At 72.2% G+C, this 57,671-nt stretch carries 46 protein-coding genes and 2 pseudogenes (1 of these 48 running past the window's edge); 23 read left to right on the plus strand and 25 right to left on the minus strand.

Translation table 11 applies throughout. The features are described from left to right. Positions 1 to 106: 106 nt before the first annotated feature. The 3 genes from AB0P35_RS27135 to AB0P35_RS27145 form a co-directional block, all read right to left on the minus strand. Entirely contained in the window at positions 107 to 511 is a 405-nt protein-coding gene (locus tag AB0P35_RS27135; protein WP_363515525.1) for a hypothetical protein, read from the minus strand. Between the two features lie 448 nt (positions 512 to 959). Continuing rightward, complete coding sequence (locus AB0P35_RS27140) at positions 960 to 2,030, minus strand: polyprenyl synthetase family protein (protein ID WP_363515528.1); 1,071 nt, start codon at positions 2,028 to 2,030, stop codon at positions 960 to 962. A 227-nt stretch (positions 2,031 to 2,257) separates the two neighbouring features. Continuing rightward, positions 2,258 to 2,851: a helix-turn-helix domain-containing protein gene (locus AB0P35_RS27145; RefSeq protein WP_363515531.1), complete on the minus strand. Its 594-nt coding sequence runs from the start codon at positions 2,849 to 2,851 to the stop codon at positions 2,258 to 2,260. Between the two features lie 124 nt (positions 2,852 to 2,975). On the opposite strand from AB0P35_RS27145, the gene AB0P35_RS27150 reads away from it, so the two are divergent. Further along, the gene (locus tag AB0P35_RS27150; protein WP_363515534.1) at positions 2,976 to 4,085 is read left to right on the plus strand and encodes an NAD(P)/FAD-dependent oxidoreductase; all 1,110 of its coding nucleotides are present in this window, start codon (positions 2,976 to 2,978) and stop codon (positions 4,083 to 4,085) included. Positions 4,086 to 4,259: 174 nt separating this feature from the next. Here the strand turns inward: AB0P35_RS27150 and AB0P35_RS27155 are convergent, their stop codons facing one another. After that, a complete protein-coding gene (locus AB0P35_RS27155) occupies positions 4,260 to 4,901 on the minus strand; it encodes a transglycosylase family protein (RefSeq protein ID WP_363515537.1) in 642 nt (213 codons plus the stop codon). Positions 4,902 to 5,248: 347 nt separating this feature from the next. After that, positions 5,249 to 5,584, minus strand: coding sequence for a hypothetical protein (locus tag AB0P35_RS27160; protein WP_363515540.1), 336 nt, complete (start codon positions 5,582 to 5,584; stop codon positions 5,249 to 5,251). A 28-nt stretch (positions 5,585 to 5,612) separates the two neighbouring features. Here AB0P35_RS27160 and AB0P35_RS27165 point away from each other — a divergent pair, with 28 nt between their 5' ends. After that, a complete protein-coding gene (locus AB0P35_RS27165; RefSeq protein WP_363515543.1) occupies positions 5,613 to 5,912 on the plus strand; it encodes a hypothetical protein in 300 nt (99 codons plus the stop codon). A gap of 91 nt (positions 5,913 to 6,003) precedes the next feature. Here AB0P35_RS27165 and AB0P35_RS27170 read toward each other — a convergent pair whose 3' ends face one another. Then, the gene (locus tag AB0P35_RS27170) at positions 6,004 to 6,438 is read right to left on the minus strand and encodes a VOC family protein (RefSeq protein WP_363515546.1); all 435 of its coding nucleotides are present in this window, start codon (positions 6,436 to 6,438) and stop codon (positions 6,004 to 6,006) included. A gap of 407 nt (positions 6,439 to 6,845) precedes the next feature. On the opposite strand from AB0P35_RS27170, the gene AB0P35_RS27175 reads away from it, so the two are divergent. Together AB0P35_RS27175 and AB0P35_RS27180 are read left to right on the plus strand one after the other, a co-directional pair. Further along, positions 6,846 to 8,390 (plus strand): FMN-binding glutamate synthase family protein, encoded by a 1,545-nt coding sequence (locus AB0P35_RS27175; protein WP_363515549.1) that lies wholly within the window; start codon positions 6,846 to 6,848, stop codon positions 8,388 to 8,390. A 424-nt stretch (positions 8,391 to 8,814) separates the two neighbouring features. Continuing rightward, positions 8,815 to 9,504 (plus strand): DUF4232 domain-containing protein, encoded by a 690-nt coding sequence (locus tag AB0P35_RS27180; protein ID WP_363515552.1) that lies wholly within the window; start codon positions 8,815 to 8,817, stop codon positions 9,502 to 9,504. Between the two features lie 62 nt (positions 9,505 to 9,566). On the opposite strand, the gene AB0P35_RS27185 is transcribed toward AB0P35_RS27180, so the two are convergent. From AB0P35_RS27185 to AB0P35_RS27215, 7 genes are all read right to left on the minus strand, one after another. Further along, entirely contained in the window at positions 9,567 to 10,049 is a 483-nt protein-coding gene (locus tag AB0P35_RS27185) for a hypothetical protein (protein WP_363515555.1), read from the minus strand. 15 nt (positions 10,050 to 10,064) lie between these two features. After that, positions 10,065 to 11,561: a hypothetical protein gene (locus tag AB0P35_RS27190; protein WP_363515558.1), complete on the minus strand. Its 1,497-nt coding sequence runs from the start codon at positions 11,559 to 11,561 to the stop codon at positions 10,065 to 10,067. A gap of 47 nt (positions 11,562 to 11,608) precedes the next feature. Next, complete coding sequence (locus AB0P35_RS27195) at positions 11,609 to 15,238, minus strand: hypothetical protein (protein WP_363515561.1); 3,630 nt, start codon at positions 15,236 to 15,238, stop codon at positions 11,609 to 11,611. A 94-nt stretch (positions 15,239 to 15,332) separates the two neighbouring features. Further along, positions 15,333 to 17,903: a hypothetical protein gene (locus AB0P35_RS27200; protein ID WP_363515564.1), complete on the minus strand. Its 2,571-nt coding sequence runs from the start codon at positions 17,901 to 17,903 to the stop codon at positions 15,333 to 15,335. Positions 17,904 to 17,982: 79 nt separating this feature from the next. Beyond that, positions 17,983 to 21,282 (minus strand): DUF6603 domain-containing protein, encoded by a 3,300-nt coding sequence (locus AB0P35_RS27205; protein ID WP_363515567.1) that lies wholly within the window; start codon positions 21,280 to 21,282, stop codon positions 17,983 to 17,985. Beyond that, positions 21,282 to 22,853, minus strand: coding sequence for a M14 family zinc carboxypeptidase (locus AB0P35_RS27210; protein WP_363515570.1), 1,572 nt, complete (start codon positions 22,851 to 22,853; stop codon positions 21,282 to 21,284). Before AB0P35_RS27210 ends, AB0P35_RS27205 begins: the two co-directional genes overlap by 1 nt. Before the next feature lie 3 nt (positions 22,854 to 22,856). Beyond that, entirely contained in the window at positions 22,857 to 23,123 is a 267-nt protein-coding gene (locus AB0P35_RS27215; protein ID WP_095871359.1) for a hypothetical protein, read from the minus strand. A gap of 584 nt (positions 23,124 to 23,707) precedes the next feature. On the opposite strand from AB0P35_RS27215, the gene AB0P35_RS27220 reads away from it, so the two are divergent. Genes AB0P35_RS27220 through AB0P35_RS27245 form a run of 6 tightly spaced genes read left to right on the plus strand, consistent with a single transcriptional unit; the run spans position 23,708 to position 30,814 of the window. After that, the gene (locus AB0P35_RS27220; protein WP_363515573.1) at positions 23,708 to 25,321 is read left to right on the plus strand and encodes a hypothetical protein; all 1,614 of its coding nucleotides are present in this window, start codon (positions 23,708 to 23,710) and stop codon (positions 25,319 to 25,321) included. Positions 25,322 to 25,323: 2 nt separating this feature from the next. Further along, positions 25,324 to 26,784: an FAD-binding oxidoreductase gene (locus AB0P35_RS27225; RefSeq protein WP_363515576.1), complete on the plus strand. Its 1,461-nt coding sequence runs from the start codon at positions 25,324 to 25,326 to the stop codon at positions 26,782 to 26,784. Positions 26,785 to 26,806: 22 nt separating this feature from the next. After that, positions 26,807 to 27,289: a hypothetical protein gene (locus AB0P35_RS27230; protein ID WP_363515579.1), complete on the plus strand. Its 483-nt coding sequence runs from the start codon at positions 26,807 to 26,809 to the stop codon at positions 27,287 to 27,289. Positions 27,290 to 27,303: 14 nt separating this feature from the next. After that, the gene (locus tag AB0P35_RS27235) at positions 27,304 to 29,295 is read left to right on the plus strand and encodes a GMC family oxidoreductase (RefSeq protein WP_363515582.1); all 1,992 of its coding nucleotides are present in this window, start codon (positions 27,304 to 27,306) and stop codon (positions 29,293 to 29,295) included. Beyond that, positions 29,292 to 30,464, plus strand: a complete 1,173-nt coding sequence (locus tag AB0P35_RS27240) for a ferritin-like protein (protein ID WP_363515585.1) — start codon at positions 29,292 to 29,294, stop codon at positions 30,462 to 30,464. Before AB0P35_RS27235 ends, AB0P35_RS27240 begins: the two co-directional genes overlap by 4 nt. Further along, positions 30,461 to 30,814: an antibiotic biosynthesis monooxygenase gene (locus AB0P35_RS27245; RefSeq protein WP_363515588.1), complete on the plus strand. Its 354-nt coding sequence runs from the start codon at positions 30,461 to 30,463 to the stop codon at positions 30,812 to 30,814. The genes AB0P35_RS27240 and AB0P35_RS27245 overlap by 4 nt, the downstream gene beginning before the upstream one ends. 144 nt (positions 30,815 to 30,958) lie before the next feature. On the opposite strand, the gene AB0P35_RS27250 is transcribed toward AB0P35_RS27245, so the two are convergent. Further along, positions 30,959 to 32,215 (minus strand): HEAT repeat domain-containing protein, encoded by a 1,257-nt coding sequence (locus AB0P35_RS27250; RefSeq protein ID WP_363515591.1) that lies wholly within the window; start codon positions 32,213 to 32,215, stop codon positions 30,959 to 30,961. 286 nt (positions 32,216 to 32,501) lie between these two features. On the opposite strand from AB0P35_RS27250, the gene AB0P35_RS27255 reads away from it, so the two are divergent. Then, positions 32,502 to 33,566: a ParB/Srx family N-terminal domain-containing protein gene (locus AB0P35_RS27255; protein ID WP_363515594.1), complete on the plus strand. Its 1,065-nt coding sequence runs from the start codon at positions 32,502 to 32,504 to the stop codon at positions 33,564 to 33,566. Positions 33,567 to 34,284: 718 nt separating this feature from the next. Here the strand turns inward: AB0P35_RS27255 and AB0P35_RS27260 are convergent. The 3 genes from AB0P35_RS27260 to AB0P35_RS27270 all read right to left on the minus strand — a co-directional run bounded on the left by AB0P35_RS27260 (position 34,285) and on the right by AB0P35_RS27270 (position 37,319). Then, positions 34,285 to 35,778 carry a serine/threonine-protein kinase gene (locus tag AB0P35_RS27260; protein ID WP_363515597.1) on the minus strand — a complete coding sequence of 498 codons (1,494 nt, stop codon included), beginning with the start codon at positions 35,776 to 35,778 and terminating at the stop codon, positions 34,285 to 34,287. 150 nt (positions 35,779 to 35,928) lie between these two features. Next, entirely contained in the window at positions 35,929 to 36,210 is a 282-nt protein-coding gene (locus AB0P35_RS27265; protein ID WP_363515600.1) for a pyrimidine/purine nucleoside phosphorylase, read from the minus strand. A gap of 173 nt (positions 36,211 to 36,383) precedes the next feature. After that, positions 36,384 to 37,319 carry an endonuclease/exonuclease/phosphatase family protein gene (locus AB0P35_RS27270; protein ID WP_363515603.1) on the minus strand — a complete coding sequence of 312 codons (936 nt, stop codon included), beginning with the start codon at positions 37,317 to 37,319 and terminating at the stop codon, positions 36,384 to 36,386. A gap of 313 nt (positions 37,320 to 37,632) precedes the next feature. Here AB0P35_RS27270 and AB0P35_RS27275 point away from each other — a divergent pair. The 6 genes and pseudogenes from AB0P35_RS27275 to AB0P35_RS27300 form a co-directional block, all read left to right on the plus strand. After that, positions 37,633 to 38,250 (plus strand): annotated as a pseudogene (locus tag AB0P35_RS27275) (carbohydrate binding domain-containing protein); the annotation flags it as partial. Between the two features lie 42 nt (positions 38,251 to 38,292). Then, positions 38,293 to 39,396 carry a chitinase gene (locus AB0P35_RS27280; protein WP_363515674.1) on the plus strand — a complete coding sequence of 368 codons (1,104 nt, stop codon included), beginning with the start codon at positions 38,293 to 38,295 and terminating at the stop codon, positions 39,394 to 39,396. A 258-nt stretch (positions 39,397 to 39,654) separates the two neighbouring features. After that, positions 39,655 to 39,828, plus strand: a complete 174-nt coding sequence (locus AB0P35_RS27285) for a hypothetical protein (protein WP_363515606.1) — start codon at positions 39,655 to 39,657, stop codon at positions 39,826 to 39,828. Between the two features lie 173 nt (positions 39,829 to 40,001). After that, positions 40,002 to 41,123, plus strand: a complete 1,122-nt coding sequence (locus tag AB0P35_RS27290; RefSeq protein WP_363515609.1) for a glycosyltransferase family 2 protein — start codon at positions 40,002 to 40,004, stop codon at positions 41,121 to 41,123. Positions 41,124 to 41,234: 111 nt separating this feature from the next. Next, positions 41,235 to 42,038 (plus strand): glycerophosphodiester phosphodiesterase, encoded by an 804-nt coding sequence (locus AB0P35_RS27295; protein ID WP_095871347.1) that lies wholly within the window; start codon positions 41,235 to 41,237, stop codon positions 42,036 to 42,038. An 86-nt stretch (positions 42,039 to 42,124) separates the two neighbouring features. Beyond that, complete coding sequence (locus AB0P35_RS27300) at positions 42,125 to 43,438, plus strand: MFS transporter (protein WP_363515677.1); 1,314 nt, start codon at positions 42,125 to 42,127, stop codon at positions 43,436 to 43,438. Positions 43,439 to 43,579: 141 nt separating this feature from the next. Here AB0P35_RS27300 and yjfF read toward each other — a convergent pair whose 3' ends face one another. The 4 genes from yjfF to AB0P35_RS27320 all read right to left on the minus strand — a co-directional run bounded on the left by yjfF (position 43,580) and on the right by AB0P35_RS27320 (position 48,183). Next, positions 43,580 to 44,554, minus strand: a complete 975-nt coding sequence (yjfF, locus tag AB0P35_RS27305) for a galactofuranose ABC transporter, permease protein YjfF (RefSeq protein ID WP_363515616.1) — start codon at positions 44,552 to 44,554, stop codon at positions 43,580 to 43,582. After that, positions 44,551 to 45,597: an ABC transporter permease gene (locus tag AB0P35_RS27310; protein ID WP_363515619.1), complete on the minus strand. Its 1,047-nt coding sequence runs from the start codon at positions 45,595 to 45,597 to the stop codon at positions 44,551 to 44,553. Before AB0P35_RS27310 ends, yjfF begins: the two co-directional genes overlap by 4 nt. After that, positions 45,594 to 47,117 carry a sugar ABC transporter ATP-binding protein gene (locus tag AB0P35_RS27315; protein ID WP_363515622.1) on the minus strand — a complete coding sequence of 508 codons (1,524 nt, stop codon included), beginning with the start codon at positions 47,115 to 47,117 and terminating at the stop codon, positions 45,594 to 45,596. The genes AB0P35_RS27310 and AB0P35_RS27315 overlap by 4 nt, the downstream gene beginning before the upstream one ends. An 85-nt stretch (positions 47,118 to 47,202) precedes the next feature. Further along, a complete protein-coding gene (locus AB0P35_RS27320) occupies positions 47,203 to 48,183 on the minus strand; it encodes an ABC transporter substrate-binding protein (protein WP_363515625.1) in 981 nt (326 codons plus the stop codon). Positions 48,184 to 48,780: 597 nt separating this feature from the next. Here AB0P35_RS27320 and AB0P35_RS27325 point away from each other — a divergent pair. After that, positions 48,781 to 50,331 (plus strand): alpha-L-arabinofuranosidase B, encoded by a 1,551-nt coding sequence (locus tag AB0P35_RS27325; RefSeq protein WP_363515628.1) that lies wholly within the window; start codon positions 48,781 to 48,783, stop codon positions 50,329 to 50,331. Between the two features lie 129 nt (positions 50,332 to 50,460). Here AB0P35_RS27325 and AB0P35_RS27330 read toward each other — a convergent pair whose 3' ends face one another. The 3 genes from AB0P35_RS27330 to AB0P35_RS27340 all read right to left on the minus strand — a co-directional run bounded on the left by AB0P35_RS27330 (position 50,461) and on the right by AB0P35_RS27340 (position 53,444). Beyond that, the gene (locus tag AB0P35_RS27330; RefSeq protein ID WP_363515631.1) at positions 50,461 to 51,294 is read right to left on the minus strand and encodes a PIG-L family deacetylase; all 834 of its coding nucleotides are present in this window, start codon (positions 51,292 to 51,294) and stop codon (positions 50,461 to 50,463) included. 165 nt (positions 51,295 to 51,459) lie between these two features. After that, positions 51,460 to 52,977, minus strand: a complete 1,518-nt coding sequence (locus AB0P35_RS27335) for an MFS transporter (RefSeq protein WP_363515634.1) — start codon at positions 52,975 to 52,977, stop codon at positions 51,460 to 51,462. Next, a complete protein-coding gene (locus tag AB0P35_RS27340) occupies positions 52,953 to 53,444 on the minus strand; it encodes a hypothetical protein (RefSeq protein WP_363515637.1) in 492 nt (163 codons plus the stop codon). Before AB0P35_RS27340 ends, AB0P35_RS27335 begins: the two co-directional genes overlap by 25 nt. A gap of 12 nt (positions 53,445 to 53,456) precedes the next feature. Between AB0P35_RS27340 and AB0P35_RS27345 the strand changes: the two are divergent. Continuing rightward, positions 53,457 to 54,096: pseudogene (locus tag AB0P35_RS27345) on the plus strand (agmatine deiminase family protein); the annotation flags it as partial. A 112-nt stretch (positions 54,097 to 54,208) separates the two neighbouring features. After that, a complete protein-coding gene (locus AB0P35_RS27350) occupies positions 54,209 to 54,307 on the plus strand; it encodes an agmatine deiminase family protein (RefSeq protein WP_363515680.1) in 99 nt (32 codons plus the stop codon). A 73-nt stretch (positions 54,308 to 54,380) separates the two neighbouring features. Here AB0P35_RS27350 and AB0P35_RS27355 read toward each other — a convergent pair whose 3' ends face one another. Continuing rightward, positions 54,381 to 55,283, minus strand: coding sequence for a LysR family transcriptional regulator (locus AB0P35_RS27355; protein ID WP_363515640.1), 903 nt, complete (start codon positions 55,281 to 55,283; stop codon positions 54,381 to 54,383). A gap of 719 nt (positions 55,284 to 56,002) precedes the next feature. Here AB0P35_RS27355 and AB0P35_RS27360 point away from each other — a divergent pair. From AB0P35_RS27360 to AB0P35_RS27370, 3 genes are all read left to right on the plus strand, one after another. Beyond that, positions 56,003 to 56,662, plus strand: coding sequence for a helix-turn-helix domain-containing protein (locus AB0P35_RS27360; RefSeq protein WP_363515643.1), 660 nt, complete (start codon positions 56,003 to 56,005; stop codon positions 56,660 to 56,662). A 312-nt stretch (positions 56,663 to 56,974) separates the two neighbouring features. Then, complete coding sequence (locus AB0P35_RS27365; protein ID WP_257018860.1) at positions 56,975 to 57,586, plus strand: DUF4142 domain-containing protein; 612 nt, start codon at positions 56,975 to 56,977, stop codon at positions 57,584 to 57,586. 69 nt (positions 57,587 to 57,655) lie between these two features. Next, positions 57,656 to 57,671: the beginning of a DUF1996 domain-containing protein gene (locus AB0P35_RS27370; protein WP_363515646.1), read on the plus strand. Its footprint extends 1,370 nt past the window's final position; the window shows 16 of its 1,386 coding nt (coding positions 1–16); it begins with the start codon at positions 57,656 to 57,658; its stop codon lies beyond the right edge, outside the window.

The raw sequence follows: 57,671 nt of genomic DNA on the forward strand, positions 1-57,671 counted from the left end.
CAGCGACACCCGACCCCCTTGACCGACAACAAGCCCGATCCTGGCAGCCGGAACCATCCGCCATCACCGCTTTGCGGATTTCCCAACGGAGTCCTTCAGAGCCGGGTCAAGTTGACGACACCATGTCGTAGACCGCCAACCCCAGGACGAGCAGGACCAGGGCCAGCAGGACCCCGCAGGTGAGACGGAACCGGAACCTGCTCCAGCACTCCGCCCGCCGGCCGTCGGGAGTGTCGGTGCGCCAGACCGACGGGATGTCGACGCGGCCTTCGGCGATAGCCGTCGCGGCCTGCCGCGCATCCCCCGGGTGGTAGTAGTAATAGGTCGGCGCCGCCCCGTAAGTGCCTCGGCTCTCCCCGCCGACTTGGCGGACGCGGACATCCGCGCGCCCAGCGGCGCCCGGCAGCCAGTCCTCACGGACCGGCCACAGCGCGGCGACCTCGCGACTGTTCAGCCAGGGCTCCTCCTCGTGCGGTGGCTCGGATGCTCCCGAATCCGGCGTGTTCGGCATACGTCCCCCTCGATGCGGTCAGCCCCCAGTACACACCCGCCGCCCCGGAGGCCGACAGGGCGCCTGCGGCGCTGTCACGCGCGATCGATGCATCCCTCCGGGTTGTCAGGCGGCGGGCGACGCCGGCACCCCGCCGGAAGAAATCTGCCCCCCGTACTTGGTCGGAGAAGAGGTCGCGGGCGGCAGTCTCACTCGGTATGCGCGACGCTCGGCTGCCACCACGGCGGCCAATCCCGGCCTCGGCGAGGATTACCGGACTACCAGCCGCGGCCTGGCGGCGGTTTTGGAACCGGCCGTCCTTGGTACTCGGGCCCTCACGTCATCCGGATTGCGGGATGCGGCGGAGCCCCGACGGCCGCGGCTCGGTGCCCAGCCCCCCCAGGACGGCGACCAGCCGGGTCCTGCGCCCGGCGGCGGGCCGGCGCAGTGCGAACGGTGCGGCCGCCGGTCAGGTTGCCCGCTCGATGCTCCACAGCGGCAGCTGCTCGAAGAAGGCAACCGATTCCTCCCGCCACCGCGACCGCCAGCCGGCGGCCACCGCGGACGCCCGCTCGGCGCAACGGCGCATGTCCGCCTCCATCATGCCCGGCACGCCCCGGTGCTCGGCGGTCTCCCGGACGGCGGCGATGGTCTCCGCGGTGCAGGACGGGTTGCCGAGAGCGGCCTCCACGGCGCGGCGCTCGGCGTCATCGGCGACCGCGAGCAGGGCCCGGACGGTGTAGCTGTGCCTGCCCTGGCGCAGGTCGGCACCACACGGCTTGCCCATGGTGGCCGCGTCTCCGAACAGGTCCAGGTAGTCGTCGCGCATCTGCCCGCCGATCCCCACCAGCCGCGCATACTCGCGCAGTTCCTTCTCCCAGTGCGAGGGCTGCTCGCCCGCGGCCAGGAGACCGAGCTGCAGGGGCGCGAGGATCGAGTACCGGGCGGACTTGTAGTCGGCCACGCAGTGCAGCATCTCCTCGTCCGGGGCCGCGGCGAAGTCGCGTTCCAGATCGATGATCTGGCCGATGAACGTGTCGGCCGCGGCCCTCGTCTGCACCTCGGCCATGGCCTGCCGCACCGCCACGGGCACCTCCGCGGTGAGGAGCACCCGCAGTGCCAGGGCAAGGGCGAGGTCGCCTGCCAGTACGGTCAGCCCGAGAGCCGTCTGCGGGTGGCCGGGGAACTGCTCGCGGTAGGCGTAGTAGGTGGTCGGGCCGCCGCGGCGGGTGGGGCTGTCGTCGATGAGGTCGTCGTGTATCAGGCCGTGGGTCTGCAGCAGCTCGATGCTCAGCCCGGCGGCGTCCAGCCCGTCGACGGGCTCGGCGGTGACCAGACGCGCTGCCTCGTGCAGCACGACGACCCGCATCCGCTTGCCGCCCCGCATGGAAAGCTCCCGCAGCAATCGCAGGCACTCCGGGGTGAACCGGCTGAACGCCGGCGCATCGAGCTCGGTGCCCAACGAGTCGAAGTACTCCTCGAAGAGTGTGTTGAACCGGTGCGCATATCCGGCGGCACGTCGGAGGATCTCCTGAGTCATGACGCGCTCTTCCTGCTCGGTATCTGTCGGGGGACACATCGCTGCCGGCATCCGCCACGCCGCCTACGAGCCCTTCACCCGCCCGCTCGACCTGCTGGGCATCATTTGACCGGCACGATTACAAGATCACAGGACTTTGCAGCAGCCCTGGGCAGCGTAGTTACTCAGGTTGAACCTGTGAGGGCGCGCAACGCGTCCACGCGCACCAGGACTCCGCGCAGACCGGGTCAGCTGCCCGGGTGGGAGGCCGCCCAGCCGTGTTCGAGCAATGCGAAGGCCTCGTCGGCGACGCGGTGCGGCTCGGCGTGCCGCAGGATGAGGCCGCGGGCCTCAAGGGCGAAATGAGCCAGGGCGGCGCAGCTGAGGTCGTCCTCGTGGGCGCCGACAGCCTCGGCGATGGCCCGCGCCAGGGCTGCTTCGTGGCGCGTCCACATGCGGTGGGCGTAGTCGCGCAGCGCGGGGGTCTCCTGCACCATGCGTGTGAAATCGGCGAACCGCGGGTCCGTGGCATGCACGGCGAACTGGGTCTGCTTCAGCAGGATGTGCTCGCGCAGCGCCTGCGGGATCGACGTGCCGGGGGTGCGGTCGCGCACGGCGGCGACGAGCGCCGCCTCCAGGTCGTCGTCCTGGTCGAAGACCAGGGCTTCCTTGCCGGAGAAGTGCTTGAACAGGGTGGTCACCGAGACGTCGGCGGCGTCGGCGATGTCCTTGACGCCGACCTGGTCGTAGCCGCGGTCGAGGAAGAGCTCGAGTGCGGCGTCGGCCAGGGACTGGCGGGTCTGGGCCTTCTTGCGCTCGCGGCGCCCGGTCGGTTCGGTCACTCGCATACCGTACCCCAGAGTGAAGCAGCTACAAAAGTTGAGTCGTTGCACTTATTTGGTGAGTGTGCTTTCTTGGTGAGGCCGGACCTCCCGGCGGCTCACCCACCTCCTGAGGGACACTCCCATGAACCCTGCTCGTGGTCCCCGCATCGCGATTGTCGGAGCCGGCCTCGGCGGCCTCACCTGCGCCCGAGTCCTGCAGCAACACGGCCGCTCCGTCACCGTCTTCGAACGCGAGGCCTCCGCCGGCGCCCGCCCGCAGGGCGGCACCCTCGACCTGCACGCCGACACCGGTCAGGCCGCCCTGCGGGCGGCGGGGCTCCTGGACCGGTTCCAAGCGCTCTCCCGCCCCGAAGGAGAGGAGTGGCGTGTGCTCGACTTCGCCGACGCCGCCCTCCTGTCGCATCAGGGGCCGTCCGCCGCCGGCGGCCGGCCGGAGATCGACCGTGGCCAACTGCGCGGTCTGTTGCTGGACTCGATCACCGAGGGCACGGTGCGGTGGGACCGCGCCGTCAGCAGGGTCACCCCGCTGCCGGACGGCACCTGCCGGCTGCTCTTCGGTGACGGCACCGCCGAGGACTTCGACCTGGTGGTCGGTGCCGACGGCGCCTGGTCGCGCGTCCGACCGGCCCTGTCGCACGCCGCACCGCGCTACACCGGCGTCACCTTCGTCGAGACCGGATTCGACCACTGCGACACCCGCCATCCCGACCTCGCGCGGCTGGTCGGCAACGGATCGATGCTGGCGAAGGGCGCCGGCAGGTCCCTGGTCGCCCAGCGCAACAGCAACGGTCACATCCGCGCCTACATCGCGCTCCGCGCTCCGGAGGACTGGCACGTGGCTGCCGGTATCGACCTCGGCGACCAGCGGGCCGTACGGACGCACCTGCTGACGATGTTCGACGGCTGGGACGAGAGCCTGCGCTACCTCCTGCGCAACGGCGACAGCGGGTTCATCAACCGATCCCTGTTCGTCCTGCCCGCCCCGCACACCTGGGAGCACGTTCCCGGCGTCACGCTGCTCGGCGATGCCGCGCACCTGATGCCCCCGGTTGGGCTGGGCGCCAATCTCGCGATGCTCGACGGCTCCGACCTCGCCCACGCCCTCGTCACCGAATCCAGCGTCGACGACGCCGTCCGCGCCTACGAGAGCATCATGCTGCCGCGCTCGATCGAGGCCGCGACGGGCAGTGCGCAGGGACTCGACCACCTCGTTCCCGCAGCGACTTCCTGAGTCGACTCCACCGCCCGGGCCGCTCGCCCGTTTCCGCGTCGATCACGTGCACTCTCCCGGCGGTCGCATCCGCCCCAGGGCGGCGTCGTCAGAGGGCGGCTGGATGATGGGCGGGGTCCGCCGGGAGATGCTGCAGGGCGCGGATCTCGCCCCGGGTCGAGCCGGATCGGGGCGTCAGGGCAGGCGGAGGGTCTGTCCGGTGAGGATGAGGTCGGGGTTGTCGCCGATGGTGTCCAGGTTGGCCTGGTAGAGGGCGGGCCAGCCGCCGGGGACCTGGAGGGCTTGGGCGATGCCGTCGAGGGTGTCGCCGTCCTTGACCACGAGCGCGGTGGCGTCCGCGGGGCCGGGGTCGGGGGTCGTGTCCGGCTCGGCGACGGCCGGCTGCTGGGCGGCGGACCGTTGCGCCGGTCGTGGCGCGGGGACGGTGTGGTGGCCGGTGGTGCGGCCGGCGCGGGTGCCGCAGACGGGCCAGGGGGCGAGGCCGCGGCGGGCGGCGAGGTGTTCGGCGACGGCGATCTGCTGGTCGCGGGTGGCGAGGTCGGGGCGGGGCGCGTATGCGGTGCCGCCGTTGGCGCGCCAGGTCGCCTGGTTGAACTGCAGGCCGCCGTAGTAGCCGTTGCCGGTGTTGGCGTGCCAGCGCCTGCCGCTCTCGCAGGCCGCGACCCTGTCCCAGTCGATGCCCTGCCCCGCGACCGTGCCCGCGGCAGCCGTGGTTCGGGCGGGGGTCGCGCTTGCGGGGGCGGTGGTGGCGGTCCACAGACCGGCGGCGCAGGCGAGGGCGAGGAGTAACTGCAGGATCCGGTGGGCGATGGACATGGCGGAACTCACTCCCCGAGTGGTCGGCGATCGGGCGGCCGGCGCCCCGGGGGCACCGCATCTCAACCGTTGGCACGCTTTGCCGTCCCGGCTGGGTCGACATTCCGCAGAGGTCACCCGCCCGGCCGTGCTGAGCCACCCGGTCGCACCATGCCCGCCTGCCGGTCGGCCCGGTCGGCCGAGGAGCCGTCAGGAGGCCGTCTCCGGACGGTGGCCGGTGCGGTTGAGCATGGCGGCCAGGAGCCGTACGGCGTTCTCGGTGTCGGTGAGTCGCTCGGCGGTGGGGAGCACGGCGCCGAAGGCGTGGCCGTCGGGAGCGGGCAGGGCGCGCCAGTGCAGGATCAGGGTCAGTCGGCTGCTGCACCGGGCGAGGAACCAGGCGAGGTGGCTGTGGGGGTGGGCGACGGCGAGAGCGAGACCGGCGAGGGCTCCCGCAACCCCTCCAGCCGGTCGATCCGCGGCGGCCCTTCCTGCACATCCGCCGGACTGTCGGTCTGCCGGGCCAGCGCCGGATCCCCCGGGGCCGGCTCCCACTCGCCCTGCTCGAGCTGACGCTGCGCCTCCTGTACGACCTGCTCGACGGCCGTGAACGTGCCTAAGCGGCGCAGCCTGGTGACGTTCGGGTGGTGGAGGGCATACCGGGTTCGTCCTGCGGGCAGGCGCGGTTGGGAGGCGTGGCCCATGGCCTAGGGCTTCTTCGAACCGGGCGGCGTGTACCGGTACGACCGGGGCGGAGCGCCCCGCGAGTTCGACGTGTTCGTCGTCGTCCATGTCGGACGGTCACCTACCGGGTCCGAGGATCCACCCGGCACGGACGAGACCGCTTTGGGCTGGCGCCGTACCGTCACCGGCCCGGACGGTGCGGGTCGACCGCTCGGCCCGTACGTCTGCCACGACGCCGCCGGCTGGCAGCCCGTGGCCGACGAGGAGCTCGGCCCGCTGGTCGGCAGCTCGATCTCCGACCTCGCATGGCCCGCCCCCGGCCGGCGCAGACGCCGGCCGCCCCAGTAGTCGAAGGACGGGACGACTCCCGCCCCATGCGGGACCACCTTTGGAGAAGCCCAAGGGACACGGCTCCCCACCTCGCCGTCTCGGAGGACGCTCAGTCGATACAGAACTCGTTGCCCTCGATGTCCAGCATCGGGATGCACGACTCGTTCTCCTCGTCGGCGTACAGCGTTCGCACGTGGGTCGCACCGAGCGCGACCAGTCGTGCGCATTCGGCCTCAAGCGTGGCCAGGCGCTCAGCACCCACAAGTCCGGTGCCGACCCGCACGTCAAGGTGCAGCCGATTCTTGACGACCTTGCCTTCGGGAACGCGCTGGAAGTACAGGCGCGGGCCCACACCTGAGGGATCGCTGCATGCGAACCACGAGTCCCGATCCTCGGGCGGCAGCGAGCGATTGAAATCGTCCCAGGTCGCAAACCCCTCCGGTGGCGGCGGTACGACGTACCCCAGCACCTCGCACCAGAAGCGAGCGACACGCTCAGGTTCTGCGCAATCGAAGGTGACTTGGAACTGCTTGACCGATGCCATCGGGCCACCCTAGCAGGGGGATTCCGATGCCAAATTCTCGGTGGGGATCCACATGTTGACGAGAGATCGGCCCTTGTGAGCCGCTGCTGTGTCTGCGGTCGTGGGGGGTGAACCGATGGCGATGCCTCCAGGGATTGCCCGCAGTTCCGGACCATCACGGCCCTCGCCGCGTCTTCCCGACGGCAGCACGCCGATCCAGGTCCGCACCTACGGAGAAGACGCCTCCGATCGGCCGTGGCCGTCCGCGACAGGCGCCAGTGTCGGCACCGCCATCCCGTCGCCCCCGCCGCGCGATGCCGTACCGCGGACCGACCCCCTGACCGCGTGCCTGTCCGGGTGGCCTCCTACCATCGTGTCGCATCGACTCCACCGCGGGGGATGGAGAGGTGCATCGAGGAGGAACGTCCATGCAAGCCCGGAAGATCGGCGCGGCGGCCGCAACAGCGGTGGCGCTTCTGGCGGCCCGCGACCTCGTCCAGAAGAGGCACGCACTGCTCCGGAACTTCCCGGTGATCGGGCATGCCCGGTACCTGTTGGAGACGATCGGGCCGGAGCTGCGGCAGTACATCGTGACCTCCAACGAGGAGGAGCGCCCGTTCAGTCGTGACCAGCGCACGTGGATCTACGCCTCGGCGAAGGAGGAGAACAACTACTTCGGGTTCGGGACCGAGGTCGACGTCGAGCACGTACAGGGGCACGCCTACCTGAAGCAGCGCACGTTCGCCGGCGCGCTGCCCGACACGCACGACCCGCTGGCTCCGCTGCCCTCGGCCAAGGTGCTGGGCGGGCCGCGCGGGCGCGCGAAGGCGTTCCGGCCGGCGAGCGTGGTGAACATTTCGGCGATGAGCTTCGGATCGCTCTCCGGCGCGGCCATCACGGCGCTCAACAAGGGGGCGGCGCTGGCAGGGACGATGCACAACACGGGCGAGGGCGGCCTCTCGCCGTACCACCGCAACGGCGGTGACCTCGTCCTTCAGCTCGGTACGGCGTACTTCGGCTGCCGCAACGAGGACGGCAGCTTCAACCTCGACAAGCTCAAGGACGTGGTCGCCGGTGCTCCGGTCAAGGCGATAGAGATCAAGCTCTCCCAGGGCGCCAAGCCGGGGCTGGGCGGGATGCTGCCGGGCGCGAAGGTGACCCCGGAGATCGCCGGGATCCGCGGCATCCCGGTCGGGAAGGACTGCGCCTCCCCGTCGCGGCACTCCGCGTTCAGCGACGTCGACTCGATGCTCGACTTCGTCGAGTTGCTCGCCACCGAGACCGGTCTGCCGGTCGGGGTCAAGAGCGCGGTGGGAGAGATGGGCTTCTGGCAGGAGCTGGCCACGCTGATGGCGCGCGGTGACCGCGGGGTCGACTTCGTGACCGTCGACGGCGGCGAGGGCGGCACCGGGGCGGCGCCGCGGATCTTCGCCGACTCGGTGTCACTGCCGTTCCGGATGGGCTTCTCCCGGGTCTACGGCACCTTCGCCGAGCTGGGGCTGACCGACGACCTGACCTTCATCGGCTCGGGCAAGCTCGGCCTGCCCGAGAACGCCGCGGTCGCCTTCGCCCTGGGTGCCGACATGATCAACGTGGCCCGTGAGGCGATGCTGTCGATCGGCTGCATCCAGGCGCAGAAGTGCCACACCGACAAGTGCCCCACCGGCATAGCAACCCAGAACCCGTGGCTGGCCCGCGGCCTCGACCCGACCTCGAAGGCCACCCGGGCCGCCTCCTACCTGCGGACCCTGCGCAGGGAGCTGACCAAGGTCTCGGCAGCCGTCGGCGTGGCGCACCCGGCACTCATCACGGCCAACGACATCGAGATCATGAACGGCGACTACGAGGCCCGCACCCTCGCCGGCGTCTACGGCTACAAGGACGGCTGGGGCGAGCTCGGCCCGCACCTCGCCGACGAGATCACGGCGCTTCTCGCCACCGGGCCGACCTCCGTCCGGAAGCCGGCCGTCTGACGCGCCGACGGGGGTGACTGCAGACCCGGGCGGCGCTTCCCTCGGCTGTGACAGGGCTGTTGCCGGAAGTGTGACCGCCGTCACGGCCCCTGACGCCCGGTCATGGTCAGCTCGGTGGGTGCATCGTTCCCGTACCGCTTCTCCTGTCCTCCTGGCCGCCGGGGTCCTGGTGCTCACCGCGTGCGGCTCGCAGGCCACCACCGGTCCGCAGGCCGCCGCCCGGCCTAGCGGCATGTCTGCCTGCGGCGTGCCGACGGGCCGGTCGGCTTCGGCACCGGTCGGTGATCCGGCCGAGCCGGAGGTGGGTGGTGTCAGGATCACGGGCTCCGGCCCGCTCTGTACCGAGTTCGCGGTCACCAACCGGGGGAGCGAACCCTTCACCTACACGGTCACGTTCACGCACCTGTCTCCGTCCGGGAAGGCGATGTCGGTCAGCAGGCAGACGGTGCCGGACGTTGCGCCCGGTCGGACGGTGGTGGGCACCGTCGCGGCAGGTGCGTCCCCGTCCGTCCTGACCGAACAGCACATGGCCGGTACCGTCCCCTCAGGCGCAGCCGCGTCCGCGTCCGTGGGCGGCGAGTGGGTGCGGATCACCAAGGTGCGCAGTGTTCCGAGCAAGGAGGCGTCGGCCGAGTCCGGGGTCTGCCCGTCGTCCGGGACGCGGGTGTACGCCGACGAGGGTGATGCCGCCATGGGGCTGCGCGTCCTCGGCCTCCACCTGGAGAACTGCGGGGCGGGAACCGTCCAGCTGAACGGCTATCCGGAACTCCAGGTCATCGACGAGGAGCACAGGCCCGTCGGCAGCGTGCAGGTCCTGCACGGCGGCAGCGCCATCTCGACCGGCACCGGCGCCGACGATCAGCCGCAGCCGGTCACGCTGGGGCCCGGCGAGCGCGCCTACGCCGGGTTGGTCTGGCGCAACACCGTGGAGGCCGGGCCGGCCGGCCCGGTGAACGCTCCGTATCTGAGGGTCCGGGCGAAAGCGGGTGCCGACCCGGTCATGGTGATCCCGGAGCTCGACCTGGGCACCACGGGCCGGCTCGGTGTCGGCGCCTGGAGGAAGGACGGGACGCGGAGCGCGGCCACCGCAAGCGCCCCGGGCACCCGGCCCTGACGGGCTGCCGGTGTCGGCCGGGCCCCCGTACGGCTCGCCCCGCCCGGTGGTGACGGCGACGGTCAGGTCTCGGTGGCGAGGTGGTCGGTGATTCCGACCTGGTCGATCATCTCGGTGACGAGACCGGTGGTGGCCGCGGCGACGGCGCCGCCGACCGCGCCCGTGACGGCGTCCGTCGAGCGGTCGTCCCGCCGGTCGGCGTCGAGCCCCGCGTGGGCGCCGAGGATCGCACCCAGGAGCACCTGGCCGCGCCGGTCCCGAGGGCCGCTCTGCTCGACGATGTCGACGACGGCGACCGCTAGGCGGCTGGCGTCGGCGCGTCCGCGGATCGTGTCGGCCTTCGCGGAGGTGTCGGCGTTCGAGAAGGCGAGCCTCGCGTACTCGCTCAGGTCGTCGACCTCCGCCTGGGTGAGGCCGGCCAGGGTGAGGCGCAGCAGGTGGTAGGGGAGGCGCCTCAGCGAGGCGTCCTCGACGATGAAATCCCGTCCGGTGCGGAACTGGTCGCCGGCCTGGCGTGAGACGTTCCGGGTGCTGCTCGTCGACATGATGTGCTCCTTTCCTCAGGCGCCCGGTGGCTGCGGGGTGAGCGCGTCGAAGTGCAGCCTGAACGCCGGCGGCGTCAGCAGGGGCGCACGGCGGCGCTGGGTCCACAGCACCGGGCTGCCGTCGGTCGCGCGGGCGAGCATCGCCCGGCGTTCGAGCCGCAGCCCGTCCACCGGGATCGCGGCCGGCTCGACCTGGTGGACGGGGTGGGTGGGCGCGACGACCAGCAGGTCGCTGACGGGCTCCGGCATCAGCACCGGCACCGGACCGGTCAGGTCCGCGGCCCGGGCCTGGACGAACCTGCGCCGGCCGTCGACGGGCTTGATGACGTACGGGTGCCAGCCGGGTGGTGTCCGGGTCGCCGCCTCGTAGGTGTGGCCGAGGCGGCCGGAGGCGTCGACGGTTTCGGGGACGGGCGGGGGAGGGTCCGGCGGGCTCCCGACGTCCCGTCCGGTGACCCGGCGCTCGACCGCCCACGCGAGGTTGGCGTCCTCGTCGACGCCGACCGTCACCTCGTCGAGCACCGGCCCGCTGAGCGGTGTGGCCGCGGCGGCCCAGACGACCAGGGACTCCCGGCCGAGGCCCTCGGTCGCGTACAGGCTCCAGCCGTCCGCGGGCGGGGCGAGTTTCCACTTGTCCCCGAAGGAGTCGACCACCGTCACGGAGGTCAGCGTCACGATGTGGCCCGCCAGGGCGTCGACGGGGAAGTCGAACCAGTCGTCCGACTGATTGACGATCAGATCGATCAGCAGCAGCGTGGCGAAGTGCGAGCGGTCCGGCGGGTAGCCGCCGATGTCGACCGCCGAGTCCTCGATCTGCCACCACCGGGGCAGCGGCGCCCCCGGGTAGCGCACCCGGCCCGGATACACCTGCCGTTTCTCGCCGCCCTTGGCGGCCGCGGTCCCCGAGGCGTCCGCGCTGTACCAGTCCAGGTCTCCGCCGTCGTGCCGGCGGACGGCGAGATCGACGCCGCCGGCGGTGAAGTCGGCGGAGTAGCCGAACTCGGTGGGGTCCCACAGGTCTTCCGGTTCCCGCTCGGGCGGCGCAGCCGGGCCGAACCAGGAAGGGTCGAGGCCGAGCTCCTCCCGCCGGGCCCACAGGGCGCGGCCGTCGAAGCCGGTGAAGGTGTCGTACGGCACCGGCAGCCCGGCGAGCAGCAGGTCGCGGTCGTCGGCAGGGATCGCGACGCCCGCCTGTCCGGCCGCGTCGGCCGCCAGGCGGCCCAGTCCGACCCGCCGGCCCGGCGTCCACCAGTCGAAGGGTTCGGACTCCACGATCGCCTCCGCGGGCGTGGTGACCGGGTCGCCGCCGCTCAGCGGCTCGATGGGCGTCTGCCGGCACGCGTAGTGGACCCGCACCGGCGACGAGGCGTCCTCGCCCTGGTGCTCGCCGAGCTGCCACTGGCGCCCGAGCAGCCACGCCGGGTCGGCGACCTCCGCCGCGAATCCCCTGGCCAGGTCGTCCAGGCGGGGCGTGGCCGTGATCCGCCGCACCAGGTCGTAGATGATGGCCATGTCAGACCCTCACTCTCATGTCAGACCTTCACTCCCATGCCACGCCGTCACTCGATGGGGGTGTCGGTGCGGCCGGTCGCGGGCAGCAGGACGGTCGGCAGCAGTCCCAGGACGGCCGGGTCGAGGTCGGCCGGCCGGGCCATCCGGGCGTGGGCGAGCTGCCGGGTCTCGACCACGATGTCCAGCACGGTCCGGTCGTCCAGCTCCGCCTTGGGATCGGGCGGTACGGCCAGCAGGATGCCCTGCGGGGCGCGGGCGGCCGGGGCGTCGAAGCCGAACGCCGCCGCCGTCGTCTGCTCCGGGTCGGGGACGACCTCGGTCCACCGGTCCAGTACGGCCGCGGCCACCTGCGGGGTCGCGGTGAGGTCGAGTCCGGTGGGGGCGTAGGCCACGACGAGCCGGCCGGTGTCCGCCGGGTCCTGTTGCCACGGGTCCGCGGGTTTGGTGGACCAGGCGGCGAAGGCCGGCGTGCGGAGCTGTTCGACCTCCAGCCGGGCCAGCGGCGGCCGGACGGCGGCGACGGTCGCGAGCCAGTCCAGGTCGAGGTCGGCCGGTTCGACCGGCGGCGGTGCCGCCGGCGACAGGACGGCGAGCTGCCCGGTCGGGCTGACGAGCCGGGTGATGGCGTCGAGCAGGCCGCCGGTGTCGAGACCGGCCGGGTCGGGGGCGGCCTGCGCCCGCTCGGACAGCAGGGTGCGGGCCCGCTCGGAGGCCGCACCGGGAGCCGCCTCCGGGGGCGGGTCGGGGGCGATCCCCCAGGCCCGGCAGGCCACCAGCAGCCGCTCCGCACCGGCCGGTTCGGTGGTGTCCGCCAGCAGATCGGCGAGGATCTTCGCCGTCCGGCGCAGCTCCTCGTAGCGGGCCCGCAGCCCGGCCTCGACGCCGCTGGGCGGGGTGGGCAGCCCGGGCTCGGTGGTGATCGCGTCGGGGCCCGCCGGCGAGCGGCCGAGCAGGCCGACCAGCCGGGCGGCGTCCTCGTAGCGACGCGAGCCGTCCGCGGACGCGAGTTCGGTGTCCCGTCCGCCGGCCGCGGCGACCACCAGGCGCTCCAGGTCGGTGAGCGGGAGGGCGAGCGCGTCGGCCGGGGTCAGGCCCAGATCGGCCAGGCTGACCCGGACGTCCCCGGCCTCGCCCGGCACGGTCCAGGTCCAGGCGGTCGCGGGGCCCGTCCGGGCGGCCAGGAAGGCCGCAGCGGACGGGTCCGCCAGTGCGGCCGGCGACAGCAGGGCGTGCTCCGCCGGCTCGTCCGGAATCGCCGGCGCGGCCACGTCGGGCAGCAGGAGCAGTACGCCGGTGGCCACCGCACGGCCCTGCCGCCGGCTGTTGACCACCTCCAGCTCGGGCGGCCGGGACAGTCCGGCAGCGGCGTCCATCGCCGCGCCCGCCACCGTCGGCCGTCCCTGGGTGACGTGGTGCACGGCCTCGGCGACGAGCAGGTCGCCGTAGGCGTCCACGGCCTGCCGCAGGGCCGTCACCTCGGCCAGCTGGGCGCCCGACATGCCGAGGGACGCGGGGGGTGCGTCCAGGACGGTCAGGCCGTCGCAGACCCGGCGGCCGGCGTGTTCGGTGCGCAGCGGGAACGCGGTGCGCAGGGCGTCGACGAGGTCCGGCGAGCCGGCGATCCGTTCGACCTCGCGGCCCAGCACCTCGCCAAGGTGGGCCCCCGCGCGGACGGAGTCGCCCAGCCGCGCCGCGTCGCGGACGGTCCGCGAGGTCAGGTCCATGGCCCAGCGACCGGCCTGCGGGTCGTTGACCGCGCGGTCCCGCAGCACGGTGGCGGTCAGCGCCTGGGCCTGCGAGGGGGCGTGCAGCAGCCCGGCGGGCGTGGGCCCGGGGCTGCCCGGCCGCGGTGCGTCCACCCAGCCGTAGGCGCCGAGCCGCGGGGCCGGCCGGGCGTCGAGCAGATCCTGGAGCCGGCGGGTGGGCGGGCCGGCCAGCCACGGGTCGAGGCGGTGCGTCGCGGTGTCGAGGTTCGCCCGCAGCATCCGTTCGAGGCGGTCCTCCGACGTCTTGACGAGGGACGCGAGCCCGCCGACCACCCGCTGGAAGGCCACCGCGGCCGGGCTCGTACCGCGCAGCATCTCGGGTGTGGTCCGGCTGATCCAGTGCTCCAGCCGCCCCTGCCGGTTGTCGGGGCGGGCCGGCTCTTCCAGGGCCGGGACGGGCTCCCCGAGCGTCTCCCTGCCGACGTCGCCGATGGCGACCTGCAGCGCTCGGACGACCAGGCGCAGCAGCAGACTGTCCGGTTCCACCCGCAGCCGCTCCGCGAGGGCCCGGGTGTCGGCGAACAGGGCGGGCGCGCGGGTCGCGGTCTTCAGCAGCAGCGCCAGCACCTCACCGACGGTGCGGTCGGCCGGCAGACCGTCCGGCACGACCAGGGGCATCCGCAGCGGGCCGGTGCGCCCGCGCGAGCCGTACCGGCGGTGCGGGGCCAGCCCCAGCTCGCCGGCGAGCGGGTAGGTCAGCTGCCACTGCTGGTCGAGTTCGTGCCACCCGCCCGCGGTGCCCAGCAGCAGCATCGACTGCCACCACAGCTCCAGCGGCGCCGCCCGGCGGTGCCGGTAGGACGGGGCGCTGGGGACGTGGCCGAGCAGGTCGAGCAGGCCCTCCGTGGAGGTGCCGGCGACCGTCCCGCGCCGCTCGGCCGCGGCCTGCCAGACCTCCCTCAGCCGCAGGAGCGGCGGGAGCAGGCCCGGTTCGACGTCCTGTTTGCCGGCCACCCAGCGGGTCAGGGCGGTGGCCGGGAGCAGGCCGTAGGGCTGCGGGCCCACCCGGACGGCCGGGAACATCCCCTCGGGGAAGAGTGCCTCGGCGGCCCAGGCGGCGGTGTCGGCCGCGCGCGGCAGCGCCCACACGTCCGTCGCGGCGAATCCCCACAGCGCGGGCCACAGGGCGCGGACCATGCCGGTGGAGGCGCTGAAGTGCGGCTCGGTCGGGCCCGGCAGCCGGCCCAGCAACCGCTCGTCGCCGGTGAGGGCGAGACTGACCAGTTGTTCGTTCTCACCCGGCGTGCCGTCGAGCAGCTGCCAGCAGGTGTCGGCGTCCGTGGCGAGCCCGGCCGCGGGTTCGCCGTCCACCGTGTTGGTGGCCGTGCCCGGTGCGACCAGTCCGAGCCTGCCCTCGGCGCTCAGTGCGCCGAACAGTGCGCCGGGCGGTGTGCCGCCCAGTCCGGTGACGACGAGCAGGTCGATGTCGTCGGGGTCGCCGGGCAGCGGTACCTCCCCGGCGAGTCCGGCCCGGACGGCCTCGTCCCAGTCCTCCCACCAGCGGGGGGCCGTCGAGTCCAGGGCCACGGCCAGCCGGGAGTGGTCGACGGCGAGGGTCAGCACGTGCTCGGGGTCGCCGCCGCCACGTGCCAGCCACACGTGCAGCTCCTTCGGCAGGCCCTCGATCCGCTGGAAGACCGGTTCCTCGTTCAGCTCGGCCGGGTCCTGGGTCAGGTACGTCCGGACCAGGAAGACGGCCCGTGGGGCGCCCACCGCCGAGGCCAGCTCCCGGAACGCGGGCAGGCCCGGGTCCGCGGCGTAGCGCTTGAGCGCGGTGACCTCGGCGGCGCCCGGCCGGGGGTCGTGGCGGGTGAACCAGAGCTCGTCGGGCACCACCCGCAGTCGCAGGGTCGGCCCGGCGAACCGGGTCTCGATCCGCAGCGGGAGCAGCACACCCAGGTCGGCCGGCATGGGGTCCTCCTCAGGGGGCCGGGGTCGAACGGTCAGGCTGTCGGGGTCGCGGCGACTGGCGGTCATGGTGACAGCGAGCCACGGTGACGGAGGGTCAAGGTGTCGAGGGGGTGAGGCCGTCGCCGCGGACGAGCACCCGCACCGGGTCGGCGAAGGCCTCGTCGGCGAACCGGGCGCCGTCCCGGCCCGCCGGGCTGACGGCGTCGTTGAAGAACCGGTAGCCGGACGGCGGCTCCTCCAGCACCACCCAGTGCGAGGCGATGTCGCCGGCCGGGAGGTCCTGGAAGCCGAAGAAGGTGATGTCGGCGCCGATCCGTCCCTGGAAGGCGGGGAGCACGCGCGTCGCCGCCGGGTCGGGGTCGGCGTCGAAGTCGACGCCGCCCCCGTGGACGGCCGACACCAGGTAGAGCAGCGTCTTCGGGTAGCGCAGGAACAGCTGCCCGCGGAACAGCAGGACCAGGTCGCCGCCCGCCGCACCGCCGGGCCGGTGCTCGGCTGCGCCCAGCGCACTGCCGGGCGGCCAGTTCGCGACCCCGACGATGTCGTCGACGCGCTGCCCCGACGCGGTGTCCGCGCGGTCCCAGAAGACCCGCAGCGGCGTGCAGCCGGTGGCGATCGGCAGGTTGCGCCAGCGCAGCTCGCCGACGAGCTGGGTGTTGTAGCCGACCAGGAAGGCGTCGGTGAAGACGGGGTTGGTCTGCACGGCGTTGACCGAGTCGTCGGGCAGGTTGCCGGCGCCGGGCAGCAGCCACTCGGCGAACGCGTCGTTCAGGTCGCGCCACACCGGCCGGTCCAGGCCGACGCAGACCTCGGGCGGGGCCAGCGGCTGGGCCGGGTCGAGTCCGTCGATACCGGCCAGGACGCGGACCCGCGCCGGCGCGTCCTCGGCGGTGGGGTCGAACAGCGGGGTCACGCTCGCGGCCAGCGCGTCGAGATCCACCGGACGGCACGGCGGTTCGCGCCCGGGCCGTTCCGCCAGGGCGTCGAGCAGGCCGACCAGGTCGCCGGGCAGCTCCGGATCGCGGCCGAACTCCTTCAGCGCCTGTTCCAGCCGCTCACGGGCTTGCGCCAGGGCCCGCTCGTCGCGGGGGTCGGCCGCGGCGCTCGCGGTCAGGGCCTCGATCGACCGGCCCCAGGCCAGGTCGGTCCGGCCGTCGGAGGCGGCCGCGATCAGTCGACCGAGCAGGGCCGTGGCCGGCTCCTGCAGCGCCTTGGGGAGCCGGCGGACGTCGAAGCGGCGCAGCCCTTCGACCGCGTTCCGGCTGTCGAGGCGACCCGACGCCAGCGCCTCCTTCAGCCGTTCGTCGAAGCGCCGGCCGAGTGGCGGTACGCCGTCCTCGCTCGGACCGGGCGGGCGGGGGCAGCGGTCGGCGGCCCGGAGCACGGCCGCGGGATCGATCGCACCTCTGAGCAGCGTCGTGCGGGCCGGTCCGGGGCGGACGGCGCGGCGGGCGGCGGTGGAGAAGATCCCCGGGGGCAGCGCCAGGCCCTTCGCCGTCGTGAGCTCCGCCACCGGGCCCTGCGGGGTGACCACCCGCCGCAGGGCGGGGCCGAACAGCCAGAGCCGGTGCAGCGGATCGGCGGGCAGTCGGCGCCGCCACAGGGCGCCGGAGGCGGCGAGGCCGAGGCTCAGCCGGCCGAGCCACTGGGCGGCGACGGCGAGCGCCCCGGCGTGCTCGCGGGCCTCCTCGACCAGCTGCTCCTGGAGCCGGACGCCCAGTTCGAGGCCGAGTCCGGCGGCTCCCCGGTGGCGCGGGTCGCCGTTGAGGCCGGCGGCCCAGGCGGTGGCTGCCGACGGCCAGAGCGCGCCGTACACCGGCGGCCCGATCACCGGGCGCCCGCGCGGGTCGGGCGGCGGGAGGGTGTGCTGCGGCAGGTCCACCGCGATCGCGGGATCCAGGTCCGGGTCGGTGGAGCCGATGGGCGCCAGCGCGCCGCGCAGCTCGACGGCCCGGTCCGCGAGGTACGGGTAGCGAACGGGTGCCCGGCCGGTCGCGGGGTCGGCGCCGCCGGGGGTCAGCCGGGCCGCCAGCTTGGCGAAGCTGCCGGGCTGGGCGGCGGTTCGGAAGCGCCAGCTGTCGTACACGGGCAGGGTGACCGGGGCGGCGCCCGTCCACCCCGGGACAGCGGGTACCAGCAGCGCGACGTAGTCGGTGTCCGCGGCGAGCGGGCGGGTCGACAGCAGGCGGGCCAGGTGGCGGCCCTCGGCCTGCTGGACGTGCCCGTGCGGGTGCGGCGCGGCGAGTGGGTGGGCGTTCTGGACCTCCGTTCCGAGCGACACGGAGTCGCCGGCGAGGGTCAGTTCGGTGCCCTCGACCCCGACGACCAGGGCCAGCCACGGCCGCAGGACCCCGGTGCCGGCCGCGGGGTTCGCGGCCGGGGTGTAGCGCCAGGGCAGGGCGGCGTCGGCGAACTCGACGTGCGGGCACTTGTCGGTCTCGGCGTCGACGGCCCCCGGCACCGGGTAGCGGCCGACGACCGCACCCGGTTTCAGGCCCGCCACGTCCTGCGGGCCGGCGAGCAGGAAGCGGACCTGGCGCGCCTCGGTGCCCGTGATCGCGCCGTCGGCGGCCCGGCCGGTGAGCGTCACGTCGGTGGACACCCGGGCGCGCCCGTCCTCGGTGCCCGTCACGAGTTCACCGACCCGCTCCCGGGCCCAGCTCACGAACGTCAGTGTGGGGGGCACTGCCTACACCTCCTCGGAAGGGCAGCTCTGCGGGACGGAACGTTCGCCTGGCGGATCATCAGAACGGCACGGACGCGACCTGGTCGGTGGCGGGGACCGCCGCGGCCCCCGCACCGGCGGCGGTGAGCTGGTGGGCCTGGCTCTCGCTGAGCCCGCCGACCACCACAGCCCCGTCCGCGGCGTGCACCTGCCACTGCTCGTCGTGCACCCCGATCGCACCGGCGACCGCCGCCCGCTCGACCTGCCCGGTGCGGGCGCCGACCGCCCTGGCCAGCCAGCCGGGCACGACGAAGTCGAACCCCACCGACGGCGGGCTCGGCAGCCGGATCTGCTGGACCGTCACCGCATGGGTGCGGGCCGGACCGTCCGCGGTGCCGGGCGCGCCGAGCCGGACCCCGCCGTCGAGGCGTTCGAACGCCTTGCGGTTGAGCGCGTCGCTGTCGGACAGTTCGGCGAAGGCGCCGGGCGCGAACCAGTCGACGGCGCTGCCCGTGACGGCGGGACCGGTCGCCGTGACCGTCTCCGGGGTGGCCAGTGGCGTGCCCTCGAAGCGTTGCAGGAACAGGCCGAGCGGTGCCCGGGACTGCGTCCAGGCGACCTGCCCGACCGGGGAGAGGACCGGCAGCGCGGTGCCCGCCGCCGGTTCGACGACCGCCGAGCCGTCGGCGGCGCCCTCACCGGATGCGAGGTTGCCGGGCCGTTCGAGTTCGGCGGCCAGCTCGTCCACCGCGCTGCCGACCGGGACGGCCGTCGGACGTCCCTCGGAGCCGAGGGTGAACGTGCCCTCGAAGCAGATGTCGAAGAAGAGGATCTCGATGCAGTACTCACCGTGGAAGGTGATCGGGCCGGGCCCCGACAGCTCGCCCGTCACCCGGACCCCGGCCAGCGTCGCGCCCTCGAAGCGGACCCGGAACGAGGCCGAGAAGGTCGTCCGGAAGAAGAACGGGTCGAAGCGGATCAGCGTGTCGAAGCCGAGGAAGCCTCGGGCGCTGATCGGGCCCGCGTTGACGGCGGCCTCGACCGCCGCACCGAGCTGGAGGGTGTTGGTGGTGACCGCGAAGTAGCCCTCGAACCGCAGGTACAGCAGGTCGGTGGGGGTGCCCCGGGTCATCGCGATCCGGGTGAGGGACGGCGGCAGCACCAGCGGGGCGGGGGAGTACGCGGGATGGAACCCGCCCACCGACAGCAGCACGTACGGCTGCTCTCCCCAGCTCAGCCGGAACGCGGCCCCGCCGGAGAGCTCCAGCACCTCCAGCAGCCGGCTGTCGACCAGGACGGCGTCGAACTCCAGCACCCGCTTGGCGAAGTCGAGCAGACCGATGATGTCGAGGCGGATCTGCAGCAGCGGGCCACCGCCGGCCGGGTTGTCGATCACCGCCCGGGCGGAGCCGAGCAGCACGACCTTCGTCGGCCCGGGCAGCTCCACGAAGACACCGAGGTCGAACCGGACGAGTTCGGCCCAGGAGAGCTGGAGGGTCGGCCCCACCACGCTGACGCCGGGGGTGGGCGGGAAGACCGCGGACAGGTCGGCCAGCAGCACCGGCGCGTTGCGGATCGGGTCCTCGGGGGCGAGGATCCGGCCGACCGCGCCGGAGGCGAACCGGCCGCGCAGCGCGTCCACGTCGATCCGCCGGTTCAGCGCGAGCAGCCCGCCGACCGAGGAGAGCGCGAACCCGAAGCCCAGCTGGATCGGAGGGAACTCGGCGCGCAGCACGACCAGCAGGGCGAAGCCGCCGGCGGCCGGGCCGGTGTCCAGGATGCCGACCGCGGAGACCCCGACGGGGCCCAGATCGACCTCGAAGACCCCGGCGTAGCGGCCGGCCGGCTGGTCGAACAGCAGGAAGCCGCCGCCCTGCACCGGGCCCGCGTCGATCGCCAGCCCGAGCCCCTGCGGGGCCAGGAACCGGAACGACACGTCCACCGGTCCGAGACTGCCCTGCCGGAGGGCGAGGTCGGTGCCCACACCGACGCCCTCGACCGACGCGGTGAACGGGCAGAGCGCGATGCCACCGGTCACCCGGGCCTCGGTCCCGATCCCGGCGGCGTTCGGCAGCACCACGACGTCCAGCCGGTCCAGACGGAGCGGACCGAGTTCGACGGTGAGCGGCACCGCGAGCCTGAGGGCCGCGCCGCCGCTGAACGTGACGCCCTCCTGCGCGCTCCAGCGCAGCCCGAGGTCGAGATCGAGCTCCAGCGTCCCGGGCAGGAAGGTGGCGAGGAAGCCGTCCGCACCGCCGAGACCGACCACCAGTCGGCCGTCCGCGATCTCGGCGTCCACGACCAGATCGGCCACCACCTCGGTACTGGCCGCCGCGAACCGCAGACCGAGCCCGGCCTGCACGGACTCGGCGGTCAGCCGTGAGCCGTCCGCCTGCCCGAACAGCACGATGGGCCCTGCCCCGGGTGCGGTGCGCCGGAATCCCAGGGTCAGCTCGCCGGACAGTTCCGGCGCCGGGGCGAGCGGGACCAGCCTGGCCGGCGGCTCGATCCGCACCCCCGCGCCGACGTCGAGCGCACCGACCGCCCGCAGCCGCACCTCCCACCGCTCACTGAGCGGGAGCAGCACGTCCACGCCGGTGAAGTCCACCACGTCGAGGGTCAGTTGCAGCGGCGTCGGCGCCGGAGCGCCGCCGTCGGGCTCCAGCGCGAGCAGGAACGCGCGCAGCCGGGGCACGTCCGGCTCGATCACCGCGGGCAGCCCGATCGCGGTCAGCAGCGCGCACAGGCGGCCCAGCAGCAGCCCGGCGTCCAACGCCTGCGCCGCATCGCCCCAGCGGTAGACGCTGTTCAGGGCCAGCGCGGGATCGTCGAACACCACCGGCAGCCGGTCGAGGCGCAGGCTGCGCCGCTGGTACGCCGCCCGGGTGCCGTCGGCGGGCTCGGTGACCGACTCGATCAGCCCGAGCAGCGCGAGCGTGCCGCCCAGCCTCGGGCGGTGCCGCTCCAGGTAGCTGACGATGGTGAAGTGCAGCAGCCGCTCGGGCAGTTGGGCGAGGATCGGGCCGAACTCGGGTGGTGCGCCCTGGAAGGCGTTCTTCACCTCGGTCGCGAGCCGGCCGAGCGAGGTGAACGTGCCGGCGACGACGGGTACGAGCTCCGCGAAGCCCTGCGCGATCAGTGCCCGGTCGTCCGCCCGGACGGCTGCGCCGAGAGCGGCCGTCCTGGGCGCGAGGCCGCCCAGCGAGGTGGCCGCCGTGGTGGCGGCGGACACCACGGCGGGGGCGTCCCGCACCGCGTCCGGGAGCGGCAGTCCCAACTCGGTGAAGAGCCCGTCGACATCGCCCGCCTGCAGCCGGGTGCGGAGCGGTTCGAGCAGGCGTCCGAGCTCGAGCGCGAGCAGTTCGGCGGTGCCGGCCATCAGCCTGTCCTTCCCGGTGGAGTCCGTCCCGGTTCGCGTCCCGGTGCCCTCATGGCCGACTCCGGGAACGTCCTGAGCAGCGCGGCCGCCGGCCCGACCAGGCCGTGGCGTACGGCGGCGCGCGCCCAGGGGTGGGCGGACAGGTAGCGCGCGAGGGGCGGGCTGACCCGGTAGTACCAGCGGTCGAACCGCGGCCCCAGCCACGCGTCGCGGAAGCGGCGCAGCGTCACCACGTCGGGGTGATCGGGCGTGCCCATGGTGGCGGTGGCGACCAGGCACGGCTTCCCGAGTTTGGCGGCGATCGTGCCGAGTGCGATCAGTGCGGCGTGGATCTCCCGCTCGATCTTGGCGTAGTGGCCCGGCGGACTCGTGTAGTCGGGGTGGAAGCCGGCCTCCTCCTCGTGCCCGGACTCGATGCCGAACGCGAAGACCGGTGCCCTGGCAGGGTCGTCGAACTGCTTGCGGAACGCGTAGTCGTGGGTGGTGCCGGTGACCGGCCCGCCGCCGACCGGGTGGTACAGCACCGCGGCCTGGGCCACCTCGTAGGTGGAGTGGTCGCGCCTGGGGTCGGGTGCCGTGGAGCCGATCACCACGCCGGCGCTGGCCAGAATGGCGTCGCGCATCGAGTCGCCGATGAAGCCCAGGTTCTTCTTGACGAAGTGCGGTGCGGAGTCGGTGACGAACTCCTTGTAGTCGGGGTCGGTGAGCGGGAGGGACAGGCTGCCCGGCCGCAGGCCGTCGCGCTTGCCCGTCCAGGCGGGGGAGGAGAAGGTCATCGTCGGGTCGTCGCCGTTGTCCTCCAGGCCCCAGGGCAGCAGGACCTTGCGGCCGAACTGGTGGATGTCGACGAAGAACGCGGGCTTCTTGGTGTCGACGATCCACTGCACGTTGGCGGTCTCCGGCTCGGAGGTCACCGAGGGGCCGCGGTAGGTGTCGTCGGACTCGTCGACGGCTTCGGCCGGACCTGTGGGATAGTCCGCCCGGTAGAGGGCCATGTCGTAGTAGTCCTCGAACTTCCACGCGATGTCGTGGTTCCGGTTGATGTCGACACCGATCTTCGCGGGGTCGGGATGCGGTCGCCGGTTCTTGCGCCACCCGCCGGAGAACGGCGACGGAGGGTGCAACTGGTCGAAGAGCCGGCCGTCCGGATTGATCAGCGGCGCGATGTACAGGTCGACCGCGTCGATGATCTTCTTGACGTCGCTCGCCAGGATCGTGAAATCGGGGTAGCCCACCGCCGGGCCCGAGGGAAGCGGTTCGCAGGACATGGCGGGGAACGTGATGTCGCTGCTCCCGTCGTGGCTGACCAGGATGGACTGGGCGAAGCGGATCAGCGCGTCCGGCGGTGCGGACTCGCGGGCGTGCACGCCGCCGATCAGCACCATGACCGGCCGGTTGGAGCCGCTTCCGTTCGCGATCTTGATGAAGTGGATGTCCTTGCCCTCGACGCTCTTGTTGGGAAACCTGTCGAGCGTGCACAGGGCCGGGAAGGAGGCCGCGAGGTCCGCCAGCGCCGCCTCGATCTGGGCCGGGGTCTGCGGGACGGTGATCGCGGCGTAGGGCGGGGGCATCGCTCACGCCTCCCCGCGGGCGCCACGGCCCTGCTCGATCGCCGCCGCCAGCCGGCTCTGCTGCCCCGCGACGGCCTCGGTCGAGATCAGCACCACCACGACGGCGCCGGCCGCGACCGCCGCCTCGACCGCCTCGTCGGACGCGTACGCGGCGACCCGGAGGTTCCCGTCGTCGAGCGTCACCAGGCTCGCCCGGACGTCCTGGATCTCAGGCATGGCCACCACCGCGCGCAGGACCTCCGCGGAACCCGCGATCTGCACCAGGCTCACAGCGCTCTCCTCGTGATCAGAGAACGACCGGACCCGGAGGACGAGGCCGCCGCACGCAAGGCCGCCGCACGCGCGAGGTTGCCGCACGCGCACCTGACACGGTGGCCCTCGGCGGTGCACCGGCGGATCGGACCCGGTCACATGGGAAACGCGACGGCCGAGTTGCATGCCGACGGCCGTCTGAATCCGGGTACTTCCAGCCTGGCACACCAGGTCCCGGGCGCAACCTGCATGGGCGGCCCCCGGGGGCTGTTGACGCTGTGTGACCCCGTCCCGTCCTCACGCTCCGCACACGGCAGCCCTGAACCTCGGTCGGCGACGTCGTGCGGCGGCACACCGGCGGCGCCGATCCCCGTTTCGGATCGGGAGGCGCATTCACTCACTCACGGGGCGGACGGTAGCGCGGCGTGTCGCGGCCGAAGGCCCGCGAGCTGCGCCACGTGAGTGATGGTGCGTCAGATCTTCCCATCCGTCGTACCCAAACAAAGCCGCACGTGGAAACCATTCTGCTGCCCCTCGCACGTGTCGTGGGGGCGCGTGTCGCCGTGCTCCGGTCGGCGGTGCCCCGCGCCATGGTGGGGCGCATGGGCATCGACCTGAAGCAGACCGCGATCGATCCGGACCTGCCGACCATCCCCCCGACCCGCAACACCCAGGAGGCCGTCCGGGCCGCCCTGGGTGACATGCAGGGCAACATCCTCAAGAGCCACGGCCGCGACCACAGCCGCCACCTGTTCATCACCTTCGCCGTCGCGAGCCCCGACGACCGGCGGAAGGCGCGGCAGTGGCTGGCCTCGCTGGCCCGACCCGCGTACATCACCTCGGCCCTGACACAGTACGAGGAGGCGAACGGCTACCGGGACACGCTGAGGACGATCGCGCGGAACGGCGCGATCACCCCCGCCGACCGGACGGCGATGGTCCTCTCCGCCAGCTCCGTCTTCGTCGGCGCGATGGTCTCGGCCGCCGGGTACCGGGACCTCCGGCTCGGCACGGACCTCACGCCGGACGACCCGTCCTTCGCCGCCGGCGCCAAGAACCGGGTGACGGTCCTCAACGACCCGCCGGTGACCGCATGGGAGCCCACCTTCCAGGCCACCCTGCACGCCCTCGTCATCGTCGCCGACGACGATCCGGTCCTGCGCATCGACCCGCTGGTGGCGGAGCTGACGCAGCAGCTCGCGGCGATCGGCGCCACGGTCGCCGAGGAGACCGGCACCGCCATGCGCTTCGACGCCCAGGGCAACCCGAGCCCCACCGGGACGGTGCACGAGCACTTCGGCTTCGCGGACGGCGTGAGCCAGCCGCTCTTCTTCGCCCGGGACATCGAGCAGGCCAGGACGCTGGGCGGCGGCATCGACGGCTACGACCCGAGCGCGCCGCTGGACCAGGTGCTGGTCAAGGACCCGGCGGGCGGGAGCGACGGCTACGGCTCCTACTTCGTGTACCGCAAGCTGGAGCAGGACGTGCCGGGCTTCCGCGGCGACGAGAAGGCCCTGGGGCAGGAGATCGCGAAGCAGGCCGACCCCAAGGCGCAGGAACCCACGGACGCCGACATCGCCCTGGCCGGCGCCTACATGGTCGGCCGGTTCAAGGACGGGACCCCGGTGGTGGACCAGCAGGTGCCGGGGCTGTCCTCACTGCCGAACGACTTCACCTACGACGGCGACGTCGACGGGGTGCGCTGCCCCCTCGCGGCCCACGCCCGCAAGGTCAACCCGCGCGGCGACAAGCAGCGCCAGTTCGGGGTGCCGCTCACCCAGGAACGGGCCCAGCGCATCGCCCGACGGGGCATCAGCTACGGCCCGGTGACACTGGACCCCGCCCCCACCGACACCGTGGGACTGCTGTTCCTGTGCGCGCAGAGCAGCATCCCGGACCAGTTCGAGTTCATCCAGGCGCTCTGGTCGAACTTCGAGGACTTCCTGCGCCCCGCCACCGGCCTGGACGCGGTGATCGGCCAACTGCCCTCCGGGGAGTCCCGGGACAAGGCGGTCGAGCAGCCCTGGCCCAAGGTGTACGGCTCGCACAACCAGCTGGACTTCTCGAAGGAACCGCCGGTGCCGACGGACCCGTTCTTCCCGAAGCGGGTCGGCCAGTGGGTGACCGTGCGCGGCGGCGAGTACTTCTTCGTGCCGAGCCTGAGCGCCCTGACGAGGTTCGGCACCGTGGTGGAGCCGGCCGGGAACGGGGCCTGACCGTGAGCCTCCACCAGCGGGCCGTCAACGATCTCGCCCGGCACCTCAGCGGGTACGTCTGCGAGCCGGGCAGCCCCGACTACGCCAAGGCGATGGAGATCGACAACGGCCGGACCCGGACGCCCCCGGCCTACGTGGTGCGCGCCAACTCGGTCGCCGACGTCACCCGGGCGATCGCGTTCGCCCGGGAGCTCGAACTGCCGATGACCGTACGCGGCGGCGGCCACAGCGCCGCCGGGTACTGCCTCAACCGGGGCGGCGTCGTGCTGGACCTCGGGCTGATGAAGGCCATCACGCTGGACCGGGACAGCAAGCGGCTTCGGGTCCAGATGGGCGCCATCTGGAGCGACGTGTACGGGTACGTCGCCCGCAACGCCACCCCGCTGATCCCGATCGGCGGCGGCTGCCTGACCGTCGGCCTGCCCGGCTTCCTGCAGGGCGGCGGCTACAGCTTCGTCTCCCGCTCCTACGGACTGGGCAGCGACAACGTCACCGAGATCAAGCTGGTCGACGCCGCGGGCCGCCTGCGCACCCTGACCGCCGACGCCCCCGACGAGGCCGACCGGGACCTGTTCTGGGCCTGCCGCGGCGGAGGCGGCGGCAACTTCGGAGTCGCCGTCGAGATGACCCTCCAGCTGCACACACCCGCGGCCGCCACCGTCATGGGCGGCGAGCTGTCCTACCCGCTGGAGCGCGCCCAGGAGGTCATCGCCGCCTACGACGCGTGGGCCGAGGACGTCCCCCAGGCGATGGCCGCCTACGGCTACGTCGGCCGCGACCCCGACCCGGCCGAGCCGACCCGGAAGATCCCCACCTTCCGGATCACCCCGGTCTTCAACGGGGAGTACGCCGACGGCGTCGACCTGCTGCAGCCGATGCTGCGGCTCAAGCCCTTCAACGCGAGCATCTACTCGATGCCGCTGCCGACCTGGGAGGCCACCATCGGCCGCTCCACCCTGGTCGGCGACCGCCAGGCCTACATCCGCTCCGGAATGATCGGCGAGAGCGGCTGGCACAGCGACATGATCGAGGCCGTCAAGGACGCGATGGAGAGCGCGCCCTCGCCCGACAGCTTCGTCGTGTGGACCCACGGCCGCGGCAAGGTCCGCCACCCGGACGGCGACGACCACGGGGCCTACCCGCACCGCGACAAGCGCTACATCTTCGAACTCAAGGCCATCTGGACCGACCCGGCCGACACCCGCACCAACGTGGAGTGGGCCTTCGACTTCGGCGAGGCGCTCAGCGCCGACTTCCACGGCGCCTACGTCAACTACATCGACCCGCTGCAGAAGGACTGGGCCGTGGCCTACTACGGCGACAACCTGGCCCGGCTGAGGGCCGTCAAGGCGGCCGCCGACCCCACCGGCTTCTTCCGCTTCCAGCAGTCGGTCGACTCGACCTTCGAACCGGACCTCAGCCGCCCGCTCGACCTGAGCCCGATCAACCGCACCCTCTGCTGACCCGCGATCCCGGGAGCAACCCATGGCCAACGGCACACCGACCGCCAGCCCCCAACAGATCTTCACCGAACTCTCCGTGGCCCTGACCGGCTACGACAGGGCGGAGTTGGCCGGCACCGGCCTGATCGAGACCTACTACACCACCCTGCTGCGGCTCATCGGCGAACGCGAGGCCGGGCACCTGTTCCAGGCCGCCGCCGAAGCCCTCGCCGCCGACCGGAAGAACCACGACGGCGAGGCCCTGCGGAGGCAGGTCGTCGAGAACCCGCGCTACTCGCCGGTCGTCGTCAGCCTGATCAAGCTCTGGTACCTCGGCAGCTGGTACCCGCTCTCCGGCCGATACCGCGACATCAACGGATCGACCGCCGACGACGTCGAGCACGTCGTCTCCCCGCAGGCCTACCGCGAGGGCCTGGCCTGGGTCGCCGCCGGAGCCCACCCCATGGGCGCCAAGCCGCCCGGCTTCGGCTCCTGGGCGGAACCGCCCTCCCTGCCCGTCTTCTGAGTCCGAGGAACGCCATGGAAACCAACGACTACGACATCGTCATCGTCGGCGGCGGCATCTCCGCGGCCACGCTCACCAAGACGGTCATCGAGAAGGCCGCCGCCCAGACCCCGCCCCGACACCCCCGCATCCTCATCCTGGAGGCCGGCCGGGCCACCGCGATGAGCGCCGACAAGTACGACACCTATGTGGACGCGTACCAGGAGACGGTCGCCAAGGTCCCGAACTCGCCCTACCCCGCAAGCAGTTCCGCACCGCAGCCGGACGTCCTCGACATCGGCCGGCCGATCATGGGCGACGACGGCAGGACCAGAGTGCCCAGCGACAGCGGGTACTTCGTCCAGATGGGCCCGCTGCCCTTCGGCAGCGACTACACCCGATCCCTCGGCGGCACCACGCTGCACTGGCTCGGCACCTGCCTGCGGATGCTCCCCAACGACTTCCGGATGTGGGACGCGTACCGGCGCAGCGTGAACTGGCCGTTGGGCTACGAGGACTTGAAGCCCTACTACGAGCGGGCCGAGTGGGACATCATCGGCGTCTCGGCCAACGTCGAGGACCAGGTCTACCCCGGCATCGGCGGCGACCCGAAGCGGTTCTTCAAGAGCGCCGACACCAATAAGTTCCCCGACGGGGACTACCACTTCCCGATGGAGCGGATCCCCAGCAGCTACCTCGACCAGTACCTGGCCAAGAGGTCCGCCGGTCTGGTGGTCGAGCTGATCGACGACCACGGCAGGCCGCACACCTTCCCCATCGAGCTCAGCAACACCCCGGTCGGCCGCAACTCCCAGCCGTCCAAGGGCTACCAGGTGATCGGCGCGGTCGGGAACTTCGACCACGGGCAGCGCTGCGAGGGCAACTCCAGCTGCATCCCGATCTGCCCCGTCCAGGCCAAGTACAACGCGCTCAAGACGCTCTACGAACTGATCGTCAAGTACCCGGACCGGGACCCGGTGGACGGCGGCCCCCGCAAGGCCAGGGTCGCCGTCCGCAGCCAGTGCGTGGTCTCCCGCGTCCGGCACACCCAGCAGAACGGCGGGACGGGGACGGTCACCGGACTCACCTACCAGACGTACTCCGACGACGGCAGCGCGCCGGTGGAGCACACCGTCACCGCCGACACCTACGTGCTGGCCGCCAACGCCATCGAGAACGCCACCCTGCTGCTCGCCTCCGGTGCCGCCAACAACAGCGACCAGGTCGGCCGCAACCTGATGGACCATCCGCTGCTGATCACCTGGGGCCTGCTGGAGGACAGCGTCGGCGCCTTCCGCGGCCCCGGCTCGACCTCCGGAATCCCCGCCTTCCGGGACGGCACCTTCCGCTCGGAGCGCACCGCCTTCCGCGTCGAGATCGGCAACTGGGGCTGGAACTTCCCGGAGAACGCCCCCTACGACACCGTCCACGACCTGGTCGGCGGCGGGCAGAGCGGGCAGGTGGGGCTCTACGGCAAGGAACTGCGCAAGCGCCTCGGCGAGATCCTTCCCCGCCAGTTCCGGATCGCCTGGGAACTGGAGCAGGATCCCGAACCGACCAACCGGATCACCATCGACGACCGCTACAAGGACGGGCTCGGCAACCACCGACCCGTCATCCACTACGACCTCTCGCCCTACGTGCGGGCCTCGCTGCCCTGGGCCGCGGAGGCGAGCCGGCAGCTGTTCACCCAGCTCGGCATCGGGGACAAGGTCCGGCGCCCCGAGTACCGGCCCGGCGACTACACCCACTACGACCCGAACGACCCGTCGGCCGTCACCCACGACGGCGTGACGTACTGGGTGCGCGGTGCGGGACACGTCGTCGGCACCCACCGGATGGGCACCGACCCGACCACCTCCGTGGTCGACAGCCACCAGCGCAGCCACGACCTGCCCAACCTCTACATCGTCGGCTGCGGCAGCATGCCGACCCTGGGCACCTCCAACCCCACGCTCACCATGACCGCGCTGGCCATCCGAACCGGCGACCGGATCGCCGAGCAGCTGAAGGGGAAGGACGCATGACCGAGCCCACCAGGATCACCACCCTCAAGGACCTCAAGGCCGCGCTGCAACTGGCCGTCGGACTGGAGCTCAGCACCGTCCCGGTCTACCTCACCGCGCTGTACTCCATCGGGGACGGCCGCAACACCGACGCGGCGCAGACGATCCGCAGCGTGGTCATGGAGGAGATGCTCCACATGACGCTCGCCGCCAACGTCCTCAACGCCCTCGGGGAGATCCCCAGCCCCGAGCCGGTCGAGTTCCAGGGCCGCAGGAACCTCAGCCCGATCCCCGCCTACCCGCTGGACAGCCCGCTGATCTCCGGCATCGGCACGCTCGAACTGCTCCCGCTCACGCCCCGCGCCGTGGACGGCTTCGTCCGGATCGAGCACCCGCTGCACGGCGCCGCCACCCTCGACGCCATTCCCGCGAAGGCGGGCGGGTTCCGCACCATCGGCGAGTTCTACGACGCGGTCGACGCGGCCCTGAAGGACCCCGCGATCTGCCCGGACGGCGTCTTCGCGCCCGTCCGCCAGATCCCGGACGGCGACTACTACGGCGGCGCCGGCCACGTCATCGAGGTGAAGGACCGCGCCACCGCCCGCGAGGCCGTCCTGAAGATCGTCGACCAGGGCGAGGGCCTGCCCGAGGACTGCCTGCACCGGCCCGCGAAGACCGTCACCGACGCGGACCGGCTCGGCTCCGGCTGGCAGATGTACTCCCACTACGCCCGCTTCCGCGAACTCCAGACCGGCCGCCGGTTCCGCACCGACCAACTGGCCGACCAGAACCCCGAGGGAGCCATGCTGCTGGTCGACTACACCGCCGTCCAGCCGGCCCTGTACACCCCGCGCAACGGCGACTCCGACGACAGCCCCGAAGGCTCCGCCCTGGACGCCTTCGACCTGGCGTACTCGCAGCTCGTCGACGACGTCTACCTCGCCTTCGCGGGCGAGCCGAAGGAGGTGGTCGACCCGCTCGACCGGCACGCCGACCGGGGCCGGCCGGCGCTGCGACTGGCCGTCCACGCCATGTACGCGCTGAAGAACGCGGCCACCGCCCTGATGCGCATCCCGAACCCGGCGAAGCCCGGGCACACGCTCTGCCCCCGGTTCTCCTACGTGCCGCCGGGCGGAGACCGGGACAAGCTCGTCCAGCGCGTCGAGGGCCGAGGAGGGCAGGACCGGTGATCTCCATCGTCACGAAGTGGTGGTACGTGCCCGGCCGCGAGCAGGAGGCGGTGGCCGCCCTGAAGGACCTGGTGCAGCAGGTGAAGGACGGCGAGCCCGACACCCTCATGTACTGCCTGCACACCGCCGAGGTGGCGGGCTCCCTGCCGCCGCCCACCCCGAACGAGGTGATCTTCATGGGAGCCTGGACGAGCCGCCAGGCCTTCGACGACCACCGGAACGGCAAGATCTTCACGGACTGGCTGGAGAAGCACCTCGACCTGTTCGTCCAGAACGACAACAGACTCTACGTCAGCGCCGAGTTCGCCGACCGCTTCGCAGGCTTCGTCCGCGGAGCAGCGATCGGCTGACCGCCACCGCCCGGCGGCAACTCCCCTCCTTCCCGTCGGCACGGGGAAGAGGAGAGTGTTGCGACACATCAAGCAACGGCTCAGCGGTCTGTGGCCCGTGGCGCCCCGGCCGGCCCGGGTGCGGGCCGGCGGGGGCGTGCGGGCTCAGGCGGTGGGCAGGCCGGCGTAGGTCCGCAGCTCCGTCCGATCGGCGGGGATGTGCCAGCCGCGCAGGATCTCCAGGAAGTTGCCCCAGCACCAGGTGTCGTCGCCGAGCGAGGCCAGGGTGGTCACCAGGCGCTGCTGGCTGTGGTCCAGCTCGGCGAACGGCGGGAGGGCGGCCTGTCGACCGCCGCCGAAGGCCAGCCGGAGGGCCGCGGCGGTGACGGGGAAGGCGGCCGGTCCGGCCGCCAGGGCGAGGCCGGTGGTCACGGCGTCGAGGGCTTCGGCCGGGTATCGGTCGGCGACCTGGGTGAGGGCCAGGGCGGCGTACCCGCGCAGGTCTCCGTCGTGGAACGGAACCGCGAGATCCTCCCCGTCCTGTTCCTCGGTCTCGGCGGCGGCCAGCTCGGCGAGCACCGCCGCGTCGACGGCGGCCTCGGCGCCGGTGCTGCCGAGCCGGGCGAGGCCGATCGCGGCGCCCCAGCGCACCGCCGGGTCCTGGGCGGCCAGGAACGGCCGCAGCCGCTCCACGACGGCCGCGTCCCCGAGCAGTCCGGCCGCGATCAACGCGGTGGCTGCGACCGCCGGGACCGGCTCGCGTGCGGCGAGGTCCAGCAGGTGCGGCAGGGTCGCCGCGGCCTCCTCGGGGAACCAGGCCAGCACGCGGCAGGTCGCGGCCCGGACGGCGGGTTCGTCGTCGGCCAGCAGCGCGGCCAGCGCGGGCACCTCCCGCCTGACGGCGTCGTAGGCCGCCAGTTCGGCCTCGTACGCGGCGAGGTGGCGGTCGAAGTCGAACATCCTGCGCTGGAACTCGCGGGCCCGGCGCTCGCCCTCGTCGGCGGCCCGGGCGACCCAGGCGTCGTACTCCGCGATCATCTCGGCCGGGCCCTTGGCCCGCAGCTCCGCGATCCCGTGCCGCCACGCCGCGACGGCCACCCCGTCGGGAAGGTGCGCCTCGTCGTAGCCGATCGCCAGCGCGGAGAGAAGCTCCAGGGCCTCGGCCCGGCCGGGCAGGGACCGGTCCGCGGCCATCCGGGCCAGGAAGGGCACCGCGAAGGCCGAGGCCTGGTAGCGGCTGCCCTGGTGGAAGACGTTGCCGTACAGGGCGTGCAGGGCCCGGCCGCGCCCCTCCCGGTCCTCGCCGCACAGGGCGCGCAGCTGGTCGGGGACGTCGCCCGCGGGCCCGTAGGCGTGCTCCAGCGACGCCCAGTCGATGGCGTCCAGGCCTGCGAACACGCTGTCATTGGTCTCACTCGTCACGGGTGAGAACCTCCCACACCGCACTGACATGCCGTTCCGCCGGTAGTTCGTCGCACCCCTGGGGCCGTTGGCGATGTCGATGGGGGAGTCGCACGGGAACATGCTCCCTCACCGGGTGACTCGCCTGACGCCGTGTCGGCGCGACGACGCGATGGCCCAGGCCGTGCATCCGGCGCAGCACCACGATCGTTGCCCCGGGTTCTCCCGGCAGCCGCAGGGGCGACGGCCGGCGTTGGTCGACCGCTGCCACGCTCACGGGCGGATCCGCCCTGACGCGAGGAGTGCCATGCGACTCAGACCCCCGTCCCGCCGTACCGCCGCACTCGGCACAGCCGTTGTCGCGGTCGTCGTGGCCGCGCCGGCCGCGCACGCCGCCCCCGGCGCGCCGGGCACCCGGCCCTCGTTCTGCCAGCACGACAACCGCTCCACGCCGTTCGCGCAGTACCTGTGCGCCGAACCCGGCGAGCTGCTCGACGTCCGCATCGGCGACGTGCACCCGACCCAGCCCTCGCTGGGCTACGACGAGGTGTACTACAAGCTCGGCCGCTACACCCTCGGCAAGGACGCGATCAACAAGAAGTTCAGCGACTGGTGCGAGGCCGACGGCCGCATCGACGCGGCGACGGTCCTGCCCGGCGCGCGCCTGGACGACCCGTCCTCCTTCACCTGCCAACTCCCCGTCGGCGCCGAGACGGCGGGCAGCATCACGCCGATGAAGACGGTCGTCATCGGTCCGCACGGCGAGCCGTTCCTCACCGACGGGCACCACACGCTCACGTCCTTCTACGAGACTCCCGACGGCGGCGCCGACCTGCACGTCCGACTGCGGGTGCTGGCCAATTTCAGCAACCTCACCCGCCAGGCGTTCTGGGACCAGATGCAGGCGCACAAGTGGGTGTACCTGCGCGACCCCGAGGGCAACCCGGTCGCGGTGAACAAGCTGCCGACCGGCGTCGGACTGGCCAACTTCAGCAACGACAAGTACCGCGGCCTGCTCTACTTCGGCCGCGACATCGGCTACACACAGAACGACCTGCCGTTCCAGGAGTTCTACTGGGGCAGCTGGGTCCGCGACGCGAACCCGGTCGACCTGTCCGACTGGGACCCGAACGATCTCGGCAGCTACCTGGCCACCGTCAAGAGCCTGACCCGGGCGATGACCGCGTTGCCGAAGGACGCAGTCGTCGACAGCGGCTTCAGCGCCGCCGACCTCGACGCCCTGGACCAGTGGAACGCGGGCAAGGCCGCCAACAAGGGCGAGTTCGACAAGCTGAGCAAGCCGTACTCCGACCCGAAGCCCGGCAAGCTCGCCTACGCACTCGAGTACGAGCGGGTCCACGCACTGGGCTGACCGAGCCTGCCGCGCATGCCCCGAAAGCGATGAACGCCTCCCGACGAGGACCGGCCGACCACGGCCGGTCCTCGTCGTTCGGCCCGCCTGCTCGATCGGCGGACAGAACCACCCCGGTCCGACCAAGGTCCGGCGGCCACCGTGCTGCAGCGCCTCGGGCGGCCGCCGGTGGGGCGCTTTCCCGTGTCCCCCGACGCCCCTGGAAGCACTCGGGAGGCGGGCGCTCGGCCGGACCGGCTGGTGTCCCCAGCTCTGGACGATGGTTTCGACGCGCGAGCAATCAGGGCCGTGAGTGGTTTTCGACGCGCGGGCCGTCAGGCCCCGGGCCTACTGGAGCGAACCCTCACCTCGACCACCCGGCAGCTGCTGTGCCCGGCCCGCATGCTGCGCCTCGCGGATGAACACCGACCGCCTCCGTGCCGAGCACAGGGCAGAGGGCCGCCGGGACCGACCCCGAGACCCCCGCGAATCACCGCGCGCCGATTCAGGCCCCGAGGCAGCACGACGCGCGTCCCTTCAGGTCCTGTACCCCCGCGCGTCGCAACACCACCGAAGCCGTGCCTCACGCTTCACGCTTCACCACTGACGCGACCTCACGCCACCGGAGCCCACTGCCGCACACGCCCGCGAAAGTGCCGTGGGCCCGGCGTCCTGTTCACGGCTGCCCCGACCCGTCCGCCGCCGGCCTCGGTACCACCGCCACACGTGGCGGCTCGCCTCAGGTGGGACCGGCCGTACGCCGTAGACCGTCCTCGGCCTGCTCGATCATCCACCGGTTCGGGATTCGGGCGCCGATCTCCAGGGCGCGCGCGTAGTGCTCTCGTGCCTGCTGGAAATCAGCCGCGCGCTCCTCGCACCTGGCGACGTTGTACAGGCTCCATCCGGCCAGTTCGTCCTCGCCGGAATCCAGGGCGACGCGCACGGCAGCCCTATAGTGCTCCTTCTCGCGGTGGGTATCGCCGTCGCAGGCTGCCAGCTCGGCCATCTGGTGGTGGGTCCAGCCCGCGGGTGCCGCGAAGTGCCGGGCCTCCGCTACCGCCAGGGCCTGTTCGAAGTAGTCCTTGGCCGCGTCCGGTTCACCCTTTCTGCGCCGGTAGGTGCCGAAGTTGTGCAGGCTCCAGGCCTGCAGGAGCGCGTCCTCGGTTTCGTCGGCGATGCGCGCGGCGCGGGCGAAGAACCGTATGGCCATGTCCGGGTCGTCGGCGCGCGAGCGACAGGAACCGAGGCCGTCCCAGGCCCAGCCTTCCTGCTGCCGGGCATGCTGCTGGATCGCCAGGTCGAGAGCCGACCAGTAGGTGTCCTCGGCGCGCTGCACGTCGCCGTGGTCGCGGTCGTGGGTCGCCCGCGTGAGCAACTGGTCGATGTCGGCCGAGCCCGAGTCGGTGGCCTCCTGGCTCCTGACGACGTCTCTCAAGGAGGCGGCTGCGACGGCCGCCGCGGGGCGCTCGCTCGGCTCCCGCCGCAGGAGCTGACTGATCAACGATGTCAGTGCGGCAGCCCTGCGCATCGGTTCTGGAACGCCGCGGCTGACCGCCAGGAGTACCTGTGGGAGGGAGTCTCCCGGGAACGGCAGCCGTCCCTCCACAGCGCGGTACAGCGTCACCCCGAGCGACCACATGTCCGACGCAGGTGAGGACAGCCCGTCGTGGATCTGCTCCGGGGCCATGAACGGTGGTGTCCCGGGCGCTGTCCTTGTGGCCGTAAGCGTCACCTCGTTCGGTGCTGAGGCGATCCCGAAGTCCGCGAGCACCGCCCGGTCGTCCGCCAGGAGGATGTTGGCCGGCTTGATGTCCCGGTGGACCACACCGGCCGCATGCGCCGCGGCCAGGGCGGCAGCGACCTGTGCACCGATTCGCGCCGCCTCCACGACCGCGAGCGGTCCTGATTCGAGGGCGTGTTGAAGGGAACGCCCCGCCACGTACTCCATCACCATCCACGGCAGACCGTTGTGGTCGGAGAACTGATCGAACACGGTGACGATGCCAGGATGGCGGAGATTCCCGGCCGCCCGCGCCTCCCGCTCCGCCCGCGCCAGGAGGATCTCGCCCGGCTCACCCGGCGATCCCTCAGGAACCGCGACTCGCTTGAGTACCACGCGGCGTCGCAGACGTGTGTCGTACGCCAGCCATGCCTCCCCCTGGCCACCCGCGCCCAGCTTCTGTTCCAGCCGGTACCGGCCCCCGACTTCCTCAACCGTTCTCGGGTGCGTCATGAGACCACGTAAGCATGCCGCAGGCCGTCGGCGCAGGCGTCTCCCACGATCCTCAGGTCGGTCGCACGGGCGCAGGCGACCACCGTGGTGGAGCGCCACCCGTCGGGCCGGCGTGGGCGGCCGGGGGCCGGATGCGGCTGGTCGGTGGGGTCAGCGGTATTCGCAGAGGTAGGCGGTTTCGCCGTCGACCTTGAGGTGGAACGTGCTGTTGCCCGGGACGTCGAACCGGGCGCCGGCGGGGAACGTCTCCCAGCCGTCGGCGCCGGGCAGCCTGACGGTCAGGGCACCGCTGATCACGTGCATGGTTTCCGGGCCGGCGGTGTCGAACCGGTAGTCGCCGGGGGCCATGACACCGATGGTCGCCGGCCCGTGCGCCTGGTTGAAGGCGATCGACTTGACCGTGCCGTCGAAGTATTCGTTGACCTTGAACATGGGCATCCCCTCGGGGAACGGGCGGGAACGAGCGGGCTGCTCGCCGCGTGCTGGGTGTCGGCAGGGGAAAGCTACCGGTGGTGCCGTCGGGGCCGGTGATCCGTCTCGCCCCGCGAAACGCGTTCAACGGCATGCCGGCAGTGCCGGCCGGCAACACCGGGACGCCGCCACCCCTACAGCGGCAGCTCGACCACCAAGGGCCGGTGGTCCGAGATCGGCATTCTGGGCGCCCGCACCGAGTCCGGCCGGTGCGGCCCGAGTCCGGCCGGGAGCCCGGACGCGAGAATGTGGTCGAGCTGCACCAACGGGCGGTGCGACGGAAAGGTCGGGACGCGTGCCAGGTCGCGCCAGCCGGGCCGGGGTGGTGCGACGGTGGGCCGGGGCGTCGAGGGCCGCGACGAGGAGAACAACTCGGCCGCGCCGAGCGTGGCCGCGGGAATCGCGCCGACGAGATTGAAGTCGCCCAGCAGGATGTGCGGCCGGGGCAGGTCGGCGATCCAGCCGTGCACGGCGAGGAGTTGGCGGACGTTCCACCCCGGGACGAACGACAGGTGCAGTGCCACCGCCGTGAACGGGCCGCGGCGCCCCTCCAGTACGGCGGCCAGTGCCGCGCGCGGCCGGTCGCGGACCACCGTGAGGCCCGTCCGTCCGGCCACCCGCAGCGGCAGGGCGACGGGAGGCGCGGTGAATCGCCGAGCCCGCCAGCTCAGGACCGGCAGCCTGGACAGCAGCGCCACGCCGTGCGAGGGAGCCTCTCCGTCGTGCCCCGCGCCCTGCGGTCCGTACACCCGTAGCCCCGGTTCGGACCGGTCGAGGACCCAGCCCCGGCCGGGCAGGGAGCGGGCATGGAGCGCCGAGACGTACCGCCAGTCCACGGCGCCGGTCGCCTCGGCGATCGCCCGCGCCTGGTCCACGCGGCCCGACCGCTCCTGGAAGCGGTCGAGCTCCTGCAGCGCCACCACGTCGGCGTCCAGGGTTGCGACGGCGTCGATGAGCGGGTGCACGGTGGCGGTGCCGGAGGCCGTCAGCGAGGGGCGGCCGTCGTCCAGGATCTGCCGCCCGTGCAGGACGTTGAAGGTCGCCAGGCGTACGAGTGCGGAGCCGATCACCGTTCAGACGGTACAACAGCGGGCCGGGCCACGAGTGTTGACAGCCGCACCGGCCCGCCCGGTTCGGCAGGCGCTTCGACCGGTGCGGCTGGGCCTGGCTGTTGCCGGTCTTCCCGTACGCGGAACTCCCGCGGATCACCCCTGCTCGACCGGCCGCACCCTTGGCATTGGTCCAGACCTATTGACGGGCCTTTCCGCCCCTCCTACGATCCGGTCCGGCACAGCTCCGTATGTCCCCACCTCACCCACAGCCGAGCGTCACACCCCCACGCTCTGGTCATGCCCATGACGCTCGGCGGGAAGGGAGCACAGCATGTTCCGTCGAAGGTCGCGTACTCCACGTCCGTCGGGCGATGTCCGCGCCTGCCCGGATCCCGGCCGCCTCGAAGGCGACCAGGCCGGGAGCGAGCCGCCCCGGGCTCCTCGCCCGCACAGGTCGACCGTCGAACGCGCATCGCAGGTGAACCGAACCGGCAGGGCCAAGCACGGGCGAACCGTCCTGAGGCGCTCGATCGCCGCGGTGAGCGCCGCCGCGGTCATCGGTGCCGGCATCGCCGTGGCCGGCTCCGTCACGGCCGGGGCCGCCACCCCCAACCTGGTGGCCAACTCCGGCTTCGAGAACGGACTCTCCGGCTGGACCTGCTCCAGCGGCTCCGGCACCGCCGTCAGCAGTCCGGTCCACGCCGGCGCCTCCGCGCTCAAAGCCACGCCGACCGGCCAGGACAACGCCCAGTGCACGCAGACCGTCAGCGTGCAGCCCAACTCCCAGTACACGCTGAGTGCCTATGTCCAGGGCAGCTACGTCTACCTCGGCGCCACCGGCACCGGCCTCACCACTGCCCCGTCCACCTGGACGCCGAACAACGCGTCGTACGGCCAGCTCAGCGTCAGCTTCACCACCGGGGCGAACACCACCTCGGTGACCGTCTACGTGCACGGCTGGTACGGGCAGCCCGCGTACTACGCGGACGACGTGTCACTCACCGGCCCCGGCGGCAGCAGTCCCTCGCCGAGCACCAGCCCGTCCAGCAGCGCTTCGCCGAGCAGTAGCCCGTCGAGCAGCGCCTCGCCGAGCACCAGCCCGACGACCAGCGCTTCGCCGAGCAGCAGCCCGACGGGCGACACCTGCCCCACGAAGCCCAGGCCGTCGGGCAAGGTCCTGCAGGGCTACTGGGAGAACTGGGACGGCGCCTCCAACGGCGTCCACCCCGGCATGGGCTGGATCCCCATCACGGACAGCCGGATCGCCGCGCACGGCTACAACGTCATCAACGCCGCCTTCCCGGTGATCCTCTCGGACGGCACCGTCCTGTGGCAGGACGGCATGGACACCGGCGTCAAGGTCTCGACGCCCGCCCAGATGTGCCAGGCGAAGGCTGCCGGGGCGACGATCCTGATGTCGATCGGCGGCGCCACCGCAGGCATCGACCTGAGCTCCAGTGCCGTCGCCGACAAGTTCGTCGCGACCGTCGTCCCGATCCTCAAGAAGTACAACTTCGACGGAATCGACATCGACATCGAGACCGGCCTCTCCGGAAGCGGCAGCATCAACACGCTGTCCGCCTCCCAGGCCAACCTGGTGCGCATCATCGACGGCGTGCTGGCCCAGATGCCCGCCGGCTTCGGCCTGACGATGGCCCCCGAAACCGCGTACGTCACCGGCGGAAGCGTCACCTACGGGTCGATCTGGGGCGCCTACCTGCCGATCATCAAGAAGTACGCCGACAACGGCCGCCTGTGGTGGCTGAACATGCAGTACTACAACGGCAGCATGTACGGCTGCTCCGGTGACTCCTACCAGGCCGGCACCGTCCAGGGCTTCACAGCGCAGACCACCTGCCTGAACAACGGACTGGTCATCCAGGGCACCACCATCAAGGTGCCCTACGACAAGCAGGTGCCCGGCCTGCCGGCCCAGTCCGGCGCGGGTGGTGGCTACATGGCGCCGAGCCTGGTCAGCCAGTCGTGGAACGCCTTCGGTGGTTCGCTGAAGGGGCTCATGACGTGGTCGATCAACTGGGACGGCTCGAAGGGCTGGACCTTCGGCGACAACGTCAAGTCCCTCCAAGGCCGTTGATCTCCCGCTGACCTCCCGCGCCCCGGTTGCACGGTCTCGATCTGCAGCCGGTCACCGACCGGAACTGCACTCGGGTCCGAGCCCGGGGCGCGGGCTGTCGCTCGGCGGCAACGTCTCCGTCACGAAGAAGGTGATCGAGCCGCTCCACGCCTGCTCGTCCGTCGCCGGGTCACGCTCGACGTCCGCCGCGCGAGCGGACTCACCGACCGGGCCTGGCTGGTCGAGGGATGGTGGTGGATTCGGCTGGTCAAGGTTCTCGTGGCGCTGGTCTGCGCCCGGTCCCTGCCGAATCCGATGTTCTCCCCGTACGTCGTCCTGCTCGCCGCCGCATCCGGGATCATGTTGTTCCTGGTGATCAGGGAGATCACCGCCGCTCAGGTCGGGCAGATCGCCGCGGGGCAGACCGAGGCACGACCGGTCGCGGCACTCTGACGGGACCGGGTGCGGCCGGCGCACCGAGCCGCAGGTTCGACGCCAACCGCCGTTCATCCTGCCGCTGTGTGCCTTCCCTACGCTCGGGCCCGCCACCGGTGGCGACCAGTCACCTTCGGTGATCCGTGGCCGGCGCCTTCCGGCGCGCCCGTCCCTGAGCGAAAGGCCGTCCGATGGCCCCGCGCCTCTCCGTCGTCGTTCCGATCTACAACGTCCAGCGCTATCTCAAGGAGTGCCTGGACTCGATCGCGGCCCAGACCTTCGAGGATTTCGAGTGCGTCATGGTCGACGACGGCTCGACCGACGACGGCCCCGTCATCGCCAAGGCGTACGCCGCCGAGGACCCGCGCTTCCGGCTGGTCCAGCAGGAGAACAAGGGCCTCGGCGCCGCCCGCAACACCGGCTGGCGCCACCTCACCCCGGGAACCGAGTACCTGGCCTTCGTCGACAGCGACGACACCCTGCCGCCGCACGCGTACCAGCTGATGATCCGCACGCTGGACGAGACCGGATCCGACTTCGCCGCCGGCAACGCGATGCGCCTGCGCACGGGTGGCCTCGCCCCCTCGCACGCCCACCGCCGCCCGTTCCGCGAGACCCGGCTGCGCACCCACGTCAGCGAGCTGCCTGCCCTGGTCACCGACCGCACGGCCTGGAACAAGGTCTACCGGCGCTCCTTCTTCGATGCCGCGGGCATCCGCTACCCCGAGGGCATCCTGTACGAGGACGCCCCGGTCAGTGTGCCCCTCCACTTCCTTGCCGAGCGGGTCGACGTGCTCGCCGACCCGATCTACCACTGGCGGGTCCGCGAGGACGGCGAGCTGTCCATCACTCAGAAGAAGACCGACCCGCGGGGCCTGGTCGACCGGGTCCGCTCGATGGGACTGGTCCGGGAGTGGCTGCTCGCCCGCCCCGAGCCCGCGTTCGCCGGGCACCTGCGCGCCTACGACCGGAACTGCCTGGTCGAGGAGGTGCCGATGTTCTTCTGGTCCGTTCCGGACGGCGACCGTGCCTTCCGCGAGGCCTACCTGCGGCATGTCGGCCGACTGCTCCAGGACATCGGCCCCGAGCGGCTCGCCGGGTTGAGCCTGCAGCTGCGGCTCAAGTACCGCCTGACGCTGGCCGGTCGGATGCGCGGCTTCGTGGCCGTCCAGCGTCTGCACGGCCTCGTCCGGCGCACCCGCCAGGCCGCGGCCCGGCGTTCGCCGCGCACGGCGTCGCCGGCCGCCGATCCGCGTCTCACGGCCTCCCGGCCCGCCGGGGCCCGGTCCGGCGCAGCGGACGTTACTGCTTGACAGGTTGCGTCATACTGTAACGCGCGCGCGGTCCGAGACGCCGTCGGAGCGGGCAGCACCGCCTGGCCACGTGTGCCCGTCGGTCCCTCTCTCCGCACCTCGGAGCACGTCATGCACCCCTTCCTCGACCAACCGGGGCCGCTCGCCTTCGCGCACCGCGGTGGTGACCTCGGCCATCCCGAGAACTCGCTCGCCGCCTTCGAGGCGGCCGTCGCCCTCGGGTACCGCTACCTCGAGACGGACGTGCACGCCACCCGCGACGGTGTGCTCGTGGCCTTCCACGACTCCCGCCTCGACCGGGTCACCGACTGCACCGGGGCGGTGGCCGAACTGCCCTGGGACACCGTCAGGCAGGCCCGGATCGGTGGCACCGAGCCCGTGCCGCTGCTGGAGGACCTGCTCGGCGCGTTCCCCGCGGCCCGCTTCAACGTCGACGTCAAGGCGGCGCCGGCCGTCGGGCCGCTGGTCGAGGCGATTCGCCGGACCGACGCCTGGGACCGGGTCTGCGTCGGCGGCTTCTCCGACAGCCGCCTCGCTGCCGTCCGCGCCGCCGCCGGCCCCCGGCTGGCCACTTCGCTCGGCCCGCGCGAGGTGGCCCGGCTGCGGCTTCTCTCGCTGGCCGGGCCGCTGCTGCGGGGACGCGGGGCGCCGTTCGCCGGGGTGTGCGCGCAGGTGCCGGAGCGGCACCTGGGCGTGCGGGTCGTCGACCGGGCCTTCGTCCGCGCCGCCCACCGCCTCGGCCTGCAGGTGCACGTCTGGACGGTGGACGATCCCATCCGGATCGGGGCTCTCCTCGACCTCGGTGTGGATGGCATCATGGCCGATCGCATCGACGTCCTGCGGGACGTCCTCGGTGAGCGCGGCTGCTGGAACGACGGCAGCACCGGCTCCAGCACGGAGACAGGAGCCCCATGAGCACCGCTGCCCCTCTGCCGGACCAGGCGCCGGACCAGGCCCCGGACACCCCGGCGACCGCCGCGGCCGGCCGCACCCTGCGCCGGATGCAGTTCGGCTGGTACATCAACGACTGGGCCAACGCCGCGTTCTCGGCGACCGTCCTGACGGTGTTCCTCGGACCGTACCTGACCTCCGTCGCCAAGAACGCCGCCGACGCGGCCGGCGACGTGCACCCGCTCGGCCTCTCGATCCGCGCGGGCTCGTTCTTCCCGTACACGGTCTCCTTCTCCGTGCTGGTGTCGGTCGCGGTGATGCTGCTGACCGGCACGGTCGCGGACCGAACCGGGCGGCACAAGGAGCTGATGTGCGGCTTCGCCTACGTCGGCGCGATCACCACGATGGGGATGTTCTTCCTCGGCGGTGACCGCTACCTGCTCGGCGGCGCGCTGCTGGTGGTCGCCAACATCGCGTACGCGGTGTCGGTCGCGCTCTCGTACGCCTACCTTCCGGGCCTGGCCGCCCCCGACGAGCGCGACACGGTCTCCTCCAAGGGTTGGGCCTACGGCTACGCGGGAGGCGGACTGCTGCTGATCGCCAACCTGGCGCTGTTCGAGGGCCACGACGCGCTCGGCCTGTCCTCCGGCACGGCCGTGCGGATCTGCCTGGCCTCGGCCGGCCTGTGGTGGGCGCTGTTCACGATCGTCCCGATGCTGCGGCTGCCCTCCCGGGCCGGCGTGGCCCCCGACCGTGCCGCAGCCGTGCCCGACCGGCCCGCCGCCGGCAGTTTGCGCGAACTCGCCCGCACCCTGCGGGGCATGCGCCAGTACCCGCTCACACTGCTCTACCTGGGCGCCTTCCTCTGCTACAACGACGGCATCCAGACCGTCGTCTCCCAGGCCTCGCTCTACGGCAGCGAGGAGCTCGGCATGGACCAGACCTCGCTGGTCGCCGCCGTGCTGCTGGTCCAGATCGTGGCGATCGGCGGCGCACTGCTCCTCGGCCGGATCGCCGGCCGGTACGGCGCCAAGCGGACCGTCCTCGGCTCGCTGGTCGCCTGGGTGTTCACGCTCGCCCTGGGGTACGTCATGCCCGCTCACCGGCCGATCTGGTTCTTCGCCCTGGCCTGCATGATCGGCCTGGTGCTCGGCGGCAGCCAGGCGCTCTCCCGCTCGCTGTTCTCCCACCTGATCCCGGCCGGCCGGGAGGCCGAGTACTTCAGCGTCTACAAGGTCAGCGACCGCGGCACCAGTTGGATGGGCCCGCTGGTCTTCGGCCTCGCGTACCAGATCACCGGCAGCTACCGCTCGGCGATCATCTCCCTGCTGGTGTTCTTCGTGATCGGCTTCGCCGTGCTGGTGAAGGTTCCCCTCCGCCGGGCCGTCGAGGCCGTCGGCAACCCCGTCCCCGAGAAGCTGTGACGGCGGGCGGGGCGTCCAGGAGGGCGCCCCGCCCGCCGGGGTCGCGCGGGTGATGTCGGGCATGGACCGACGGCTGCTCGACGCACGGTGCCCGCACCGGCCGGCGGTCCGGTGCGGGCACCATGCCGTGGCCGGGCGGGCCTACACCCGGCGACGTGCGGTGATGAGGCGTTGAAGCACGATGAAGACGAACAGCAGGGCGCCGATGACGATCCTCGTCCACCAGGAGCTGAGCGTGCCCTGGAAGCTGATGATCGTCTGGATGAGGCCGAGGACCGCCACGCCCAGGACCGTGCCGATCAGGTAGCCGGACCCACCGGTGAGGAGGGTGCCGCCGATGACCACGGCGGCGGTGGCGTCGAGCTCCAGGCCGACGGCGTGCAGGCCGTAACCGGAGAGCATGTAGAACGTCAGCAGGACGCCGCCGAGGGCGGAGCAGAAGCCGCTGACGGCGTAGACGGTGATCCTGGTGCGGGCCACCGGCAGGCCCATCAGCAGCGCGGACTGCTCGCTGCCGCCCAGCGCGTACACGTTGCGGCCGAACCGGGTGTGGTGCAGGACCACGAAGGCCACGGCGGCGACCAGCACGGCGATGACGGCGCTGGGGGAGAGGAACGTGTCGCCGGGCAGCGGGACGCGGGTCTGCGCCATCGCGGTGTACGACGGATCGGTGATGGAGATCGATTCGACGCTGATCGTGTAGCAGAGGCCGCGGGCCAGGAACATGCCGGCGAGCGTCACGATGAACGGCTGGATCTCGAAGGTGTGGACGACCCAGCCCATGGCCCATCCCAGCCCCGTGCCGATGGCCAGCACCAGGGGGACGACGACCAGGACCGGCCAGTGGTGCTGCTCCACCAGCCAGGCCGAGACCATCGTCGACAGGGCGACGACCGCGCCGACCGACAGGTCGATCCCGCCGGTGAGGATCACGAAGGTCATCCCGACGGCGACCACCAGGAGAAAGGCGTTGTCGATCAGGAGGTTGAGCAGGACCTGGCCCGAGAAGAAGCCCTCGTACTGCACCGAGCCGACACCGAACATCGCGACGAGCAGGACGGCGGTGACCAGCAGCGGCACGTGGCCGCGCAGTCCGGCGGAGCGAGTGGTGCTCACGCGCCCACCTCCAGGTCGGCCGGCGCCGCGGGCCGTGCCTGCGGGCCGCCGTGGGCGGAGGTCCGCCGACGGGCGACCTTGGCGCGGAACTGCGGCGACTGGATCAGGCACACGGTGATCACCACGGCGGCCTTGAAGACCAGGGTGGTCTCCGGCGGGATGCCGATCGTGTAGATGGTGGTGGACAGGGTCTGGATGACTAGCGCGCCGAGCACCGTGCCGCCGATCGAGAACCGCCCGCCGTTCAGCGAGGTGCCGCCGATGACGACGGCCAGGATGGCGTCGAGCTCGATCCACAGGCCGGCGTTGTTGCCGTCGGCGGCCGAGACGTTGGAGCTGATCATGAGTCCGGCGACGGCCGCGCACACGGCGCTGGCCACGTAGACCAGGGTGACCAGTCGGCCGGCCCGGATGCCGACCAGACGGCTGGCCACCGGGTTGCCGCCGACCGACTCCAGCAGCAGGCCCAGCGCCGTGGAGCGGGTGAGCAGCAGGGCCAGCACGACCACGGCCGCCGCCAGCAGCACGGAGAACGGGACGGTGAGCCAGTAGCCGCCGCCGATGAGCCGGTACGGGTCGCTGGTGACGGTGATGATCTGGCCGTCGGTGATCAGCTGGGCGACGCCGCGGCCGGCGACCATGAGGATGAGCGTGGCGACGATCGGCTGCACGCCGATGCGGGTGACCAGCAGGCCGTTGACCGCACCGAGGACGAGCGCGACGGCCAGCGCCAGCGCCACGGCGACGAGGACGGTGGAGATGCTGCCCGGGTCGGCGGCCTCGCTGATGTGCAGGCAGGCCAGGGCGCCGGCGATGGCGACCGTGGAGCCGACCGACAGGTCGATCCCGCCGGTCGCGACGACCGGCGTCATGCCCAGGGAGACGAGCACGAGCGGCGCGCCGAAGTGCAGGATGTCGATCAGGCTGCCGTAGAGGTGCCCCTCCTTGGTGTGGACGGCGAAGAAGTCCGGTGTGAACAGCAGGTTGGCCAGCAGCATGACGACGAGGACCGCCGCGGGCCAGAAGAGCCGGTGTTTCGTCATCGCCGGGCTCCGCTCGCGATGGTTTCCATGAGGTGCTCCGGAGTGAGCGATCCGTCGTTGGTCAGTTGGGCGACGACGCGGTGGTCGCGCAGCACGCCGATCCGGTGGCTGAGGCGCAGGACCTCCTCCAGTTCGGCGGAGATGAACAGCACGGCCATGCCCTTCTCGGCCAGGCCGGCGACCAGCTTCTGGATCTCGGCCTTCGCGCCGACGTCGATGCCGCGGGTCGGTTCGTCCAGGATGAGCAGCTTCGGGTCCGTGATCAGCCAGCGGGCGAGCAGCACCTTCTGCTGGTTGCCGCCGGAAAGGTTGCGCACCAGTGCCTCGGGGTCGCCGGGGCGGATGTTCAGCGCCCGGATCCACCGCAGCGCGAAGTCGTCCTGGGCGGTGCGCGACAGGGGGCGGAGCCAGCCGCGGGACGCCTGGAGGGCGAGGACGATGTTCTCGCGCACGGTGAGCTCGCCGATGAGGCCCTCGGCCTTGCGGTTCTCCGAGCAGAACGCGATGCCGTGGCCGATGGCGGCCTGCGGGCTGCGCAGCGCGGCAGGCCGGCCGTCCACCCGCACGGTGCCGCTGTCTGCGTGGTCGGCCCCGAAGAGCAGTCGTGCGGCCTCGGTGCGGCCGGAGCCGAGCAGTCCGGCGAGACCCACCACCTCGCCGGGCCGGACGGTCAGGTCGTAGGGTTCGATCGCGCCGCGGCGGCCGAGCTTCTCCGCCCGCAGGAACGGCTGCGTGAGCTCCGGCGCGGGCCCTTCCGTCCGCCGCCCGCCGGCCGCCAGGCTTTCGAGGCCGACGAGTTCCGAGCCGATCATGCGGGAGACCAGCTGGACCTGGCCGAGATCCCGGGTGAGGTACTCGCCCTCGAGCCGGCCGTTGCGCAGGATCGTCATGCGGTCGCAGATCTCGTAGATCTGGTCGAGGAAGTGGGAGACGAACAGGATCGCCGTACCCCGCTCGCGCAACCGCCTCATGACGGTGAACAGTTGGGCGACCTCGTCGCGGTCGAGGCTGGAGGTCGGCTCGTCCAGGACGAGCACCTTGGCGTCGACGTCGACCGCCCGGGCGATGGCGACCAGCTGCTGGACGGCGATCGAGAAGCTGTCCAGGCGGGCGGTGACGTCGATGTCCAGGTCGAGTTCGGCGACGGAGTCCGCGGCGCGGCGCCGCAGCTCGGACCAGTGGATCAGGCCGCGGCGGCGGGGCTCGCGGCCGATGAACAGGTTCTCCGCCACCGACAGATTCGGGCAGAGGTTGACCTCCTGGTAGACGGTCGAGATGCCGGCCTGCTGCGCCTGGAGCGGCCCGGTGATCCGCAGCGGGCGGCCGGCCATGGTGACCTGGCCGCCGTCCGCCGGGTGGACGCCGGTGAGGACCTTGATGAGGGTGGACTTGCCCGCGCCGTTCTCGCCCATCAGCGCGTGCACCTCACCCGGGAAGAGCCGGAAGTCGACGCCGTCGAGTGCCAGCACGCCGGGGAACTCCTTGCGGAGCCCGCGTACTTCCAGGACCGGTTGCTGCATCGGTCCTCCTTTCGTGGTCGGTCGGGCCCGGGGCCGCCCGCCCGTCGGGGATGCGACGTGGCGGGCGGCCGGGAGCCCAGACCGGTCAGTACTGACGGGTCGGCAGTGCGGCGGTGGCCTGCTCGGGGGTGAAGGTGCCCTCGACGGTCTTGATCCGGCGCTCGACGCTCTCGCCGTTCTTGACCTTCTTCGCCAGCTCCATCAGCTGGTCGCCGAGGAGCGGGTTGCACTCCACATCAAAGTTGATCTTGCCCTGGGACATGGCGGTGAAGGCGTCCTTGACGCCGTCGACGGAGACGATCCTGATGTCGGTGCCGGGCTTCTTCCCGGCCTCCTCGATCGCCTGGATCGCGCCGAGCGCCATGTCGTCGTTGTGCGCGTAGAGGACGTCGATCTTCGGCTGCGCCTTCAGGAAGGCCTGCATGACCTCCTTGCCCTTGGCCCGGGTGAAGTCGCCCGTCTGCGAGGCGACGACCTTGAACTTCGGGTCGCCCTTGATCACGTCGGCGAAGCCCGACTTGCGGTCGTTCGCCGGGGCGGAGCCGGTGGTGCCCTCCAACTGGACGATGTTCACCTCGCCCGGCTTGCCCTGGTACTCCTTGACCAGCCAGTCGCCGGCCTTCTTGCCCTCCTCGACGAAGTCCGAGCCGAGGAAGGTCTCGTAGAGGGAGGTGTCCTCGGAGTCGATCGCGCGGTCGGTGAGGATCACCGGGATGTGCGCGGCCTTGGCCTCCTTCAGGACGGTGTCCCAACCGGACTCGACCACCGGGGAGAAGGCGATCACGTCGACCTTCTGCTGGATGAACGAGCGGATCGCCTTGATCTGGTTCTCCTGCTTCTGCTGCGCGTCGGAGAACTTGAGGGTGATGCCGGCCTTCTTCGCAGCCTCCTGGACGGACTTCGTGTTCGCGGTGCGCCACCCGCTCTCGGCGCCGACCTGGGCGAAGCCGAGGACGATCTTTCCGCCCGGGCTCTTGCCGTCCGACGAACCTCCGGCCGAGGAACAGGCGGACAGGCCGACGATCATGGCGCCGGCGAGCACGGCGGCGGCGGCTCTCTTGAACATCTGGGTCTTCCTCTCGGGTGGTCCCTTGCGGCCGGGGGCTGCGGAGCGGGCAGCGCGCGCCGGAGGGTACGGGTGTGCAGATCGGCCGGCGGATCGGCCGTTCAAAGATCAGATCGTTCGTCAGGGGCGATGTTTCGGCGGCGGGTTGACACCCGGAGCGCCACGCACTGCGTGGGGTTGTGGGGTGCCGACCCCTTCGACCCGATGATTGTTAGCGTTCACATATGACGCGTGCAAGAGCGGTGCACTGCTTTATCGAATCTTGACCGCCGGTGGATCCGGCCAGGCCGGTCCCGCTGTCGGCGCGGCCAAGGGCGGTCATCGGGCCCGGGTCGCCGCCGCGTCCGCCCCTTTCGGTCGTGCCGAGGCGCATCGGAACCCTTGACGGGGGCAGATCGAGTCTTCATAGTGATGCCCGGCCGTCACTGAGCCGAACTCTTAATCACCCCAGCCTGCTTGGGTATCGCTCGGGAGGAATTGTTAGCGCTAACAGGTGGAGCGGGCCCCGTTCGGGCCGCCGACGGCCGGCAGTTCCAGCCGACTCGGGACGGCCGCCACCGGGTCACCCCGACCCCTGACCAGCAAAGGAGCTCACCCTTGGCTGCTCGAACACGGCTGCGCCGTGCGCGGCGCACCCTGCTCGCCACCGGAACCACCGCAGTCCTCGCCGCTGCACTGCTCGCCGGCACGGAAGCGACCTCGCAGGCCGCCACCCAGGGGCCGTGCGACATCTACGCCGCGGGCGGCACACCCTGCGTGGCGGCCCACAGCACCACCCGCGCCCTCTTCGGCGCCTACAACGGTGCGCTCTACCAGGTCCGGCGCGCCTCGGACGGCGCGACCAAGGACATCGGTCTGCTGAGCGCCGGCGGCTACGCCGACGCCGCCGCCCAGGACGCGTTCTGCACCGGCACGACCTGCCTGATCACGGTGATCTACGACCAGTCGGGACGAGGCAACGGCCTCACCCAGGCGCCCGCGGGCGGCGCCGCGGCCGGCCCCGACAACCTCGCCCCGGCCACGGCCGCACCCGTCAGGGCCGGCGCACACCCGGTCTACGGCGTCTACGTGGCCGCCGGCACCGGCTACCGCAACAACCACACCTCCGGGATCGCCACCGGCGACCAGCCCGAGGGCATGTACGCGATCTTCGACGGAACGCACTTCGGCGGCGGGTGCTGCTTCGACTACGGCAACGCCGAGACGAACAACCTGGACACCGGCAACGGCCACATGGAGGCCGTCTACTTCGGCGACAGCACGATCTGGGGCACCGGAGCCGGAAACGGACCCTGGGTGATGGCCGACCTCGAGAACGGCCTCTTCTCCGGCGCCAACGTCGGCCACAACGCCAACGACCCGAGCGTCAGCCACCGCTTCCTGACCGCCCTCGTCAAGGGCGGCCCGAACCAGTGGGCCATCCGCGCCGGCAACGCCCAGTCCGGCGGACTGTCCACCTACTACAGCGGGCCCCGCCCCAACGCGTCCGGCTACAACCCGATGCACAAGGAGGGCGCCATCATCCTCGGCATCGGCGGCGACAACAGCAAGTCCTCCAGCGGCACCTTCTACGAAGGCGTGATGACCGCCGGCTACCCCTCGGACGCCACCGAGAACGCCGTGCAGGCCAACGTCAACGCCGTCGGCTACCAGACCGCCCCCGTGACGTCGAGCTCGCTCACCCCCGGCTCCCGCATCTCGCTCCGGGCGACGACCGCCTGCTGCACCGCCGACTTCCTCCGCCGCAACACCGACAGCAGCGTGGCCATCTCACCGATCACTGCCGGCAGTTCGGCCGCCGACAAGGCCTCCGCCACGTGGACCGTCCGTGCCGGACTGGCCGACAGCACCTGCCTGTCCTTCGAGTCCGCCGGCACCCCCGGCCAGTACCTGCGCCACTCCGGCTTCCAGCTCTACACCGCGGCCAACAACGGCACCGCGCTGTTCACGAAGGACGCCACCTTCTGCCCCCGGGCAGGACACAGTGGGCAGGGCTTCTCCTTCCAGTCCGCCAACTACCCCAACAAGTACCTGCGCCACTACGCCTACACCGGCTACCTCGCCGGCGACGGCGGCGGCAACGCGTGGGACAACGCCAACAGTTGGAGTGAGGACACCAGCTGGCTCGCCGCCCAGCCCTGGTCCTGACCTCCACCGGGCGAACCTCACCGGGCGGACATCCCGGGCACCCGCCGAGGCCCCGGGCGGGGGCCGGCACCGAGTACGGGCAGGCCGGGACCGCCGGGGGCCGACGGCGAGGAACGATCCGTGTCTGGGTCAGCGCAGGCCGGCGAAGAGGTCGTTCTCGGGCACGGCCGCGTCGGTGGTGTCCTGGACCCGGACGAAGGTCTCCACGCCCATCAGCTCGGTGAACCTCTCCTTGCCCATCTTCAGGAAGAAGATGTTCTCGCCCTGGCTGGCGTGCGCGGCCAGGGCGTCGAACTTCTGGCCGCCGAACTCGGTGGTGTCCACCCAGGTGGTGATCTCCTCGTCGGGCAGACCGATCTCGGCCATCGCGGCGGCCTCCGCCGGATCCGGCTCCTCCCAGTCCGCGCCGAACTCGCGCATGACCTCGCCGAAGCGCTGCATCATCGAACGCGGCGCCGTCGTCCAGTACACCTTCGGGGTCATCCCGGTCATCGCCAGCGCCGCCGTCGTGATCCGGTTCGCCTGGATGTGGTCGGGGTGTCCGTAGAACCCGTTCTCGTCGTAGGTCACGACCACATCGGGCTCGTAGTGCCGCAGCAGCTCGGCGAGGCGGGCGGCGCCCTCCTCCACGGGCGTCCGCCAGAACGAGCCGGGCGCGTCGTTGGCCGGCCAGCCCATCATCCCGGAGTCGGCGTACTCGAGCAGTTCGAGATGATCGACCTTCAGGACTTCGCAGCTCGCTTCGAGTTCCCGGCGACGCATCGCTGCGACGCCCGCCGGGTCGTGCCCGGGCTCGCCCGGCTTGACGCCTCCCGGGCCGTCGCCGCAAGCACCGTCGGTACACGTGACGAGGACCGTGCGGATGCCCTCCGCCGCGTACCGCGCAAGCACACCTCCCGTTCCGGTGGCCTCGTCGTCGGGGTGGGCGTGCACCGCCATCAGCGTCAAGGGTCGGTCAGCCATTTGAACCGTCCTCCGGATCGTCGAGTCTTCGGCCCCAGTCTGCCGCACGGGGAGAGGTGGTCGTGCCGCCACCACCCGGCACGCGCGCCCGACGGGCCGGTCCGGGACTCGCACAGCGGGGAGGAGACGGCCCTCGACGCCGAATCCGTGGCCGCGGCAAGGGCTCTAGGCCTCCTGACGGTCGATCTCGTCCTCCCGGACCAGCCAGAGTGCGAGGGCTGCGCCGGTCAGGCTGACCAGTCCGCCGAGCAGCAGCACGATGTTGAGGCCGTCGATGAAGCCGGCCCGGGCGGCGGCCGACGCTGCCGCCCGGGCCGGCTCGGGGAGGGCGGCGAGTGCCTGCGGCAGGCTGCCGGAGGAGGTGGCCTCGATCAGTTCGCGCGGACGGGCTCCCTCCGCGATCGGCGTGCCCGCCGCCAGCTCGCGGACCTTCTGGGAGCCCCGGCCGACGAAGATCGCCCCCCAGACGGCGATGCCGACCGCGATGCCGACCTGCCGGAAGGTGTCGTTGATGCCGGCCGCCATGCCGCTGTTCTCCTTGGGCACCACGCTCACCGCGACATCGGCGATCACCGGGTTGATCAGACCGACGCCCGCGCCGCCGACGAGGAAGCCGGGCAGCAGGCCGGTCCAGGTGTCGTCGGGCTGGATGTCGCCCATCAGCAGCATGCCCACGCCGACCGCGACGAGGCCGACGCAGAGCATCAGCCGGGCCGGAACCCGGGAGAGCAGAATTCCGGCCAGCGGCGCCACGACGAAGCTGAGCACGGTGATCGGCAGGTAGCGCACTCCCGCCGCGAACGGCGAGAGGCCCAGATAGTTCTGCAGGTACAGCGTCAGATAGAGGAAGAGGGCGAACAGCGAGCTGGAGACCGCGAACGCGGCCAGCTGCACCCCGGTGAACGCGTGCCGGCGGAACAATTCGAGCGGCAGCATCGGCTCCGGGACGCGGCGTTCGATCAGCACGAAGACGGCGAGCAGCACCGCCGCGCCGGCGAAGAGCGCCACGATCAGCGCACTGCCCCAGCCCTCGGCGTTGCCCCGCACCAGCGCCAGGACGAGCAGGAACAGGCCGCTGCTGAAGGCCGCGACCCCGGCCCAGTCGATCCGGGTGGCGTTCGGGTCACGGCTCTCGGCCAGTCTGAGGTAGGTGACGACCAGGGCCGCCCCGCCGATCGGCACGTTGAGGTAGAAGATCCACTCCCAGCCGAGCGAGTCCGTGAGCGCCCCGCCGATCAGCGGGCCGACCGCGACCGCCACGCCGATCGTCGCCCCGTAGATGCCCATCGCGGTGCCGCGCTCGCGGCCGGGCGGGAACTCCTGCGCGACCAGGGCCAGCGAGACCGCGAACATCGCCGCGCCGCCGACTCCCTGCACCGCGCGGGAGACGTTGAGGAAGACCGGGTTCGGTGCCAGCGCGCAGAGCAGCGAGGCACCCGAGAAGATCACCAGCCCCGCGGCGAAGATCCGGCGCCGCCCGAGCCGGTCGGCCAGTGAACCGGCCGTCAGCACCAAGGCGGCCAGCGAGAGGGCGTAGGCGTCGAACACCCACTGCAGGTCGGTGAAGCTCGCGCCCAGGTCCTCGCGGATGGACGGCAGGGCGACATTGACCACGGTGATGTCGAGCAGCAGCATGAACGTCGCGACCGAGACGGCGATCAGCGTCCACCACTTGCGTTGCACGGCAGCCGGTCTCCTTCGACGAGGTTCGCGAGCTCCGCCGGCCGGGGTTCGGCGGCGACACCGTCGACCGTACGCAACGCCGCCCTGCCAACCCCGGCAGACACGGCCGGACGCGCCCGGGAGGCCCCGGTGGCAACCTCCGCTGGGGGCAGGAAGCCGTCGCCGTGGCGGTAGTAGTCGACGGAGAGTCTGACCGGGCCGTCGCCGGGGGCGGCGGAGAGCAGGCGGACGATCGCGAGGTCGCGGCCGTCCTGGCTCCTGACGCAGAAAGCCCTGCCGGTGAGGCCGGCGAGGTCGAGGCGGGTGGCCGGGCGGGTGTCGAGGCCCTTGAGGCGGTCGGCCGTGCCCAGGCGGCGGCCGGATCCTCCGCCCTCGCCGCGACCCGGCCGCAGGCCGACCGCGCCGAGGGTGGCGCGGCCCCGGCCCTGGCGGGCGCGTTCGCCGTTCCGGCCGAGGACGTCCGCCACACCCGCACCTGGATGGCCTGGCCCGATAGCACCGCGATCTGGAGGAGCAAGCTCAGCGGCGTCCAGTCCAACATCGCGCTGATCGCCAGGGCCGTCGCCAGGTACGAGCCGGTCGTCATGCTCGCCAACCCCGCGTCCGCCGCCAAGGCCCGTTCGATGTGCGGATCGGCCGTGACGGTGATCGACACCATCCCCGTCGACGACTGCTGGATGCGCGACACCGGCGCGGTCTTCCGCACCGACGGCGCCGGCGGCTCGGACGCGATCGGCCTCAACTTCAACGGCTGGGGCGGCCGGCAGACCCACGCCAAGGACGCCCTGGTCGCCCGTCATCAACAGCAACCGCAACCCCGGCCGGAGCCGGGCCCAGCTCGAAGCCGCGATGTGCGCCGCCTACGGCGCCCCGAAGGTGATCTGGTTCAAGGGCATCGCCGGTCAGGACATCACCGACGACCACGTCGACGCGACCTCGCGCTTCCTGACTCCCGGCTCCGGCCTCGTCCAAATGCCGTCGGCGAGCGACACCGACGCCTGGGTCGACGACGCCCGCCAGCAGTACCAGATCCTGTCCACCGCGACGACCGCCACCGGCGGCCCGATCGCGGTGACCAAGCTCCAGGGGCCCGACTGCTACAGGATCCGCTCCAGCGGCCCCAACTTCGTCGCCCCCTACGCCAACTACTACGTCTGCAACGGCGCGGTCATCGCCGCGCAGTTTCGGCGACGCCTCGGCCGACTCCGCGGCGAAGGCGACCCTGGCGCGGCTGTTCCCCGGCCGCACCGTCGAGCAGCTCGACATCGACTACCTGGGCGCCGGTGGCGGCGGCATCCACTGCGTCACCCAGCAGCAGCCCGCGATCTGAGGTGCCGTCAAACACGCGACCCCGCGCCGGAGTACGGCCGGCCGCCGATGGCGCGGGGTCGTCCTCCCTCCCGTCACACCCCCGCGGTCACCCGGGCTGCCTCCCGGAGGAGCGGCAGCAGCACCTGCTCGTAGGCCGTCAGCGGGCGGGCCAGGGTCCAACTGGCCAGCACCGTGCGGCGATCGGGCGCCGGGTGGACGGTCAGCTCGGCCAGCTCGCCGTGCCGGAGCTCCAGTCGCACGGCCCGGCGCGGCACCAGCCCCACCCCCAGGCCGATCCGCACCGCCTCCCTGACCCCCTCCGTGCCCCACAGGTCGAGGGTCCGGGCGCCTGTCAGCTCCCAGCGGTGCAGCAGGTCCGCCAGCTGGCGGCGGGTCTGCGAGCCGGCCTCGCGCAGCAGGAAGGTCTCGCCCGTGAGGTCGGCGGGAGCCACGTCCCGTCCCGCCAGCGGATGGTCTGCCGGGCAGACCAGCACCATCTCCTCCTCGGCGAGCCGCTCCGACCGGTACCGGCCCGGTGGCAGCGGGCCGCCGCTCAGGGCGATGCCCGTCCTGCCCTCCTCCAGCGCCTCGGCGAGCCCGTCGGCTGTCCCGACGGCGACGCTGAACTGCGCCGTGGGCTCCCGGCGCCGCAGCTCCCGCAGGACGGACGGCAGGAAGTGCCCGCCGACGGTGCTCGTGCAGCCGATCACCAGCGGCTCCTGGCGCAGCAACGTCGCCGCGTGCACGGCCTCCACGGCCTGGTCGGCCAGTGCCAGCACCTCCCTGCTCTGCGCCAGCAGGACCTCGCCGGCCAGCGTGGGCCGGATCTTCGGGCCGGAGCGGTCCACCAACTGGGTCCGCAGGGCTATTTCCAGGTTCTGCACCTGTTTCGACACCGACGACTGGCTCAGGAACAGGACTTGGCCCGCGGCCGAGAACCCTCCGCATTCGATGACCTTCGCGAAAATCGCCAGTTGATTGAGGTTCAGTCGCATCGTGGCCTCGCTCGCGTCCGGGGGGTGTGGGACACAGGGGCCGGCGCGGCGCCGCGCGGGCCCGGCCGGTAGGGCAATGTACCGTGCGGCGGGCCCGTGTCACAGGCTCTTCCACCTGGGGCCTTCTTGGACGTGTGCGCCCGTTGTCCGCTGCTCCCGGGCCTGTTGACGGTCGGTCGGGCCGCGGAACGGGCGCTGCCGGTGGTGCGGGAGGCGCGCCCGCCGAATGGTAAAGGATGTGCAAAGGCGCGGGACGAAACCTCGATTCGGGCCTCTTTCCTCGGTGACCGGCCCGCCAGCGGCCGGCAGTTCCCGGGAGGTGTTCCGGTGCATCCTTGCCCCAGCGGTCGACCCGCGGCACATGCTCCGTCCGGCGTTTCCGCGCGGCGGTCGCCCGCCCCGTCCGGCCCCGTCCCGTCCGTGTTCGGCCGCTCCGCGACCGCGAAGCCCGATGCCCCTCCCCGGTGCTCCCGCCCGGGCGTGCGGTGGGGGGAGGCGCCGTGGATGCGCTGACCCATCCCGGCGGCGGCCGTGGCGCACCGAGCGGACGCGCCGGACGCGCCGGACACGGCGGCCGCGGCGGCAGCGGCGGCAGCGCGGGAACCGGAAGCCGCGGGGGAACCGGAAGCCGCGGGGGGCGCGGCGAGCCCGCGGTCCGCCGGGCACCCCGCCCGGCCAACAGCGTCGCTCCCCGGGGCGGCCCGGCTACCGTTCAGGCGGTGGCGCTCTCCACCGCACCGGGCCCGCCCCCGCCGGGGCTCTCCGCCGCGAAGATCGTCGCCTACCTGCACGGACCGGAACCGTACCTGCTGATCCCGGACCCGACACCGGGAACGCACCAGGCGCTCGTCCGCTGGCTCCAGGGCAGGCAGGCGGTGGCCGGCCCCGTGGTGGCGCGCACCGACGCCGGAGCCTCGCTGCGCTGGGCCCGCACCCTGCTGGCGCTCACCCCGCAGTGGCCGGGCACCGCCGGCGAACTCCTCTTCGTCGAGGACCACCTGGCCAAGGTGGTGCTCTTCCAGGACCCGCTGCTGGCCGGCCACCTGTCCGCCAAATGGCTCGGCAGACTGAGCGACATGACGCCACGCCAGCGCGAGCGGATGGAGCAGACCCTGCTCGCCTGGCTGGAGGGCGGCGGTGCGGCCGAGGCGGCCCAACTGCTGCGCATCCACCCGCAGACCGTCCGCTACCGGCTCCGGAAGCTGGAGCGGATCTTCGGCGGCAGCCTGCGCACCCCGCAGGCACGGTTCGAGATCCTGCTGGCACTGAAGATCCACGGCATGGCGGCCGAATGCGCCCGGCTGCGCCACCGGGCGGAGGAACTGCCCGCCCGCGCGGCGTCCGAGCCCCGGCGGGACGCCCGCTCCATCGGTCGCTGAGCCGTGCCCGGCTCCGGCCGCCCGAGATTCCCGTGACATTCGACCGGGACCTGCGACCACTGAGATCTGTCACTTCCCGATGAATTCTCCGACGGGCACCCGTGCGTTTCCGTAGGGTCTTCACCGGGGCTGCCGCCGACCGCCGGAACGGCATTTCTGCGGCGGCGGGCCGGCGCGGTCGCCCGTCCTGGCATGATGAGGAAGCCGATGTCATCTTCGAGGAAGAAACGCGGACTCGGAACAGCTGCCTACGGAATTCCGAAGGTGAGCCGATTTCCGCGGTCGTTCGCCACTCTTCTCCTGATTCTGGCCATGATGTCCACCGCAGCGGCCCTGGTCGTCCCCGTCGTGCGCTCGGCGGGCTCGTACCGCGTGCCACGGGCGGACGACGCGCCGGGAACGATGCAGACACCGACCGGCCCGCTGACGCCGCTCGACCGGGACTTCGTCAAACGGGTCCGGCTGGCCGGCCTGTGGGAGATACCCGCAGGACGGATGGCCCTCGCCAAGGGCGGAACGCCCGAGGTCAAGACCGCCGGCGAGCACCTGATCGAGGGGCACACCGACCTCGACCGGGCGACGCTGGAGGCGGCCGCGACGCTCGGACTGGAGGTCCCGGACGAGCCGTCCGCCCAGCAGAAGGCCTGGTTGAAACAGCTGGACGAGGCCCAGGGCCCCGAGTTCGACCGGCAGTTCGCCAACATCGTGCGCAATGCCCACGGCCAGGTATTCGCCGTCGTCGCCCAGGTGCGGGCCAGTACACAGAATTCGACGGTCCGCGATCTCGCAACGATGGCCAACACCACCGTCCTGGACCACATGACGGTCCTGGAGGACACCCGTCTGGTGAATTACGGCGGCCTTTCCGGATTTCCGGCCGGATCGGCCTCGCCGAGTCCGGCGGCCGGGGCGACACGGAGATGAGACCTGCCCCAGAGAGAACGATGTCCACGGCCTGTCCGACAGGCCCGATCCCGTTTCGAAGGTGCCAATATGAGGATTCACAAAC

Origin of the sequence: Kitasatospora sp. NPDC085879 (assembly GCF_040686255.1) — a bacterium.
Classification (GTDB): Bacteria; Actinomycetota; Actinomycetes; order Streptomycetales; family Streptomycetaceae; genus Kitasatospora.

Bases quoted from the DNA above. Each gene is read 5' to 3' on its own strand.
- AB0P35_RS27220 (WP_363515573.1), top strand. From the start codon at position 23,708: ATGGGCATCGACCTGAAGCAGACCGCGATCGATCCGGACCTGCCGACC.
- AB0P35_RS27210 (WP_363515570.1), bottom strand. From the start codon at position 22,853: ATGCCCCCGCCCTACGCCGCGATCACCGTCCCGCAGACCCCGGCCCAG.
- AB0P35_RS27170 (WP_363515546.1), bottom strand. From the start codon at position 6,438: ATGGCATCGGTCAAGCAGTTCCAAGTCACCTTCGATTGCGCAGAACCT.
- AB0P35_RS27150 (WP_363515534.1), top strand. From the start codon at position 2,976: ATGAACCCTGCTCGTGGTCCCCGCATCGCGATTGTCGGAGCCGGCCTC.
- AB0P35_RS27255 (WP_363515594.1), top strand. From the start codon at position 32,502: ATGCGACTCAGACCCCCGTCCCGCCGTACCGCCGCACTCGGCACAGCC.
- AB0P35_RS27290 (WP_363515609.1), top strand. From the start codon at position 40,002: ATGGCCCCGCGCCTCTCCGTCGTCGTTCCGATCTACAACGTCCAGCGC.
- AB0P35_RS27135 (WP_363515525.1), bottom strand. From the start codon at position 511: ATGCCGAACACGCCGGATTCGGGAGCATCCGAGCCACCGCACGAGGAG.
- AB0P35_RS27155 (WP_363515537.1), bottom strand. From the start codon at position 4,901: ATGTCCATCGCCCACCGGATCCTGCAGTTACTCCTCGCCCTCGCCTGC.
- AB0P35_RS27175 (WP_363515549.1), top strand. From the start codon at position 6,846: ATGCAAGCCCGGAAGATCGGCGCGGCGGCCGCAACAGCGGTGGCGCTT.
- AB0P35_RS27260 (WP_363515597.1), bottom strand. From the start codon at position 35,778: ATGACGCACCCGAGAACGGTTGAGGAAGTCGGGGGCCGGTACCGGCTG.
- AB0P35_RS27185 (WP_363515555.1), bottom strand. From the start codon at position 10,049: ATGTCGACGAGCAGCACCCGGAACGTCTCACGCCAGGCCGGCGACCAG.
- AB0P35_RS27295 (WP_095871347.1), top strand. From the start codon at position 41,235: ATGCACCCCTTCCTCGACCAACCGGGGCCGCTCGCCTTCGCGCACCGC.
- AB0P35_RS27160 (WP_363515540.1), bottom strand. From the start codon at position 5,584: ATGGGCCACGCCTCCCAACCGCGCCTGCCCGCAGGACGAACCCGGTAT.
- AB0P35_RS27190 (WP_363515558.1), bottom strand. From the start codon at position 11,561: ATGGCCATCATCTACGACCTGGTGCGGCGGATCACGGCCACGCCCCGC.
- AB0P35_RS27300 (WP_363515677.1), top strand. From the start codon at position 42,125: ATGCAGTTCGGCTGGTACATCAACGACTGGGCCAACGCCGCGTTCTCG.
- AB0P35_RS27230 (WP_363515579.1), top strand. From the start codon at position 26,807: ATGGCCAACGGCACACCGACCGCCAGCCCCCAACAGATCTTCACCGAA.
- AB0P35_RS27315 (WP_363515622.1), bottom strand. From the start codon at position 47,117: ATGCAGCAACCGGTCCTGGAAGTACGCGGGCTCCGCAAGGAGTTCCCC.
- AB0P35_RS27365 (WP_257018860.1), top strand. From the start codon at position 56,975: ATGATGTCCACCGCAGCGGCCCTGGTCGTCCCCGTCGTGCGCTCGGCG.
- AB0P35_RS27320 (WP_363515625.1), bottom strand. From the start codon at position 48,183: ATGTTCAAGAGAGCCGCCGCCGCCGTGCTCGCCGGCGCCATGATCGTC.
- AB0P35_RS27355 (WP_363515640.1), bottom strand. From the start codon at position 55,283: ATGCGACTGAACCTCAATCAACTGGCGATTTTCGCGAAGGTCATCGAA.
- AB0P35_RS27265 (WP_363515600.1), bottom strand. From the start codon at position 36,210: ATGTTCAAGGTCAACGAATACTTCGACGGCACGGTCAAGTCGATCGCC.
- AB0P35_RS27330 (WP_363515631.1), bottom strand. From the start codon at position 51,294: ATGGCTGACCGACCCTTGACGCTGATGGCGGTGCACGCCCACCCCGAC.
- AB0P35_RS27240 (WP_363515585.1), top strand. From the start codon at position 29,292: ATGACCGAGCCCACCAGGATCACCACCCTCAAGGACCTCAAGGCCGCG.
- AB0P35_RS27140 (WP_363515528.1), bottom strand. From the start codon at position 2,030: ATGACTCAGGAGATCCTCCGACGTGCCGCCGGATATGCGCACCGGTTC.
- AB0P35_RS27235 (WP_363515582.1), top strand. From the start codon at position 27,304: ATGGAAACCAACGACTACGACATCGTCATCGTCGGCGGCGGCATCTCC.
- AB0P35_RS27195 (WP_363515561.1), bottom strand. From the start codon at position 15,238: ATGCCGGCCGACCTGGGTGTGCTGCTCCCGCTGCGGATCGAGACCCGG.
- AB0P35_RS27205 (WP_363515567.1), bottom strand. From the start codon at position 21,282: ATGGCCGGCACCGCCGAACTGCTCGCGCTCGAGCTCGGACGCCTGCTC.
- AB0P35_RS27310 (WP_363515619.1), bottom strand. From the start codon at position 45,597: ATGACGAAACACCGGCTCTTCTGGCCCGCGGCGGTCCTCGTCGTCATG.
- AB0P35_RS27180 (WP_363515552.1), top strand. From the start codon at position 8,815: ATGTCGGTCAGCAGGCAGACGGTGCCGGACGTTGCGCCCGGTCGGACG.